54 protein-coding genes (2 of these 54 cut by a window edge) are annotated in these 56246 nt (G+C 65.8%); 25 read left to right on the forward strand and 29 right to left on the reverse strand.

Annotation, left to right across the window (positions count from 1 at the left end):
* Together ACFPO9_RS21785 and ACFPO9_RS21790 are read left to right on the forward strand one after the other, a co-directional pair.
* A protein-coding gene (locus ACFPO9_RS21785) for a M23 family metallopeptidase (RefSeq protein WP_379774823.1) crosses the window boundary here: on the forward strand, window positions 1–188 show its 3' end. 1177 nt of this gene lie to the left of the window's left edge; only the last 188 of its 1365 coding nucleotides appear in the window; its start codon lies off the left edge, out of view; the stop codon is at window positions 186–188.
* 131 nt (window positions 189–319) lie between these two features.
* On the forward strand, window positions 320–1423 hold the full coding sequence (locus tag ACFPO9_RS21790; protein ID WP_379774825.1) for an anhydro-N-acetylmuramic acid kinase: 1104 nt from the start codon (window positions 320–322) through the stop codon (window positions 1421–1423).
* 131 nt (window positions 1424–1554) lie between these two features.
* Here ACFPO9_RS21790 and erpA read toward each other — a convergent pair whose 3' ends face one another.
* The 5 genes from erpA to rplM all read right to left on the reverse strand — a co-directional run bounded on the left by erpA (window position 1555) and on the right by rplM (window position 4659).
* On the reverse strand, window positions 1555–1932 hold the full coding sequence (erpA, locus tag ACFPO9_RS21795) for an iron-sulfur cluster insertion protein ErpA (protein WP_379774828.1): 378 nt from the start codon (window positions 1930–1932) through the stop codon (window positions 1555–1557).
* Window positions 1933–1986: 54 nt separating this feature from the next.
* Window positions 1987–2400 carry a bactofilin family protein gene (locus ACFPO9_RS21800; RefSeq protein ID WP_379774831.1) on the reverse strand — a complete coding sequence of 138 codons (414 nt, stop codon included), beginning with the start codon at window positions 2398–2400 and terminating at the stop codon, window positions 1987–1989.
* 147 nt (window positions 2401–2547) lie between these two features.
* Window positions 2548–3585 (reverse strand): N-acetyl-gamma-glutamyl-phosphate reductase, encoded by a 1038-nt coding sequence (gene argC, locus ACFPO9_RS21805; protein WP_379774834.1) that lies wholly within the window; start codon window positions 3583–3585, stop codon window positions 2548–2550.
* Window positions 3586–3828: 243 nt separating this feature from the next.
* The gene (gene rpsI, locus ACFPO9_RS21810) at window positions 3829–4221 is read right to left on the reverse strand and encodes a 30S ribosomal protein S9 (protein WP_028102305.1); all 393 of its coding nucleotides are present in this window, start codon (window positions 4219–4221) and stop codon (window positions 3829–3831) included.
* Between the two features lie 9 nt (window positions 4222–4230).
* Entirely contained in the window at window positions 4231–4659 is a 429-nt protein-coding gene (gene rplM / locus ACFPO9_RS21815) for a 50S ribosomal protein L13 (protein WP_230020260.1), read from the reverse strand.
* A gap of 267 nt (window positions 4660–4926) precedes the next feature.
* Between rplM and ACFPO9_RS21820 the strand changes: the two genes are divergently transcribed.
* The 4 genes from ACFPO9_RS21820 to ACFPO9_RS21835 are packed head-to-tail and all read left to right on the forward strand — an operon-like array spanning window position 4927 to window position 8768.
* Window positions 4927–6381: an alpha/beta hydrolase gene (locus ACFPO9_RS21820; protein ID WP_379774838.1), complete on the forward strand. Its 1455-nt coding sequence runs from the start codon at window positions 4927–4929 to the stop codon at window positions 6379–6381.
* 12 nt (window positions 6382–6393) lie between these two features.
* Window positions 6394–7128 (forward strand): ABC transporter ATP-binding protein, encoded by a 735-nt coding sequence (locus tag ACFPO9_RS21825; RefSeq protein ID WP_379774840.1) that lies wholly within the window; start codon window positions 6394–6396, stop codon window positions 7126–7128.
* A complete protein-coding gene (locus ACFPO9_RS21830; RefSeq protein ID WP_379774843.1) occupies window positions 7125–8306 on the forward strand; it encodes an ABC transporter permease in 1182 nt (393 codons plus the stop codon). Before ACFPO9_RS21825 ends, ACFPO9_RS21830 begins: the two co-directional genes overlap by 4 nt.
* Window positions 8307–8345: 39 nt before the next feature.
* Complete coding sequence (locus tag ACFPO9_RS21835; RefSeq protein ID WP_379774846.1) at window positions 8346–8768, forward strand: OsmC family protein; 423 nt, start codon at window positions 8346–8348, stop codon at window positions 8766–8768.
* An 80-nt stretch (window positions 8769–8848) separates the two neighbouring features.
* On the opposite strand, the gene coq7 is transcribed toward ACFPO9_RS21835, so the two are convergent.
* Both coq7 and ACFPO9_RS21845 read right to left on the reverse strand, forming a co-directional pair.
* Complete coding sequence (gene coq7, locus ACFPO9_RS21840) at window positions 8849–9496, reverse strand: 2-polyprenyl-3-methyl-6-methoxy-1,4-benzoquinone monooxygenase (RefSeq protein WP_379774848.1); 648 nt, start codon at window positions 9494–9496, stop codon at window positions 8849–8851.
* A gap of 7 nt (window positions 9497–9503) precedes the next feature.
* Window positions 9504–9923, reverse strand: coding sequence for a hypothetical protein (locus ACFPO9_RS21845; RefSeq protein WP_379774851.1), 420 nt, complete (start codon window positions 9921–9923; stop codon window positions 9504–9506).
* Window positions 9924–10138: 215 nt separating this feature from the next.
* Here ACFPO9_RS21845 and ACFPO9_RS21850 point away from each other — a divergent pair, with 215 nt between their 5' ends.
* Genes ACFPO9_RS21850 through ACFPO9_RS21860 form a run of 3 tightly spaced genes read left to right on the forward strand, consistent with a single transcriptional unit; the run spans window position 10139 to window position 14872 of the window.
* Window positions 10139–11032 (forward strand): ABC transporter ATP-binding protein, encoded by an 894-nt coding sequence (locus ACFPO9_RS21850; RefSeq protein ID WP_379774853.1) that lies wholly within the window; start codon window positions 10139–10141, stop codon window positions 11030–11032.
* A 4-nt stretch (window positions 11033–11036) separates the two neighbouring features.
* Window positions 11037–14621: an ABC transporter permease/M1 family aminopeptidase gene (locus ACFPO9_RS21855; protein ID WP_379774856.1), complete on the forward strand. Its 3585-nt coding sequence runs from the start codon at window positions 11037–11039 to the stop codon at window positions 14619–14621.
* Between the two features lie 47 nt (window positions 14622–14668).
* Window positions 14669–14872 carry an addiction module protein gene (locus ACFPO9_RS21860; RefSeq protein WP_379774859.1) on the forward strand — a complete coding sequence of 68 codons (204 nt, stop codon included), beginning with the start codon at window positions 14669–14671 and terminating at the stop codon, window positions 14870–14872.
* A gap of 82 nt (window positions 14873–14954) precedes the next feature.
* Here the strand turns inward: ACFPO9_RS21860 and ACFPO9_RS21865 are convergent, their stop codons facing one another.
* Window positions 14955–16661 carry a methyl-accepting chemotaxis protein gene (locus ACFPO9_RS21865; RefSeq protein ID WP_379774862.1) on the reverse strand — a complete coding sequence of 569 codons (1707 nt, stop codon included), beginning with the start codon at window positions 16659–16661 and terminating at the stop codon, window positions 14955–14957.
* A gap of 256 nt (window positions 16662–16917) precedes the next feature.
* On the opposite strand from ACFPO9_RS21865, the gene ACFPO9_RS21870 reads away from it, so the two are divergent.
* Complete coding sequence (locus ACFPO9_RS21870; protein WP_379774865.1) at window positions 16918–17175, forward strand: DUF6582 domain-containing protein; 258 nt, start codon at window positions 16918–16920, stop codon at window positions 17173–17175.
* Between the two features lie 124 nt (window positions 17176–17299).
* On the opposite strand, the gene ACFPO9_RS21875 is transcribed toward ACFPO9_RS21870, so the two are convergent.
* From ACFPO9_RS21875 to ACFPO9_RS21890, 4 genes are all read right to left on the reverse strand, one after another.
* Window positions 17300–19975 (reverse strand): DNA topoisomerase III, encoded by a 2676-nt coding sequence (locus tag ACFPO9_RS21875; protein WP_379774868.1) that lies wholly within the window; start codon window positions 19973–19975, stop codon window positions 17300–17302.
* A 334-nt stretch (window positions 19976–20309) separates the two neighbouring features.
* On the reverse strand, window positions 20310–20777 hold the full coding sequence (locus ACFPO9_RS21880; protein WP_379774871.1) for a Smg family protein: 468 nt from the start codon (window positions 20775–20777) through the stop codon (window positions 20310–20312).
* Between the two features lie 107 nt (window positions 20778–20884).
* Window positions 20885–21997 (reverse strand): DNA-processing protein DprA, encoded by a 1113-nt coding sequence (gene dprA, locus ACFPO9_RS21885; RefSeq protein WP_379774874.1) that lies wholly within the window; start codon window positions 21995–21997, stop codon window positions 20885–20887.
* Window positions 21998–22073: 76 nt separating this feature from the next.
* Complete coding sequence (locus tag ACFPO9_RS21890; RefSeq protein ID WP_379774877.1) at window positions 22074–23204, reverse strand: LysM peptidoglycan-binding domain-containing protein; 1131 nt, start codon at window positions 23202–23204, stop codon at window positions 22074–22076.
* 264 nt (window positions 23205–23468) lie between these two features.
* Here ACFPO9_RS21890 and def point away from each other — a divergent pair, with 264 nt between their 5' ends.
* Together def and fmt are read left to right on the forward strand one after the other, a co-directional pair.
* Complete coding sequence (gene def, locus ACFPO9_RS21895; protein WP_379774879.1) at window positions 23469–24005, forward strand: peptide deformylase; 537 nt, start codon at window positions 23469–23471, stop codon at window positions 24003–24005.
* A gap of 11 nt (window positions 24006–24016) precedes the next feature.
* Entirely contained in the window at window positions 24017–24964 is a 948-nt protein-coding gene (gene fmt / locus ACFPO9_RS21900; RefSeq protein ID WP_379774880.1) for a methionyl-tRNA formyltransferase, read from the forward strand.
* 45 nt (window positions 24965–25009) lie between these two features.
* On the opposite strand, the gene ACFPO9_RS21905 is transcribed toward fmt, so the two are convergent.
* A complete protein-coding gene (locus ACFPO9_RS21905; protein WP_465263313.1) occupies window positions 25010–25240 on the reverse strand; it encodes a BrnA antitoxin family protein in 231 nt (76 codons plus the stop codon).
* Window positions 25241–25538: 298 nt separating this feature from the next.
* Between ACFPO9_RS21905 and metH the strand changes: the two genes are divergently transcribed.
* Window positions 25539–29306, forward strand: a complete 3768-nt coding sequence (gene metH / locus ACFPO9_RS21910; protein WP_379774885.1) for a methionine synthase — start codon at window positions 25539–25541, stop codon at window positions 29304–29306.
* 92 nt (window positions 29307–29398) lie between these two features.
* Here the strand turns inward: metH and ACFPO9_RS21915 are convergent, their stop codons facing one another.
* From ACFPO9_RS21915 to rsmB, 10 genes are all read right to left on the reverse strand, one after another.
* Window positions 29399–30673 (reverse strand): ABC transporter permease, encoded by a 1275-nt coding sequence (locus ACFPO9_RS21915; RefSeq protein ID WP_379774887.1) that lies wholly within the window; start codon window positions 30671–30673, stop codon window positions 29399–29401.
* Window positions 30674–30684: 11 nt separating this feature from the next.
* Entirely contained in the window at window positions 30685–31641 is a 957-nt protein-coding gene (locus ACFPO9_RS21920) for an ABC transporter ATP-binding protein (protein ID WP_379774889.1), read from the reverse strand.
* 13 nt (window positions 31642–31654) lie between these two features.
* Window positions 31655–32980: an EAL and HDOD domain-containing protein gene (locus tag ACFPO9_RS21925; protein ID WP_379774891.1), complete on the reverse strand. Its 1326-nt coding sequence runs from the start codon at window positions 32978–32980 to the stop codon at window positions 31655–31657.
* Between the two features lie 112 nt (window positions 32981–33092).
* Window positions 33093–33863: a class II glutamine amidotransferase gene (locus tag ACFPO9_RS21930; protein ID WP_379774894.1), complete on the reverse strand. Its 771-nt coding sequence runs from the start codon at window positions 33861–33863 to the stop codon at window positions 33093–33095.
* 82 nt (window positions 33864–33945) lie between these two features.
* The gene (locus ACFPO9_RS21935) at window positions 33946–34203 is read right to left on the reverse strand and encodes a BTH_I0359 family protein (protein WP_230020237.1); all 258 of its coding nucleotides are present in this window, start codon (window positions 34201–34203) and stop codon (window positions 33946–33948) included.
* Window positions 34204–34311: 108 nt separating this feature from the next.
* On the reverse strand, window positions 34312–34713 hold the full coding sequence (locus ACFPO9_RS21940; RefSeq protein WP_379774897.1) for a GTPase: 402 nt from the start codon (window positions 34711–34713) through the stop codon (window positions 34312–34314).
* Between the two features lie 14 nt (window positions 34714–34727).
* Complete coding sequence (locus ACFPO9_RS21945) at window positions 34728–35462, reverse strand: response regulator (protein WP_379774900.1); 735 nt, start codon at window positions 35460–35462, stop codon at window positions 34728–34730.
* A gap of 50 nt (window positions 35463–35512) precedes the next feature.
* Window positions 35513–37831, reverse strand: coding sequence for a sensor histidine kinase (locus ACFPO9_RS21950; RefSeq protein ID WP_379774903.1), 2319 nt, complete (start codon window positions 37829–37831; stop codon window positions 35513–35515).
* 3 nt (window positions 37832–37834) lie between these two features.
* On the reverse strand, window positions 37835–38416 hold the full coding sequence (locus tag ACFPO9_RS21955; RefSeq protein ID WP_379774906.1) for a DUF4390 domain-containing protein: 582 nt from the start codon (window positions 38414–38416) through the stop codon (window positions 37835–37837).
* A 39-nt stretch (window positions 38417–38455) separates the two neighbouring features.
* Complete coding sequence (gene rsmB, locus ACFPO9_RS21960; protein WP_379774909.1) at window positions 38456–39997, reverse strand: 16S rRNA (cytosine(967)-C(5))-methyltransferase RsmB; 1542 nt, start codon at window positions 39995–39997, stop codon at window positions 38456–38458.
* A gap of 159 nt (window positions 39998–40156) precedes the next feature.
* Here rsmB and argS point away from each other — a divergent pair, with 159 nt between their 5' ends.
* Genes argS through ACFPO9_RS21995 form a run of 7 tightly spaced genes read left to right on the forward strand, consistent with a single transcriptional unit; the run spans window position 40157 to window position 46330 of the window.
* The gene (argS, locus tag ACFPO9_RS21965) at window positions 40157–41869 is read left to right on the forward strand and encodes an arginine--tRNA ligase (RefSeq protein ID WP_379774911.1); all 1713 of its coding nucleotides are present in this window, start codon (window positions 40157–40159) and stop codon (window positions 41867–41869) included.
* Window positions 41869–42597, forward strand: a complete 729-nt coding sequence (locus ACFPO9_RS21970) for an SPOR domain-containing protein (RefSeq protein WP_379774913.1) — start codon at window positions 41869–41871, stop codon at window positions 42595–42597. The genes argS and ACFPO9_RS21970 overlap by 1 nt, the downstream gene beginning before the upstream one ends.
* 11 nt (window positions 42598–42608) lie before the next feature.
* Window positions 42609–43292, forward strand: a complete 684-nt coding sequence (locus ACFPO9_RS21975) for a thiol:disulfide interchange protein DsbA/DsbL (protein ID WP_379774915.1) — start codon at window positions 42609–42611, stop codon at window positions 43290–43292.
* Entirely contained in the window at window positions 43289–44092 is an 804-nt protein-coding gene (locus ACFPO9_RS21980) for an SDR family oxidoreductase (RefSeq protein ID WP_379774918.1), read from the forward strand. Before ACFPO9_RS21975 ends, ACFPO9_RS21980 begins: the two co-directional genes overlap by 4 nt.
* Window positions 44089–44853 carry a biotin--[acetyl-CoA-carboxylase] ligase gene (locus tag ACFPO9_RS21985; RefSeq protein WP_379774921.1) on the forward strand — a complete coding sequence of 255 codons (765 nt, stop codon included), beginning with the start codon at window positions 44089–44091 and terminating at the stop codon, window positions 44851–44853. The genes ACFPO9_RS21980 and ACFPO9_RS21985 overlap by 4 nt, the downstream gene beginning before the upstream one ends.
* A gap of 10 nt (window positions 44854–44863) precedes the next feature.
* Window positions 44864–45595 carry a type III pantothenate kinase gene (locus tag ACFPO9_RS21990; RefSeq protein WP_379774924.1) on the forward strand — a complete coding sequence of 244 codons (732 nt, stop codon included), beginning with the start codon at window positions 44864–44866 and terminating at the stop codon, window positions 45593–45595.
* 9 nt (window positions 45596–45604) lie between these two features.
* Window positions 45605–46330 carry an SPOR domain-containing protein gene (locus ACFPO9_RS21995; RefSeq protein ID WP_379774926.1) on the forward strand — a complete coding sequence of 242 codons (726 nt, stop codon included), beginning with the start codon at window positions 45605–45607 and terminating at the stop codon, window positions 46328–46330.
* A gap of 50 nt (window positions 46331–46380) precedes the next feature.
* Here ACFPO9_RS21995 and ACFPO9_RS22000 read toward each other — a convergent pair whose 3' ends face one another.
* Window positions 46381–46632, reverse strand: a complete 252-nt coding sequence (locus ACFPO9_RS22000; protein WP_379774928.1) for a hypothetical protein — start codon at window positions 46630–46632, stop codon at window positions 46381–46383.
* 243 nt (window positions 46633–46875) lie between these two features.
* Here ACFPO9_RS22000 and ACFPO9_RS22005 point away from each other — a divergent pair, with 243 nt between their 5' ends.
* From ACFPO9_RS22005 to ACFPO9_RS22025, 5 genes are all read left to right on the forward strand, one after another.
* Window positions 46876–47619 (forward strand): FAD-binding oxidoreductase, encoded by a 744-nt coding sequence (locus ACFPO9_RS22005; RefSeq protein ID WP_379774930.1) that lies wholly within the window; start codon window positions 46876–46878, stop codon window positions 47617–47619.
* Window positions 47583–48239, forward strand: a complete 657-nt coding sequence (locus tag ACFPO9_RS22010) for a D-arabinono-1,4-lactone oxidase (protein ID WP_379774933.1) — start codon at window positions 47583–47585, stop codon at window positions 48237–48239. The genes ACFPO9_RS22005 and ACFPO9_RS22010 overlap by 37 nt, the downstream gene beginning before the upstream one ends.
* Before the next feature lie 127 nt (window positions 48240–48366).
* Window positions 48367–49383, forward strand: coding sequence for a S41 family peptidase (locus ACFPO9_RS22015; RefSeq protein ID WP_379774935.1), 1017 nt, complete (start codon window positions 48367–48369; stop codon window positions 49381–49383).
* Window positions 49384–49648: 265 nt separating this feature from the next.
* Window positions 49649–50263: a TlpA family protein disulfide reductase gene (locus ACFPO9_RS22020; protein WP_379774938.1), complete on the forward strand. Its 615-nt coding sequence runs from the start codon at window positions 49649–49651 to the stop codon at window positions 50261–50263.
* Between the two features lie 319 nt (window positions 50264–50582).
* Window positions 50583–51098 carry a hypothetical protein gene (locus ACFPO9_RS22025; protein ID WP_379774940.1) on the forward strand — a complete coding sequence of 172 codons (516 nt, stop codon included), beginning with the start codon at window positions 50583–50585 and terminating at the stop codon, window positions 51096–51098.
* 23 nt (window positions 51099–51121) lie between these two features.
* Here the strand turns inward: ACFPO9_RS22025 and ACFPO9_RS22030 are convergent, their stop codons facing one another.
* From ACFPO9_RS22030 to mreC, 5 genes are all read right to left on the reverse strand, one after another.
* The gene (locus ACFPO9_RS22030) at window positions 51122–52099 is read right to left on the reverse strand and encodes a septal ring lytic transglycosylase RlpA family protein (protein ID WP_379774943.1); all 978 of its coding nucleotides are present in this window, start codon (window positions 52097–52099) and stop codon (window positions 51122–51124) included.
* A gap of 82 nt (window positions 52100–52181) precedes the next feature.
* Window positions 52182–53300, reverse strand: a complete 1119-nt coding sequence (rodA, locus tag ACFPO9_RS22035) for a rod shape-determining protein RodA (RefSeq protein WP_379774945.1) — start codon at window positions 53298–53300, stop codon at window positions 52182–52184.
* A 3-nt stretch (window positions 53301–53303) separates the two neighbouring features.
* Entirely contained in the window at window positions 53304–55292 is a 1989-nt protein-coding gene (gene mrdA, locus ACFPO9_RS22040) for a penicillin-binding protein 2 (RefSeq protein WP_379774947.1), read from the reverse strand.
* Between the two features lie 9 nt (window positions 55293–55301).
* Window positions 55302–55814 carry a rod shape-determining protein MreD gene (mreD, locus tag ACFPO9_RS22045; RefSeq protein ID WP_379774949.1) on the reverse strand — a complete coding sequence of 171 codons (513 nt, stop codon included), beginning with the start codon at window positions 55812–55814 and terminating at the stop codon, window positions 55302–55304.
* Window positions 55814–56246, reverse strand: partial view of a rod shape-determining protein MreC gene (gene mreC, locus ACFPO9_RS22050; RefSeq protein WP_379774951.1) — the final stretch only. It continues 704 nt past the right edge of the window; 433 of the gene's 1137 nt are visible here — the last part of the coding sequence; its start codon lies beyond the right edge, outside the window; its stop codon occupies window positions 55814–55816. The genes mreD and mreC overlap by 1 nt, the downstream gene beginning before the upstream one ends.

Raw genomic sequence — 56246 nt, forward strand, 5'->3', positions numbered from 1 at the left:
CCGGCCCCCACCTGCACTATGAATTCCGCGTCGGCGGCAACGCCATCGACCCGATGGCGCAGAAGAACCTGCAGCAGCAGCCGCTGACTTCGGGCGAACTGTCGCGCTTCCGCACCACCGCCGCCGTCGAGATGTCGCACCGCTTCTCGCTGCTGAATCCGGCCGGTAACGCGATGGCTGCCCGTTAAGATCCAGCCGAATTGCAGATAGAATAAGGCGCCTTGCACTGAAGAGTGCAAGGCGTTTTTTATTTTAGCCATGAGGGTCAGACCCCGGTTTTAACGGGTGGGGTCTGACCCCATCTGATCATAAGTAGTTTATGCCCGCTTCCTCTCTCTATATTGGTTTAATGTCCGGCACCAGCCTGGACGGCGTCGATGGCGTGCTGGCCGACTTTTCCGGCCGCGGCATCCGCACCCTGCAAGCCGCCTTCACGCCCTTCCCCGCCACCCTGCGCAGCGAACTGATGGCCCTGCAGGCCGCCAGCGAGAACGAACTCGAGCGCGAGGCCCTGGCCGCCAACGCCCTCGCCCGCTGCTACGCCGACTGCGTGCAGCAGTTGCTGGCCCAGGCGCCAGGACCGGTGCGCGCCGTCGCCGTGCATGGCCAGACCATCCGCCACCGCCCGGAACTGGGTTTTACGCGCCAGACCAATAATCCGGCCCTGCTGGCGGAGCTGACGGGCGTCGACGTGATCGCCGACTTCCGCACCCGCGACATCGCCGCCGGCGGCCAGGGCGCGCCGCTGGTGCCGGCCTTCCACGAGGCCCGCTTCGGCAAGCCGAACACGGTGCGGGTGGTGGTGAACATCGGCGGCATCGGCAACATCAGCGTGCTGCACGGCGACGGCCGCGTGAGCGGCTATGACACCGGGCCGGGCAACGTGCTGATGGATTTGTGGGTTGCGCGCCACACCGGCAAGGCGTATGACGAGGACGGCGCCTTTGCGGCGTCCGGCAAGGTCGACGAGCAATTGCTGGAGATTCTGCTGGACGAGTCCTACTTCCGCCAGCCGCCGCCCAAGAGCACGGGCCGCGACCTGTTCCATGCAGAATGGCTGGATGGGAAGCTGGCGCAGCGTCCCGGCCTGGCGCCGGCCGACGTGCAGGCGACCCTGACGCGGCTGACGGCGGTCTCGCTCGCGCGCGCGATTGCCGCCGAAACGGTGGACAAGCCGGCCCAGGCGGTCTACGTGTGCGGCGGCGGCGCCTACAACGGCGTGCTGCTGCGCGACATCGAAACGGCGTTGGGCGGCGGGATCCCGGTCAAGTCGACCGAGGAACTGGGCGTGGCGCCGAATCGGGTGGAGGCGCTGGCTTTTGCCTGGCTGGGCTACCAGTTCACGCGGCGCAAGCCGGGGAATTTGCCGGCGGTGACCGGGGCGGCGGGATTACGCGTTCTGGGGGCGCTGTATCCTGCTTGAACTGCACGTGGGCTCGGGGAGCCCACCTACCAAGCGCGACCGTAGGGTAGGCACCCCGTGCCCACGATCCACCGCAAAATGCAAAAGGCCGCCGGCAATGCCAGGCGGCCTTTTTGCTACAGCAGGAACAATTACGCCGAGAACGACGAACCGCAGCCGCAAGTCGAAGTCGCGTTCGGGTTCTTGATCACGAACTGGGCGCCTTCGAGGTCGTCCTTGTAGTCGATTTCCGCGCCGAGCAGGTACTGGTAGCTCATCGAGTCGATCAGCAGGGTGACGCCGTTCTTTTCCATCGCGGTGTCATCGTCGTTCATGATCTCGTCGAAGGTGAAACCATACTGGAAGCCGGAGCAGCCGCCACCCTGCACGAACACGCGCAGCTTCAGGTCGGGATTGCCTTCTTCTTCGATCAGCTGGGCGACCTTCTGCGCCGCGCTATCGGTGAAATTGATGGGCGACGGCATGGCGTCCTGCTCTTGCGAGCGATGCAATTCGGCGATTGCGGTCATGGATAAACTCCTGATTGAATTCGGATTTCGTCCATTATAGACGGTTGGCGCCAGTCATGCTGATGCCCCTTCCGCTGTTACACCTAAATGAAACACCGGCTCGGCGGCCGGGATCGGGGCGGCTTCGTGGGTCAGCTTTCCCGTCACCAGGGCGCCGCCGTGCATTTCCAGCAGGCGGTAATGGACATCCCCATGTATGCGGCCTTTCGGCTGTAATTCAAGCAGTTCCGTCGAACGGACCGTGCCGGCGATATAGCCGTTGACGACCAGGTTGGCGCAGCGTACTTCGCCCTCGATGCGGGCGTGCTCGGAGACGATCAGGACGCTGTCGGCTTCGCCGCCGGCGATCACGTTGCCATGCACCTCGCCGTCGATGCGCAGGCCGCCGGTGAATACCAGGTCGCCTTCGATGCGCGCGGAAATGCCGATCAGGCTATCGATTTCGCTTTTTGCATTACGACCGAACATGGTAGTCCCCTCGCGTAGTGATGCGTTGCCAGGCACGGCATTGCACAGGTCAATTTACCGTGCTCAACACCTGCTGCCTTGATCTGCATCTTGTCAGCAACCCTTGCGAGGGAGAGGCGACCCCGGGCGGGTCGCCCTGGCCGGGCATCAGGGCAGCAGTGCGACCTGCTGCAGGCCCATGTTTTCCGGCACGCCGAACATCAGGTTCATGCACTGCACGGCCTGGCCGGCGGCGCCCTTGACCAGGTTGTCCTGGACCACCAGGATCACCACGGTGTCGCCGCCGTCCGGACGGTGCAGCGCGATGCGCAGCATGTTCGAGCCGCGGGTCGAGCGGGTTTCCGGGTGCGAGCCGAAGGGCATCACGTCGACGAAGGGTTCGTCGCGGTAAGCGTCTTCGAACAGGGCCTGCAGGGCGGCGTTGTCGATGTCCTTCGTCAGGCGCGCGTACAGGGTCGAATGCATGCCGCGGATCATCGGCACCAGGTGGGGCGTGAAGATCAGGCCGACTTTCTGCTCGGTGTAGCGCTGCAGCTGGGCCGAGGTCTCCGGGGTGTGGCGGTGGCCGGCCACGCCGTAGGCCTTGAAGTTGTCGCTGGCTTCCGAGAACAGGGTGCCGATCTCGGCCTTGCGGCCGGCGCCCGAGACGCCCGACTTGCTGTCGGCGATCAGGTTGCCGGCGTCGATCAGGCCGGCCTTCAGCAGCGGGGTAAAGCCCAGCTGCATGGTGGTCGGGTAGCAGCCTGGATTGGCGATCAGGCGCGCCTTCTTGATGTCGTCGCGGTTCAGTTCAGGCAGGCCGTACACGGCTTCCTCGATCAGCTCGGGGGCGGTGTGCTCCATCTTGTACCACTTCTCGAAGGCGGCGCGGTCCTTCAGGCGGAAGTCGGCGGCCAGGTCGATGACCTTCACGCCGGCGGCCAGCAGCGCCGGCGCCTGGGCCATGGCGACGCCGTGCGGGGTGGCGAAGAACACCACGTCGCATTTGCTCAGGTCGGCCTTGTCCGGGCTCGAGAAGGCCAGGTCGACGTGGCCGCGCAGCGAGGGGAACATGTCCGCCACCGGCAGGCCGTCTTCCTTGCGCGAGGTGATGGCGGTCAGCTGCACCTCGGGATGGGCTGACAGCAGGCGCAACAACTCCACGCCCGTGTAACCGGTACCACCAACGATGCCAACTTTGATCATGTTCTTTCCTTCGTAAGTAAATAAGTGCCAGCAAGGCTGAGGGTGCAATTTTAGCAGCGTCGCCGCGACCCTGCCCCGTCTGCGCAAAATCAAACCGGGGTCAGAGCCCCGATTTTGGAAAGAGCCGAAAGGACATTGCCAAAAATCGGGCTCTGACCCCGGTTTGATAAACAACAAAAAAGCCGCCGGCTTTGCAGCGGGCGGCTTCTTCCGGAAAGCAGCGCAGAGGCGCTGCAGATCCAATTAACGCTTCGAGAATTGCTTTGCGCGACGTGCTTTGCGCAGACCAACTTTCTTACGCTCGACTTCACGGGCGTCACGGGTGACGAAACCGGCACGTGCCAGGTCGCCCTTGAGGCCTGCGTCGTAGTCGATCAGTGCACGGGTGATGCCGTGGCGCACTGCACCTGCCTGGCCGGACTCGCCGCCGCCATGCACGTTGACCTTGATGTCGAAACGCTCGACGTTGCCGGTCAGTTCCAGCGGCTGACGGATGACCATCAGGCCGGTTTCGCGCGAGAAGTACTCGGCGGCCGGTTTGCCGTTCACGATGATCTGGCCGGTGCCTGCCTTGATGAAGACGCGGGCGACTGCACTCTTGCGACGGCCGGTGCCGTAGTTGTAGTTACCGATCATGTCAGTTCCTTAGAATTCGAGTGCTTGCGGTTGCTGGGCGGCGTGCGGGTGGGTTGCTTCCGCGTAGACCTTCAGCTTCTTGATCATTGCGTAGCCCAGCGGGCCCTTCGGCAGCATGCCTTTGACAGCTTTTTCCAGGGCACGGCCCGGGAAGCGCTGTTGCATTTTCAGGAAGTTGGTTTCGTAGATACCGCCCGGGTAGCCCGAGTGACGGTAGTAGGTCTTGGCGGTGGCCTTGGTGCCGGTCACGCGCAGCTTGCCTGCGTTGACGACGACGATAAAGTCACCGGTGTCGACGTGCGGAGTAAATTCCGGTTTGTGTTTGCCGCGCAGTCGGCGTGCCACTTCGCTGGCAACACGTCCGAGGACTTTGTCCGTCGCGTCAATCACGTACCAATCGCGCTGGACTTCATGGCCCTTAGCGGAAAAAGTTTTCATGTTGACTTCCTATATATAGGTGTAAATGCTCAAATGGTGGTTCCGCAAATGAAACTGCGGACTCGGCCTTGTTGTCTTTTCCTGAGCAAATGGAAAGCCCACGATCATAGCGGATCTCAGCCTCTCGCGTCAAGTCGCCTCTGGGGAGAACACACGCTGCCGCAGACCCGCTCGCCCAGACTCGCAATTCAATGCATATTTGCAACTTTTTGATTGACCGTGAAAAGAATAGCAATTTAGTATGGTCAACATCGAAGAGGAGACCATGTGAAAATCCGTCCCGTCCTGCCCGCTTTGCTCGCCCTGCTTTGGTCGGCGTCAGCGCTCGCCGCTCCCGTCGCTCCGGACCTGGCAGCGGCCGCCGCCGATAAACCCGCTGCCCGCAGCTGCCACCTGCCCGGCGCCGAGGAAGCGCTGCGCTGCCTGTCCGTCCCGGTCCCGCTCGACTACGCCAAACCGAACGCCGACACCCTCAAGCTGCACGTGACCGTGGCCCCGGCCTTCCGCGAATCGGCGCGCCCCGATCCGCTGTTCGTGCTGGCCGGCGGTCCCGGCCAGGCCGGCAGCGACGTGCTGATGCTGCTGTCGGCCGCCTTCAAGCGCGTGCGCGCGACCCGCGACATCGTCTTCATCGACCAGCGCGGCACCGGCCTGTCCGGCAAGCTCGATTGCGAGAGCCCGCCGAACGAGGAGCTGCTGAGCGACTCCGAGATCGAAGTGGCGCTGCGCAGCTGTATCGCGAGCAAAAACATCCCCTTCGCCGCCTACACCACCGCGGCGGCGGCGCGCGACATCGAACAGGTACGCAAGGCTCTCGGCTACGGCAAGATCAACGTCTGGGGCGGCTCCTACGGCACCCGCCTCGGCCAGGCCTATGCGCGCGCCTTCCCGGACAGCGTGCGTTCGCTGGTGCTGGACGGCGTCGCCGCGCCCGAGCAGGTGATCCCGGCCGGCGGCCGCGACGGCCAGGCCGCGCTCGACAAGCTGTTCGCCCAATGCGATGCCGACGCCGCCTGCCACAAGGCCTACCCGAACCTGCGCGCGGAATGGGACACGCTGGCCGCGCGCGCCGAGGCCGGCCTGAAGCTGGCGATCGCCGATCCGCGCACGGCGCAGCCGGTGACCTTCACCATGACCGGCCCGCGCTTCTTCGGCACCGTGCACAACATCCTGTATTCGCCGGCCGACGCGCGCCGCCTGCCCTTCCTGCTGCACAGCGCTTATCAAGGCCGCTGGGAACCCTTCATCGCGCGCCACAACATCGCCGGCGACTTCGCCAGCGACGCCTCCAGCGCCATCCTGCTGCACCTGGCCGTGGTCTGCGCGGAAGACGTGCCGCGCATGACGCCCGCGCTGATGAAGGAAGACGCTTCGATGCTCACGCGCCCGCTGGCCGACCGCATTCCGAACCTGTGCAAGACGATCAAGGTGCCGGCGGTGCCGTATGCCGAGCCGGCCGTGATCCAGGCCCCGGCCCTGCTGCTGTCCGGCGCCCTCGATCCCGTCACGCCGCCGCGCCGCGCCGAAAGCGCCGCGCGCCGCATGCGCAACGCCCAGCAGCTGGTGGTGGCGAATGCCGGCCACGGCGTCTCGCAGCTGGGCTGCGCGCCGCGCCTGCTGCGCGATTTCCTCGACCGCCCGGGCAGCCCGCTGGATGCGAAATGCCTGTCCGAGATCCCGGCCCCGACCTTCCAGCTCGGCAGCGCCGGGCCGCAACCCTGAATCGAGTTCGCCATGATAGAAGTCCAGGAAGTACGCAAACAATTCGGCGCCGTGCAGGCGCTCGGCGGCGTGAGCTTTTCCGCGCGCGACGGCCAGATCACCGCCCTGCTCGGCCCCAACGGCGCCGGCAAGACCACCCTGCTGCGCACCCTGGTCGGCCTCTTGCGGCGCGACCACGGCAGCATCGCCATCGACGGCGTCGATCCGGAAAAGGACCCGCTGGCGGTACGCCGCAACATCGGCTTCCTGACCGACCAGTTCGGGCTCTACGAGCGCCTCAGCACGCGCGAGTACCTGGCCTACTTCGGTGAGCTGAACGGCATGGGCGGCGCGCCGCTGCGCCAGCGCATCGACGAAGTGGCCGAGCTGCTGCAGATGGACGACATCCTGGAGCGCCGCGCCAAGGGCTTCTCGCAGGGCCAGCGCATCAAGGTCGCGCTGGCGCGCACGCTGCTGCACCGTCCGCGCCACCTGCTGCTGGACGAACCGAGCCGCGGCCTGGATGTGATGAGCACGCGCGCGCTGCGCCGCGCCCTCGCCAGCCTGCGCGCCGAAGGCTGCTGCGTGATCATGGCCACCCACGTGATGCAGGAAGTGACCCACCTGTGCGACGACGTGGTCGTCATCGCCAAGGGCCATACGGTGGCCCAGGGCTCGCCCGAAGAACTGTGCCGCCGCACCGGCATCGCCAACCTGGAAGACGCCTTCGTCAGCCTGGTCGGCACCGAAGAAGGAATCGCCGCATGAAACCCAAGTTCTTGATCGTGTTTTTGAAAGAGCTGCGCGAGGCGCTGCGCGACAAGCGCACCCTCGGCCTGCTGGCGCTGTTCACGGTGATGTACCCGGTGATGATCGGCTACCTGCTCAACCAGAGCATCAACCGCGCCACCAAGCCGGAACGCGACGGCGTCGAGATCGCCGTGATCGGCGCCAGCCAGGCGCCCACGCTGATGTCCCAGCTCAAGCAGCGCAACATCAACGTCAAGAACCAGGCCCCGCTCGACGAAGAAGGCATCACGAAGCTGCTGCAGGCGCGCACCTATCCGGTGGTGCTGCGCGTGTCGGACAAGTTCACCGAGAACTACGCGGCGATGCGTCCCGCGCGCATCGAGCTGTGGTTCGATTCGTCCGACGAAAGCGGCAAGCGCCGCCGCGAGGTCGAGGACGTGCTGGAAGCCTATAGCGCCAACGTCGCCGGCGCGCGCCTGCTGGCGCACGGGGTCTCGCCGGCCACGCTGGCGCCGATCCAGGTACAGCGCTTCGACACCGGCACCAACGCCTCGCGCTCCGCGGGCCTGATCGGCAGCCTGCTCGGTATCCTGTTCCTGCCGGTCTTCATCTGCGGCATGTCGACCGCGGTCGACAGCACCGCCGGCGAGCGCGAACGCCGCTCGATGGAAGTGCTGATGGCGCAGCCGGCCAGGGCCTGGGAGCTGGTGGTCGGCAAATGGCTCACCGCGGGCTGCCTGGCGATCGCCGGCATCACCCTCGAGCTGGCGCTGGCGCATGCGATCCTGTCCTGGCTGCCGTTGGAGGAGATCGGCATGTCCTGGAGCCTGAACTGGGGCGACCTGGCGCTGCTGATCGTCGCCACCATCCCGCTGTGCCTGTTCGCCTCCGGCATGCAGGTGGCCCTGGCGATGAACGCCAAGTCCTTCAAGGAAGCCCAGAGCGTGCTCAGTTTCGTGACCCTGGTGCCGCTGATTCCGGGCGTGGTGGTGTCGATGATGGAGCTGAAGACCGCCACCTGGATGTACATGGTGCCGATGCTGTCGAACCAGACCCTGCTGCGCGAGATGACCAAGGGCGACGTCGGCATCCTGCCCTTCGTGATGACCTTTTCCTGCTCGGCGTTGGTGGCCCTGCTGGCGGTCGGCTTCGCCAGCTGGCGCATGAAGAGCGAGCGCTACGTGCTGGCCGTGTAAGGCTTAGAATAGACGGCCTTTTACGCAACGGAGAGATGAATGGAAGTCAAAGTCAGCTGGAACGGCCCGTCGGGGATGAGCTTCCGGGCCGAAACCGGCTCGGGCCACATGGTCAGCATGGACGGCGCGCCGGAAGGCGGCGGCCACAACCTGGCGCCGCGCCCGATGGAGATGGTGTTACTGGGCACCGGCGGCTGCACCGCCTATGACGTGGTGCTGATCCTGAAGCGCGGCCGCGAAGACGTGCGCGGCTGCGAGGTGAGCCTGAAGGCCGAGCGCGCCGACAGCGATCCGAAGGTGTTCACCAAGATCCACTTCCACTTCATCGTCAGCGGCAGGAACCTGAAGCCGGCGGCGGTGGAGCGGGCGGTCAGCCTGTCGCATGACAAGTACTGCTCGGCTTCGATCATGCTGGCCAGGACGGCGGAAATTACGCACTCGTTTGAAATTATCGAGGCGTAAAATCAACGTGGGCACGGGGAGCCCACCCTATGTCATACCGGTAGGGTGGGCACCCGTGCCCACGCGAATATTCGATCAATTCAGATGTAATACGCGGTGGTGGTCATGACCTTGGACATGGCCTGCATCGCCATCTTCACCGGCAGCGGCATCTCGGCCGCGCCCATCGCCTGCGCCTTCGCGCCGTGCTCGATCTCGTCGACGCGCATCTGCTCGACGATCGCGCGCGATTTGCCGTCCTGCGGCGGCAGCTTGTCGAGGTGGCTGTTCAGGTGGGCCTCCACCTGGCGCTCGGTCTCCACCACGAAGCCCAGGCTCTGCGGGTCGCCCAGGCGCGCGGCCACGGTACCCAAGGCGTAGGCGCCGGCATACCACAGCGGATTCAGGAGGCTGGGCTGGGAGCCCAGTTCGGCCAGGCGCTCGGCGGTCCAGGCAAGGTGGTCCTGTTCTTCGCGTCCGGCTTCCTCGAACTGCGCGCGCATCGCCGGGCTGCCGGCGTAGCGCGCCTGCGAGTCGTACAGGGCCTGGGCGCAGACTTCGCCGACGTGGTTCACGCGCATCAGGCCCGCGCTGTGGCGCGCCTCCTGGTCGTTCAATTCGCAGTCGCGCGCCGCGGCGCCGGGGTTCGGACGCGAAGCCTTGGCCACGCCGCCGACCACGCGCAGGGCGCGGTCGAAGCCGGCGATCAGGTTGTCGAGAGGGTTGATGTCGCGGGTGAGCTTTTCCATGGCCTTATTATATCGTGCCGCCTTTCTGCCGCTGCAGCCAGTCGTGCACCGGCCCCGCCACCTCCAGCTTCGAGATGTTCTTCGCCACCCCCAGGTTCAGCTCCAGCAGGAACGGAATCGAATCGGCCGGCACCTCGGGGCAGCTCTCGCCGAACACCGCCATGAAGCGCGGCGACTGCAGGGTCGGCAGCACCTTCTCCCCGCTCATGAACTGCAGGATGCTGGTGATGGTGTGGCCGCCGCCGATGCTCTGGTAGACGAAGCGGTTGTATTCGCGGTCGACCTTCGCGAAATCGATCGCCTCCTTGGTCATCAGCCCGGCCAGGTAATGCAGCCCGGTGGCGACGCGGAACCAGTCGGTCGCCTCGATGCGGGTGCGGCCCTGGCGGCTCACGGCCAGGATCTTGTCCTTGATGATGGTATCCATGGAAGCAACTATACCCCCATCCAGGCAGCGAAAGGAAGTTGTCAAACTAGACAGGGATTTTTCGCTGGCGTATGCTGGAGTGCTGTTTCCGCTGCGCCTCAATGCCGCATTTTTGCACTCTGGGCCGGTGAAACTGCCGTGTGTCGCATGGGCTCTGCCCCCGCAGCTCATTTTTAATACAATGCAATAGTCATCAAAGTACGTAGATTCTCACTATGGAATTAGAAATCCGCCATCTGTCCAAGACCTACGCCAACGGCGTGGTGGCGCTGGACGGGGTCACGCTGCGCATCCCGCCCGGGATGTTCGGCCTGCTCGGGCCGAACGGCGCCGGCAAATCGACCCTGATGCGGATCCTCGCGACCTTGCAGGAATGCGATTCCGGTTCCGTGTTCCTGGACGATATCGACGTCCTCGACGAAAAGGACGAAGTGCGCCGCCTGCTCGGCTACCTGCCGCAGGATTTCGGCGTTTACCCGAAAGTGACTGCTTACGAACTGCTCGACCACTTTGCGCAGTTGAAGGGCCTGGCGAACCGCGCGCGGCGCCGCGAAGTCGTCGACGGCCTGCTCCAGCAAACCAACCTGTTCGAGGTGCGCGACCAGCGCCTCGGCACCTTCTCGGGCGGCATGAAGCAGCGCTTCGGCATCGCCCAGGCGCTGCTGGGCGACCCGCAGCTGATCATCGTCGACGAGCCGACCGCCGGCCTCGACCCGCAGGAGCGGGTGCGCTTCCATAACCTGCTGTCCGACATCGGCCAGGACAAGACCGTGATCCTGTCGACCCACATCGTGTCCGACGTCGCCGACCTGTGCGCGAACATGGCGATCATCAACAAGGGCCACGTGCTGCTGTGCGGCGAGCCGGCAAAGCTCATCGAAGGCATCGAGGGGAAGATCTGGGCCCGCTTCGTCAACAAGCCGGAACTGCTCGCCTTCCAGAAGCGCCACACCGTCATCTCCACGCGCCTGCTGAGCGGACGCCCGATGATTCACGTGTATGCGGAGCGCTATCCGGGCGACGATTTCGAGCCGATCCACCCGACCCTCGAAGACGTCTATTTCGCCACCATCGCCGGCCGCCACAACGCTCTCGCAGGGAACTGCTGATACCATGCGCGCGCTTTACGCCATCGCGCTGTTCGAAGCACGGCAGCGCCTGAAACTGCTGTCCACCTGGATCTACTTCTTCGCCTTCCTGGCCCTGGCCATGCTGTGGGTGGCGGCCGCCGGCGGCGCCTTCAAGGACTTCACGATCTCCTTCGGCGGCCGGGTGCTGGTCAACGGCCCGCGCCAGGTGGCCCTGTCCTCGGCCTTCCTCGGCTGCTTCGGCATCGTGGTGGCGGCCGCCGTGATGGGCCGCTCGGTGCAGCAGGACTTCGAATACGAAACCCATCACTTCTTCTTCAGCGCACCCATCCCCAAGCACGCCTACGTGTTCGGGCGCTACCTGGGCGCGCTGGCCACGCTGGCGGTGGTGTTCGCCTCCATCGTGCTGGGCAACCTGCTGGGCGCCCTGCTGCCCGGGGTCGATCCTTCGCGCGTGGGCGCCTTCAAGGCGCTGGCCTACCTGCAGCCCTACTTCCTGACGCTGCTGCCGAATTTGTTCATCTTCGGCGCCATCTTCTTCGTGCTGGCGGCCCTGACGCGGCGCATGCTGCCGGTGTACGTGGCCGGCGTGGTGATGATGATCGGCTACCTGGTCGCGCCCTCGCTGGCGCGCGACCTCGATTACAAGACCCTGGCGGCGCTGATCGATCCCTTCGGCACCACCGCCCTGATCCGCCTGACCGAGTACTGGACCATCGCCGAGCGCAATGCGCGCATGATCCCTTTCGAGGGCGTCTACCTGGCGAACCGCCTGATCTGGTCGGCGTTCGCGTTAATTGTGCTCTTGCTCGGTTACTGGCGCTTCAGCTTCATCTCCAGCCCCGCCACCCGGCGTGCGGCCGCACGCGGCGAAGGCGAGACCGCGGCGACTCCCTATTCCCAGCCGGCGGGCGGCACGAAGGAGGCGCCGGACTTCGTGGCGCGCCGCCTCAGCTTCCTGCTCGTCAAATCGGCCTGGCTCGACCTGCGCGAATCGGTCAAGAACATCTACTTCGCCGTCATCGCGCTGGCCGGCGTGCTGGTGCTGGTGGTCAGCTCGCTCGACCTGGGCGCCATCTTCGGCACCAAGACCTATCCGGTCACCTACATGGTGCTGGAACTGGTGCGCGACGTCTTCGCGCTGTTCCTGCTGATCGTCACCACCTTTTATGCCGGCGAGATGGTCTGGCGCGAGCGCGAAGCGCGCATGTCGCTGATGCTGGACGCGCTGCCGGTGCCGAGCTGGCTGCCGCTGGCGGCCAAGACCCTGGCCCTGGTCGGCCTGCAGGCCGTGCTGCTGCTGGTGGCGATGGTGTGCGGGATGCTGATCCAGCTGTCCCGCGGCTACGTGGCGCTGGAGCCCGGCCTCTATCTGCTCACCCTGTTCGGCGTCCTGCTGCCCAAGTACGCCCTGCTCGCGGTGCTGGCGATCGCGGTGCAGGCGATCCTGAACCACAAATACCTCGGCTACTTCGTGCTGGTGCTGTACTACATCGCCAGCATCACCCTCGGCTCGCTCGGCCTCGACCACCCGATGCTGCTGTACGGCGCACTGCCGGATGTGACCTATTCGGCGATGAACGGTTTCGGCCACTACCTGGCCCTGCAGCGCGCACTGCTGGTGTACTGGGGCGGCGCTGCGCTGGTGCTGCTGGCGGCGGCAGTGGTGTTGTGGCCGCGCGGCGTGTCCGACAGCTTCCGCGAGCGCCTGCAGCTGGCGCGCCAGCGCCTGAGCCCCGGCGTGCTGGGCGCCTTCGGCCTGGGCGCGCTGCTGTTCCTGGGGTCCGGCGCCCTCCTCTGGTACAACCTGGAACACGTCGGCGCCTACCAGTCCGCCTGGACCAAGGACCGCCTGCGCGCCGAATACGAGCTGCGCTACCGCCGCTACGCCAAGGTGGCGCAACCGCGCATCGCCAGCGTCGACCTGCAGGTCGACATCCTGCCGGCCAGCCGCACCCTGAAAATAAAAGGCGCCTACCAGCTGGAAAACCGCAGCGGCGCACCGGTCGCCGACCTGTTCCTGAGCCAGCGCCCGGGACCGACGCTGCGTCCGCGCTTCTCGCAGCCGGTGCGCCTGGTGGAGGCCGACGCCAGGCGCGGCTTCTACCGCTATGCCCTGGCCACGCCGCTGGCGGCCGGCGCCCGCATCGCCCTCGAGTTCGAACTCGAAGACGCGCCCGGCGGCGTGCTGGGCCTGGGCCGCGACACCGCGGTGGTGGCCAACGGCACCTTCTTCAATAACGACATCCTGCCCCACATCGGCTACCAGCAGCGCATCGAGCTGCAGGACGACCGCGACCGCAAGCGCCACGGCCTGGCGCCGAAGGAGCGCATGGCGGCGCGCGAGGATGCATCCGCGCAGGCCAGCAACTACCTCGGCGGCGACGCCGACTGGATCCGCTTCGACGCCGTGGTGAGCACGAGCCTCGACCAGATCGCGGTGGCGCCGGGCACCCTGGACAGCGAGTGGATGGCCAAGGGCCGCCACTACTTCCACTACCGGATGGACAAGCCGATCCTGAACTTCTATACCTTCCAGTCGGCGCGCTACGAAGTGCGGCACGACCGTTGGCAGGACGTGACCATCGACGTCTACCACCAGCCTGGCCACGACTACAATGTCGACCGCATGATCCGCGGCGCCAAGGCCGCGCTGGAATACGGCTCGACGCAGTTCGGCCCCTACCAGCACCGCGAGCTGCGCATCGCCGAATTCCCGCGCTACGCCGCCTATGCGCAGGCGGCGCCGGGCGTCATCGCCTTCTCGGAAAGCGCCGGCTTCATCGCCAAAGTCGATCCGGAATCGCGCAAGGACATCGACTATCCCTATTACATCACCGCGCACGAAGTCGGACACCAGTGGTGGGGCCACCAGCTGATCGGCGCCGGCAGCCGCGGCGCCACCGTGCTCTCCGAGAGCCTGGCCGAGTACACGGCGCTGATGACGATGCGGCGCACCTTCGGCTCCAGCAGGATGCGGCGCTTCCTGCGCTACGACCTCGAGGAATACCTGATGGGCCGGGCGATCGAGACGCGCAAGGAGCTGCCGCTGGCGCAGAACGAGGACCAGCCCTACATCCACTACCGCAAGGGCAGCCTGGCGATGTACCTGCTGCAGGACCTGGTGGGCGAGGAAGCCGTGAACGGCGTCCTGCGCCAGCTGCTGGCGGAACACGCCTTCCGCGGGCCGCCCTACCCGAGCGTCACCACCCTGGTCGAGAAGCTGCGCGCGGTCACCCCGCCCGACAAGGCCTACCTGATCGACGACCTGTTCGAGTCCATCGTCCTGTACGAAAACCGCGCCGACAGCGCCGGCGCGCAACGCCGCCCGGACGGCAAATACGCCGTGACGATCCGCGCCAAGGCCGGCAAGGTGCGCGCCGGCGAGCTGGGCGAGGAACGTGAAGTGCCGCTCAAGGACTGGATCGAATTCGGCGTCGACGACGACAACGGCAACTCGCTGGCGCGCGAACGCCGCCTGGTCGAGCGCCGTGCGCAGACCGTCACGCTGGTGGTGGACGGCCGTCCGGCGCGGGCCGGTATCGACCCCGATAACAAGCTGATCGACAGGAAACCAACGGACAACATGGTCCCTGTCGACATGCATTAAACTCTACGTTATCATTTGGTCATAATTTCCTGTTAGGAGCATTAAGCATGTCTACCGTTGCCGAACTGGCCGCAGAAATTCAGCAATTGTCCGCCGCCGACAAGCATCTGCTGATGCAGCTGCTGCTGACCGACAGCGACGAATCGGAGCAGGACGCCGAAGAGGCCTACCGCGCCGAGATCGTGCGCCGCGTGAAGGCGATCCGCAACGGGGAGGCGGCGATCAAGGCGCTGCAGGATTGGCAGGAATAGGTTTTCTGGCGCCGCCGCCGAGTGCGGCAGGCGTAAAAAAACCGCGAAGGGATTCGCGGTTTTTTTTATGCCTGCCGTCGGCTTAAAAGGTTTCCCATTCTTCCCCGGCCATGACCGGCTCCTTTTTCGGCCCCGCTTTTCGGACAGGCGCCGGGCGTGCCGGCGGCAGCGCCGCCGGCACGCCCGGGGCGATGGCAGGACGGCCTGCACGGACCGGGTGCGCCGCGGCTTCCTGGAGGTCGGCGCCGGTGCGGAAGGATCCCACCAGCCCGGCCAGGCTGGCCGCCTGATCCTGCATGGCCTCGGCCGCCGCGGCGGCCTGTTCGACCAGTGCGGCGTTCTGCTGGGTCACCTGGTCCATCTGGACGATCGCCTGGTTCACCTGCTCGATGCCGGCGCGCTGCTCGTCGCTGGCGGCGGCGATCTCGCCGATGATGTCGGACACGCGCTTGACGCTGCCGACCACCTCTTCCATGGTGGCGCCGGCCTGGTCGACCAGGCGCGATCCGGTTTCGACCTTCTCGACCGAATCGCCGATCAAGCCCTTGATCTCCTTGGCCGCGGCGGCGGAACGCTGGGCCAGGTTGCGCACTTCGGAAGCCACGACCGCGAAACCGCGGCCCTGCTCGCCGGCACGGGCCGCCTCGACCGCCGCGTTCAGCGCCAGGATGTTGGTCTGGAAGGCGATGCCGTCGATGACGCCGATGATGTCGGCAATGCGCCGCGCCGATTCGTTGATCGAGCCCATCGTGTCGACCACCTGGGCCACGACCGCACCGCCGCGCACCGCGTTCTCGGACGCCGTCACCGCCAGCTGGTTTGCCTGGCGCGCATTGTCGGCATTCTGCTTGACCGTCGAGGTCAGCTCTTCCATCGACGACGCCGTCTCTTCCAGCGAGCTGGCCTGCTGCTCGGTACGCGAGGACAGGTCCTGGTTGCCGGCATTGATTTCGGTGGAGGCGGTGGCGATGGTGTCGGTGCCCGTGCGCACGCGGGTCACGATGTCCAGCAAGGCCGTATTCATGTCCTTGAGGGCAGCCATCAACTGGCCGGTCTCGTCCTTCGAGCGCACCTCGACGGTGCCGGTCAGGTCGCCCTCGGCCACGCGGCGGGCGACGCGCACCGCATCGGCGAGCGGCACGGTGATATTACGCCCCAGCCAGATCGCGACCGTCGCGCCGAGCAGGACGGCAAGGATGCCGCCGCCGATCAGGGTGCGCGACATCGTCAGCGCCAGCGCGTCCGCAGTCCTGGCGCGCTCGCCCATCAGGCCGGATTCCTCGGCTTTGATGTCGGCCACCAGCTTGCGCATCGCGTCCATGCCCTGCTTGCCCTTGCCTTCCTGCTCGGCGGCGACCACGGGGCCCATCTCCGCATCCTGGGCGGCGCGGCGCAGCTTGATGGTCGGGTCGATCGCGTTCTCGATCCATTTCTGCTGTTCCGCACCCAGGCGCTGCAGGCGGTCCTGCTGGTGCGGGTTGTCGGCGGTCAGCTTGCGGGCGGCGTCGAGGTGCTGGCGGAAGCTTTCCTTGCCGGCGGTGTAGGGCTCGAGCGAGGCCTCCTTGCCGGTCAATGCAAACCCGCGTTCGCCGGTTTCGACATCCACCAGGGCGCCCAGGGCGGCATCGACCTCGCCCAGCACCTGATAGGTGTGGATGTTCATCGCATTGGCGTCGCCCAGCCGCGCGAAGTTGAAGTAAGACTGGCTTACCAGCCAGATCAGGATGGCCAGGACCACGCCAAAGCCGAGGCGCAGGCGGGTTGCAATTTTGAGGTCGGATAATCGCATTTCAGTGTTGGGAATTGAGTAATTTGCTTGACAGGAGGCGCGAATCGCTCGGCTGAGTTCGATTGCCATGCGGCAATATACCTGATTTGCGTCATATCGTGATATTTCTTCTCTATTTCGTTAAATTTTTGAGACACTTTTACGCAGTCGATTACAAGAAAACCAAGAAGCGATTCCCGGTTTTCGTGGCCGGGGCAAACGTCCGCCGGCGCATTGCTGTCAGGGGCATAATCTTCATTCACCTTGAGGAGGCCCGATGAGCAAACTGGACCAGGAAAACCGGGACGAGATCCCGGGCCGGCAATTCGCCTTTCCCAAACATCGCAAGGAACCGCTGGAAGACGCCAGCCATGTACGCAATGCCGTCGCCCGCTTCGACCAGGTCGAGGGCGTGACGGACCAGGAGCGAGACGAGGCCTGGGGACGTATCCGGGCGGCCGCCAAGAAATTCGACGTCGAGCTGAATGAGGGCGACTGGCGGGAGCTTGGGAAGGACAAGAAGGACAAGCACTAAAAAGCTATCCCAGTAGACGGGAGTCGCTGCCGGCGCGCCTGCCGGGATAGGTTCCAAGCCGGGCGACGGACGAAAAAAAACCGCGAACAAACGTCCGCGGTTTCATTGAAGCCGGCAGGCCGGCTTACTTCGCCGTGCTCGCCGCCCGCTTGGCCGCCGGCTTCTTCGCCGCGGCCGTCTTTGCAGGCGCCTTTTTGGCGGCCGTCTTGGCGGCAGCCTTGGCCGGCGCCTTGCGCGCCGTGGTCTTCTTGGCCGCTACCGCAACATCGCCGCCCTCGCCCTCGTCCGCACCCGCGGCAGCCGCCTTGGGTTTCGCGCCCGGCTTGGCCTTGCGCTCCTCGAACTCGAAGCTGATCTTGCCGTCCTTGCCGCGCACCAGGAAGGCCTTGAACGAACGGCGCGTACGCTGCGACACGAAGGCCGGCAGCAGGTCGGTCTTGCCGTCGTTCAGCAGCTTGGCCATCTGCTCCGGCAGGATTTCCTGCTGCAGGATGATGCGGCCGCTGCGGAAGTCGCAGGTCTTGGGCCTGGCCACGCTGTTCTCGCACACGTAGGCCAGAGGCATCTCGAAGACGCCGCCGCTGCACTTCGGGCACGGACCAAGGGCTGTCTGGCCCGTGAAGTCGACGCCTTCGCCCCCCTCGCCTTCGTCCTTGTCCTGGCCGAAGTCGAACTCCAGCTTGTAGTTGTGGATGTCCTCGTCGCGCACGATGCGGAGCACCGCGGCGAACGGACGGCCCATCTTCGAGCGGAAGCCCTGCAGCGGACCGATGGTACGGTTCTGCAGCAGTTCCTCGACTTCCTCGATCTCGAACTGGCGGCCGCCCGGCACCTTGGACATCGAGAAGTCGCACTTGGTGCAGGCGAAGCGGCGGTAGTTTTCCTTGACCACGCCGGCGCAGTTCGGGCACGGCGTCTTCAGGGTCGCGTACTCGCCCGGGATGGTGTCGTTGTCGTATTCCTTGGCGCGCTTGACGATGATCTGGGTCATCTGGGCGATCTCGCGCATGAACTCTTCACGCGTGATATTGCCTTTTTCCATCTGCGACAGCTTGTATTCCCACTCGCCGGTCAGTTCCGGCGCCGTCAGTTCGTTCACGCCCAGGCCGCGCAGCAGCGTCATGAGCTGGAACGCCTTGGCGGTCGGGATCATCTCGCGGCCTTCGCGCAGCAGGTATTTCTCGGTCAGCAGGCCCTCGATGATGGCCGCCCGCGTCGCCGGCGTGCCCAGGCCCTTGCCGGCCATGGCGTCGCGCAGCTCGTCGGAGTCGACCAGCTTGCCCGCGCCCTCCATGGCCGACAGCAGGGTCGCTTCGTTGTAGCGTGCGGGCGGTTTCGTGACCAGGCCGTTCGGCGTGACCTTGTCGGCCAGCACCTTCTCGCCCTTGGCGACCGGGACCAGGCTGGCGCCGTCCTTGTCGTCGCCGGCGGCGGCGTCCTTGCCGTACACGGCCAGCCAGCCGGGGTTGGTCATGACCTTGCCTTCGGTCTTGAACTGGTGGCCCGAGACTTCGGTGTAGCGGGTCGTGACCAGGAACTCGGCGGCCGGGAAGAACACAGCCATGAAGCGGCGCGTGACCAGGTCGTAGAGCTTCTGTTCCGGCTCGGACAGGTTCTTCGGCACCACGCCGGTCGGGATGATCGCGAAGTGGTCCGAGATCTTGCTGTTGTCGAAGATGCGCTTGTTCGGCTTGACCCAGCCCTTGTCGAGGATCTGCTTGGCGAACTGGTTGTAGTTCGAGCTCTCCTTCAGCACTTCCAGCGTCTGCTTGACGGTGGGGATGTAGTCTTCCGGCAGCGCGCGCGCATCGGTACGCGGGTAGGTCAGGACCTTGTGCTTTTCGTACAGCGCCTGGGCCAGGCCCAGGGTGTTCTTGGCCGAGAAGCCGAAGCGGCCGTTGGCTTCGCGCTGCAGCGAGGTCAGGTCGAACAGCGCCGGGGCCATCGAGGTGGTCGGCTTCGATTCCTCGGTGACGACGCCCTGCTTGCCGTGGCAGGCCACGACGATGGATTCGGCGGCGGCCTTGCTCCACAGGCGCTCGGCGCGCTTTTCCGGATCGTTCTCGTCCTTCTTGAATTTCGTGTCCAGCCAGCGGCCTTCGTAGACGCCGGCGGCGCAGACGAACTCGGCGCGCACTTCCCAGTAATCGCGCGGCACGAACTTGCGGATCTTTTCTTCGCGCTCGACCACGATCGACAGGGTCGGGGTCTGCACGCGGCCCACCGTCGTCAGGAAGAAGCCGCCTTCCTTCGAGTTGAAGGCGGTCATGGCGCGGGTGCCGTTGATGCCGATCAGCCAGTCGGCTTCCGAGCGGCAGCGCGCGGCGTCGGCCAGCGGCATCATCTCTTCGTCGCTGCGCAGGTGGGCGAAGCCGTCGCGGATCGCGTTCGCCGTCATCGACTGCAGCCACAGGCGCTTGACCGACTGCTTGGCCTTGGCGTTCTGGGCGATCAGGCGGAAGATCAGCTCCCCTTCGCGGCCCGCGTCGCATGCGTTGATCAGGGTGGTGACGTCCTTGCGCTTGATCAGCTTGTTCAGCACCTTGAGGCGCGATTCGGTCTTGGCGATCGGGTTCAGCGCGAAGTACGGCGGGATCATCGGCAGGTGGGTGAAGCTCCACTTGCCGCGCTTGACGTCGTACTCCTCGGGCACCGCGATTTCCAGCAGGTGGCCGACGGCGGACGACAGGACGTATTCGTCGGATTCGAAATACTCATCGTGCTTGGTAAAGCCGCCGAGCGCCTTGGCGATGTCGTTCGCCACGGAGGGCTTCTCGGCAATGATGAGGGCTTTGGTCATATGGTTTCTCTGTGTGTTCGATAGTCGCGGCTCGCGCATCATACATGACGGCGGCCAGACGGATCGGGAAGTGCATCCCGGCGATTCCCGTCTATTGATAGCTTATTGGTAACAATTACCGGATTGCGGCAAATGATAAGCGGGTTGCCACGCACTCCGCAAGTAGACTGTGCCTCGTAAAGCGCCTGACAAAACCTCATGGCGGCCTTGCATCGTCTCGCCCTGAAGGGTTGTCAGGCGCTTTTAGTTGCAGAGGAAAAATACGCTGCATCTTGCTTTATTGCAAGAAAAAACGGCGCCGCAGCGCCGTTTTCGTCGTTACATTTATGAATTCTCAATGCAGGAGGCGCGGTTCCGCATCCTCGTCTTCGTCGGCGCCGAACAGGTCGTCGAACATCAGCGCGTCCGGCTCCTTGCCCTGGCTCCACAGCAGCATCAGGACGATGATTTTCAGTTTGCCCAGGGTAACCGGGGATTCGTCCAGCGCCAGTGCGCGTTCGATGACGATCTCGCGCTGGCAGGCGGTAAGGAGGCCGGCCAGCTCGAGGAACTGGATGAAGCCGACGGCGGCGCTGCCGAGGGTGTCGAGTTCCTGCGAAACATAGAAACGGGTGCCGCTGGATTCCAGGGCGGGGTTGATCGTCCCGGCCATTTCGGTGAGACCGTTCAGCCAGTCCAGCGCCTCGGAAATTTCGATATCGTCGAAACCGACGGCAGACAGCTTGCGTGCCAGGGCCTCCGGCTCTGGGCAGGCATCGGGACGGTAGTACGTCTCGTAAAGGTAGACTAGGATGTCGAACATGGTGACGCTACTGTAGCAGCTAAGTTCGCCCCGGCACAAGTGCGTCACAAGGTCAGCTGCCGTCTAGAAACATCATCGTTGTTTATCGGCCTTATCCGCTTCGCTACTCACTTCACCACTCTTTGCACCCTGCCACCAGGCCGCCTTTCCAGCAGTCCAGCGAGCTCGAGCGCAAGCAATTGGCTGCTCAATAATGCGGGGCTGATATTCATCGATGCAATAAGCATATCGGGTTCGACCGGGTCATGACCGAGCGCCGCCAGCAAGGCCTCGCTGCCGTCCGGGACCGCCTCGCCGGGGCGCTTTGCCGCCACCGCCGCGGCAGGCGCGCGCACCAGCGGCGACCAGGCCATCGCCTCCAAGACGTCGGCCGCCGTGTCGACCAACTTGGCGCCTTCGCGGATCAGGATGTGGCAGCCCTTGGCCAGCGCCGCGTGGATCGAGCCGGGAATCGCGAACACGTCCCTGCCCTGCTCGGCGGCCTGGCGCGCCGTGATCAGTGAACCGGATTGCGCCGCCGCCTCGACCACCAGCACCCCGGCCGCCAGTCCACTGATGATCCGGTTGCGCTTCGGGAAATTGCCGGGCAGCGGACGCGTGCCGACCGGGTACTCGCTGACGATGCAGCCTTCCGCGGCGATGCGTTCGCACAGCGCCCGGTTGCGCGCCGGGTAGACCAGGTCCGGGCCGGTGCCGGTCACGGCGACGGTCGAACCGCCGCCTTTCAAGGCGCCTTCATGGGCGGCGGCGTCGATGCCCAGCGCCAGGCCGGACACGATGCACAGGCCGGCGCCGGACAGCGCCTCGGCAAAGGCCAGCGCATTCGCCTTGCCCTGGACGCTGGCGTTGCGGCTGCCGACCATGGCCAGCATCGGCGCATCGAGCAATTCCGCGCGCCCATTTATATAGAGCAGCAGCGGCGGATCGGGTATATGCGCCAGCAGCGCGGGATAGCCGGGCTCGCCCAGCGCCAGCACGTGGTGGCCTGGTTGTGCGCGCCAGTGCAGCGTGGCCTCGATCAGCTGCTGCGTGTCCCTTGACATCGGCGCCTTCAGCGAGCGCACCAGGGCTGGGCCGATCACGGCGGCCAGTTCGTCGCAGCTTGCCTCGAAGGTGGCTTCGGCACAGCCGAAGGCATCCAGCAGCTTGCACGCCGTTCGCGGGCCGATGCCGCTTGTGCGTTCCAGGCGCAGCCAGGCCGCCAGCCGGACGTCGTCCAACAACGTCGCGGCCGCTGGATTGACTGCAGCGGCCGCTTTGTAGGGGGTGTGGGGGTCCGTGTCCTGCACGGCGGAATTACTCCGGTGATTTCGCCACGTCGCCTATCTCCACCGGCAACGTCACTTGCATGACCAGTCCATACGAGACATGGCCGAACACCCGGAAAATGAACAGTTCGCCAAACTGCTCGTCCGGCATCCGCATCGTCGACTTGCCGAAGCCGAGGATGCCTTTGCTGCCGCCCGGGTCCTGGATCGTCTTCCCGAGATGATAGAGCTGCAGGACGGAGCCGACATCGAGTCCGTCAAGTGCGCCCCGGTTGACAGTCACGACCTGGCTCTGGGAGGCGTAATTCGATTCGCTGGCCATGGCCATGATGCGGGCCGTGACCGGACGCGCAGGCGCATGCGGCACGTAATTGCGCAGCGGCATGGGCGGGGTCGGCAGCAGGCGGTCGCCCACGCCCATTTCCTGCACCGAGCTGGTGACGACGAAGCTGTGCACGTCCACGCCCGGCCCGGCTTCCTTGACCAGTCTGGCCGTGCCCACATAGGCGGCCTCGTGGGCGACGACCTTGCCGGTGTCGGGGTCGACCAGGGGCTTGCCCGGACGGAAGACCTGGAAGGAAGTGGCGCCGTTCAGGGCGCCGCGCACGTAGATGCGGTCGCCTTCGGCCAGGTAGACCCGGGTTTCCGGGGCGGCGGCGATGCGCGGCGCGGCATCCAGCTCGCCCGGCTCGATCACCAGCGGCTGGGTCAGGAAGGGTTCGATCGCGCTCGACGGGATCGAGGAAATCGCGCCGCGCTCCAGCGCCTCGGTGCGGATCTGGGGCGACAGCTTCGTGACCGGCGGCAGGCCGGCGTCGGGGTCATTGGCGCCCGGCCTGGTCAGCGTCAGGCGGCCGTGGACGCGGTCGAAGTAGATGATCTGGCCAGGGTAGATCCAGTGCGGGTTGCGGATCTCGTCGCGGTTCATGCCCCAGACTTCAGGCCAGCACCAGGGATGCTCGAGAAACTTGCCCGAAATATCCCACAAGGTATCGCGCTTCACGACGACGTGCTGGTCGGGCGCGTTCGGACGGAAGCTGCAGTGAGGGGCGGTCGAGACCGGCGCGGCCTGGGCGGGCAGCGCCAGGAAGGCAGCCAGGGCGGCGGCGGCAGTGCGGCCGGTGAGCGATCGGACCACGCCTGTGCTAAAATTTTTCATCAAAGTGTCCGTAAAGTGCGGCTAAGCGTACGCGGCAAACGATCCCTGACCGCACGCCGGATCAAAGGCTTGATGGACTAAAGGGTTGCCGAACTGAATCAAATTCTGCCCACAAATCCATGAACTAGCAAGACAAGCGCGTTCCGCTACCAGCGCGACGTGTTGCTTTTATGTCTGTGCGGAAACAATTGTACAGGCTTGAACGGGCATGGCGGACACCCCATCTACGCATGACCACCAGAATAAACAGATTAATCGAGAACCATGGCCTTACTGAACATCCTCCGCTATCCCGACCCGCGCCTGCACAAAGTGGCCAGCCCGGTCACCGAATTCAACGCGCGCCTTGAAACGCTGGTCGCGGACATGGCCGAGACCATGTACGACGCCCCGGGCGTGGGCCTGGCCGCCACCCAGGTCGACGTGCACGAACAGGTGATCGTCATCGACACCACCGAGACGCACGACGGCCTGCTCGTCTTCATCAACCCGGAAATCACCTGGTCGAGCCCGGAAAAGCAGGTCTATGACGAGGGCTGCCTGTCGGTGCCCGGCATCTACGACGGCGTCGAGCGCCCCGCGCGCGTCAAGGTGAAGGCCGTCGACCAGCACAACAAGCCCTTCGAGATGGAATGCGATGGCCTGCTGGCGGTCTGCATCCAGCACGAGATGGACCATCTGATGGGCAAGGTCTTCGTCGAATACCTGTCGCCGCTGAAGCGCAACCGCATCAAGACCAAGCTGCAGAAGGAAGAACGCGCCCTGCAAAACAGCGGGCCCAGGGCCGCCGGCCGTCGTTGATGGCGGCGCGCATGAAGGCCGTCTTCGCTGGCACGCCCGAGTTTGCCGCTGTCGCGCTGCGTGCGATGATCGAGGCCGGTTTCGAGATTCCCCTGGTGCTGACCCAGCCGGACCGCCCGGCCGGGCGCGGCATGCAGCTGCAGGCGTCCGCCGTCAAGCAGGTCGCACTGGCCCACGGCATCGAAGTGCTGCAGCCGCTCTCCCTGCGGATGGACAGCAAGGATGCCCAGCGCGCCGAGGAAGCCAAAGCCGCGCACGAGCGCCTGCTGGCCACGGATTACGACGTGATGGTGGTCGCGGCCTATGGCCTGATCCTGCCGCGCGCCACCCTCGATATCAAGCCCTGCATCAATATCCACGGTTCGCTGCTGCCGCGCTGGCGCGGCGCCGCGCCCATCCACCGTGCGATCGAGTCCGGCGATCCCGAGACCGGCGTGACCATCATGGAGATGGAAGAAGGCCTCGATACCGGCCCGATGCTGCTGATGGAGCGCCTGCCCATCCTGGACACGGACACCACCGGCAGCCTGCACGACAAGCTGGCCGAGATGGGCGGCCGCATGATCGTCGATGCGCTGCAGCGGATGGCGGCCGGCGGCCTGCAGGCCGAGCCGCAGCCGGAAGAAGGCGTGACCTATGCCGCCAAGATCAGCAAGGAAGAGGCGAAGCTGGATCTGGCCCGCCCTGCCCTCGAGCTGGCGCGCAAGGTGCGGGCGTTCAATCCCTTCCCGGGCGCGCATGCGCAGGCGGGTGGCGTGACCGTCAAGATCTGGAATGCCCAGGCAGTGGATGGCAAGGGCCGGCCCGGCCAGGTGCTGTCGGCAGATGCCCAGGGCATCGTGGTGGCTTGCGGGGAAGGCGCGCTGCGCCTGACGGAGCTGCAGAAACCGGGCGGCAAGCGCCTGGCGGCCGGGGAGTTCCTGAAGGGATTTTCGTTCGACGGCGTGTCGTTCGAATAAAGACTTCGGATAAAAACAAAGGGGGCCAACGCCCCCTTTTTTCGCTTAGTGCTGCTCGCCTTGAGCACGCACGCGATTGGCTTCCATGTATTCGCGCAGGACCTGGTTGATGCGGGTCTGGTAGCCCGGACCTGCCGACTTGAACCATTCCAGCATGTCCACATCCAGGCGGATGGTGACGATCTGCTTCACGCCGCTGACAGCGTTCTGCTTGGACGTGCTTTCTTCAGTGCGGGTCGCCGGCTGGTCCCACTCAGGCACATATTCTTTGTTCATTTCAATTCTTCCCATTGAGGCGGCGGACGACGGGTCCGCCCATTCCGTTCGATTTGGACTAGGGGCCGCGCCAGCGGCGGCTCCATGGAATTAATTGTCGTCTCTGTATGTATCCGGGAAATTGCTAATAGGCCTCGTTTTGTATCGCACTGTAACAACAGGCCTTTTGATACATAAAGATACAAACGTCTTTACGTTTGCGCCGATCGTCAGCACCTGCTTGACAGGGGAACAAACTCTGCTAGTAAAGGTATAATCGAAGACCCGCCTCTGTAAAACCCGCCTGGAAGAACTGACGATGACCACCGCCGCCCACGCCACCTCCCCCGCCGACGCCCAGCTGCGCGAGATCCTCGCGCGCCGCATCATGATCCTCGATGGCGCGATGGGCACGATCATCCAGCAGTACAAGCTCGACGAGCAGGCTTATCGGGGCGAACGTTTCGCGAACTTCAGCGCGCCGGAAGGAAGCGGCGCCCGCGAGCTGTTCGTGAAGGGTAACAACGAGCTGCTGAACCTGACCCAGCCGCAGATCATCCAGGAGATCCACGAGCGCTACCTCGCGGCCGGCGCCGACCTGATCGAGACGAACACCTTCGGCGCCACCAGCATCGCCCAGGACGACTATCACATGGCGGCGCTGGTCTACGAGATGAACGTGGAAGCCGCCAGGCTGGCGCGCGCCGCCTGCGCCAAATACTCGACCCCGGACAAGCCGCGCTTCGCCGCCGGTGCCCTCGGCCCGACCCCGAAGACCGCCTCGATTTCGCCGGACGTGAACGACCCGGCGGCGCGCAACGTGTCATTCGACCAGCTGGTCGCTTCCTATTACGAGCAGCTGCGCGGCCTGGTCGACGGCGGCGTCGACCTGCTGCTGGTCGAGACCATCTTCGACACCCTGAACTGCAAGGCCGCGCTGTTCGCGATCGACCAGTACTTCGACGAGCATCCCGGGACGCCGCGCCTGCCGCTGATGATTTCCGGGACCGTCACCGACGCCTCCGGCCGCATCCTGTCGGGCCAGACCGTGCCGGCCTTCTGGAATTCGGTGCGCCACGCGAAGCCGCTGACCATCGGCCTGAACTGCGCATTGGGCGCTGCGCTCATGCGCCCGTACGCGCAGGAGCTGTCGACGATCGCCGACACCTATGTCTGCATCTATCCGAACGCCGGCCTGCCCAATCCGATGAGCGACACCGGCTTCGACGAGCTGCCGGCCGATACCTCGGCGCTGCTGCGCGAATTCGCGGATGCCGGCTTCGTCAACGTGGCCGGCGGCTGCTGCGGCACCACGCCGGAACACATCAAGGCCATCGCCGACGCCATGGCGAAAGCCACGCCGCGCGCCGTGCCGGAAGTGCCGACCGCGCTGCGCCTGTCGGGCCTGGAGCCCTTCACCATCGACGACGCCTCGCTGTTCGTGAACGTCGGCGAGCGCACCAACGTGACCGGCTCCAAGGCCTTCGCGCGCATGATCCTGAACGAGCAGTTCGACGAGGCGCTGTCGGTGGCGCGCCAGCAGGTCGAGAACGGCGCCCAGGTCATCGACATCAACATGGACGAGGCGATGCTGGATTCGCAGGCGGCCATGACGCGCTTCCTGAACCTGATCGCGTCCGAGCCGGACATCTCGCGCGTCCCGATCATGATCGACTCCTCGAAGTGGAGCGTGATCGAGGCCGGCCTGAAGTGCGTGCAGGGCAAGGCCATCGTCAACTCGATCTCGATGAAGGAAGGCGAGGAAGAATTCATCCGCCAGGCGAAGCTGTGCCGCCGCTACGGCGCCGCCGTGATCGTCATGGCCTTCGACGAGAAAGGCCAGGCCGACACCTTCGAGCGCAAGACCGAGATCTGCAAGCGCGCCTACGAGGTGCTGACGCAGCAGGTCGGCTTCCCGCCCGAAGACATCATCTTCGACCCGAACATCTTCGCGATCGCCACCGGCATCGAGGAGCACGACAACTACGCGGTCGACTTCATCAATGCCACGCGCTGGATCCGCGAGAACCTGCCGCACGCGAAGGTGTCGGGCGGCGTGTCGAACGTGTCCTTCTCCTTCCGCGGCAACGACCCGGCGCGCGAAGCCATCCACACCGTGTTCCTGTACCACGCGATCAAGGCCGGCATGACCATGGGGATCGTCAACGCCGGCATGATCGGCGTCTATGACGACCTGGCGCCCGAGCTGCGCGAGCGCGTCGAGGACGTGGTGCTGAACCGCCGCAAGGATGCCACCGAGCGCATGATCGAATTCGCCGGCACTTTGAAAGCCGGCGGGAACAAGCAGGAAGCGAATCTCGAATGGCGCGAGGCCCCGGTCGGCAAGCGCCTGGCGCACGCGCTGGTGCACGGCATCACGCAGTGGATCGTCGAGGATACCGAGGAAGCGCGCGCTGCGATCGCCGCCGAGGGCGGACGCCCGATCCAGGTGATCGAAGGCCCGCTGATGGACGGCATGAACGTGGTCGGCGACCTGTTCGGCCAGGGCAAGATGTTCCTGCCCCAGGTGGTGAAGTCGGCGCGCGTGATGAAGCAGGCCGTGGCCCACCTGATCCCCTTCATCGAAGCGGAGAAGGCGGCCGAGGAAGCGCGCACCGGCATCGTCGCCAAGCCGAAGGGCAAGATGGTGATCGCGACCGTGAAGGGCGACGTGCACGACATCGGCAAGAACATCGTCTCCGTGGTCCTGCAATGCAATAACTTCGAGATCGTCAACATGGGCGTGATGGTGCCCGCCGCCGAGATCCTGGCCAAGGCCAAGGAAGAGAACGCGGACATCATCGGCCTGTCCGGCCTGATCACGCCTTCGCTGGAAGAGATGGCCTATGTGGCGCGCGAAATGCAGCGCGACCCCTGGTTCCGCGAGCGCCAGGTGCCGCTGCTGATCGGCGGCGCCACCACCAGCCGCGCCCACACCGCGGTGAAGATCGCGCCGCATTACGACGGCCCGGTGGTCTACGTGCCGGATGCCTCGCGTTCGGTGTCGGTGGGCCAGGCCCTGGTGACCGCGGATTCGCGCGACGCCTACGTGGCCGAGCTGGCGGTGGACTACGAGCGCATCCGCGAGCAGCACGCCAACAAGAAGGCGCTGCCGATGGTGAGCCTGGAACAGGCGCGCGCCAACAAGGCGAAGCTGGACTACGCGCCCGTGAAGCCGAAGTTCGTCGGCCGCCGCGTTTTCAAGAACGTCGACCTGGGCACGCTTTCGCGCTACATCGACTGGGCTCCCTTTTTCCAGACCTGGGACCTGGCCGGCCCCTACCCCGCCATCCTGACCGACGAAGTGGTGGGCGAAGCGGCTTCCAAGGTGTTCGAGGAAGGCCAGGCGATGCTGAAGAAGATCGTCGACGGGCGCTGGCTGACGGCCAACGGCGCGGTCGCCCTGCTGCCGGCCAATACGGTCAACGACGACGACATCGAGGTCTACACCGACGACACCCGCAGCGAGGTCGCCTTCACCTGGTACGGCCTGCGCCAGCAGGGCGTGAAGCCGGCGGTCGACGGCGTGCAGCGCCCGAACCAGTGCCTGTCCGACTTCATCGCGCCGAAGGAATCCGGCGTGGCCGACTACATCGGCATGTTCGCGGTGACGGCCGGCCTGGGCGCCGAAAAGATCGAGAAGCGCTTCGAGGCTGAAGGCGACGACTACTCGTCGATCATGGTGAAAGCCCTGGCCGACCGCCTCGCCGAAGCCTTTGCCGAGTACATGCACGAGCGCGTGCGCACCGACCTGTGGGGCTACGAGCCGCTGGAAAACCTGAGCAACGAGCAGCTGATCAAGGAAGCCTACGTCGGCATCCGCCCGGCGCCAGGCTACCCGGCCTGCCCGGAGCACACGGTCAAGGCGGCGCTGTTCAAGACGCTGCAGGCCGAGGAGATCGGCATGGCCCTGACGGAGTCGTTCGCGATGTATCCGGGGGCGGCGGTGTCGGGCTTCTACTTCTCGCACCCGGAGTCGAAGTACTTCGTGGTCGGGAAGATCGGGCAGGACCAGCTGGATGACATGGCGGCGCGGCGTGGCTTGCCGAAAGAGGATGTCGAGCGTTACCTGGCGCCGAATCTCTGACCCCGTCGTTCCCGCGAAGGCGGGAACCCAAGTTCTGCGTGAGCTAACGAAACGCAAGCAAACTTAGGTTCCCGCCTCCGCGGGAACGACGACTAGCTGCGCTTGAACTTCCACACCGCCAGCAGCGCAAACAGCAGCGAAAATCCCGCCAGCACCCCCATCGCCGGCAGCACCGCCATCGCATCCAGCCCGCGCCAGGTCACCGCATCCAGCCCATCGATCGCCCAGCGCGTCGGCACCGCCAGCGTCAGCTGCTGCATCCAGGCCGGGAACAGGAAGGACGGCATCCAGGCGCCGCCCAGCATCACCATGATCAGGATCGCGAACATGGCGATGCGGCGCGCGGCTTCCGGGGTCTTGCCGAAGGCCGCGATCAGCAGGCCCAGGCAGGCGGTCAGCACGCCGAAGCACAAGGCCATGCCGAGGAAGCCCGGCAGGCTGGCTATGTGCACGCCGAACACGAACACCGCCACCGTGAACACGATGCACAGCAGCGCGAAGGCGATGATGGCGCCGGAAGCCGCGCGCGCCAGCAGCACCTGGGCCAGGCCCACAGGCGCCGCCAGCAGGCGGTTCCAGACGCCGCTGCGCTGGGCCAGCAGGATGCCGATGCCCATGTCGATGCCCATGAACAGAATGAACTGCACACCCATGCCGGCGAAGGCGTGCGCGTAGGCGTTGTAGCCCTGCTCCGCGATGCCGCTGGAGAGCTGTCGATCCAGCGTGGTGAAGGGCATGGTCATGCCTTTCGAGGGACCGGCCGCCGCGCCGTCCCTGGCCGGCAAGGCCTGGTACTTCTGCACGCTGGCCAGCATGTCGCGAATGACCTTGCTGTCGGGGTCCGTCTTCGCCTGCTCGTCGAGCTGCTGCATGCTGCGCGCGGTGATCTCCTGGCCCATCTTCCCGCCGAACATTTCGGCGCTCACGACCGACATCACCTGCTGCGTCAGCATGCCCTTGACCATGCCCAGCACGGCCGGCTGCGAAGGGTCGTACAGCAGCGGAATGCCGGGCTTCCTGCTGTTGCCGAACAGGGCCGCGCCGGCCGCTTCGCCAAAGCCCGCCGGCAGCACGATCGCCACTTTCTGGTCGCCCTTGCGCACCGCCTTTTCGGCGTCCGCCATGGCCATCGCCGTGATGTGCAGATTCGGATCCGCTTTCAGCCCGGCGGCGATTTTATTCCCGATCTCGCTCGTGTCCTGCTGCACCAGCGCGACTTCGATCGCACTGGTCTTGGCGCTGCCGCGGAACAGGGAGCCGAAGAAGGCCGCGATCACGATCGGCAGCACCAGGGTCATCACCAGCGCGCGGCGGTCCGATAAAAACAGGATGAGATCCTTGCGGATCAGGGCGTAGAAGGCAGTCATGTCGGCTCGGCTTAGTCGCGCAGGGAACGGCCGGTCAGGGCCAGGAAGATGTCTTCGAGGCTGGTGCGTGCGGTGGCGAAGTGCAGCGGCCGGCAGCCGGCCTGCTGCAGCCAGCCCATCACCGGCAAGGCGTCGGCCGCCTGCGCCAGGCCGATGTCGAGGGCGACGCCGTCGGCGCTCAGCGCATCGCAGCTCAATGAAATCACACCGCGATGCGCACGCAGGCCATCCAGCAGCGACGCATGCGCCGGCTCGGCCAGTTCCACGCGCAGCGCGGCCTGGGCCGCCAGCCGGCTGTGCAGCGAAGCCGGGCTCTCGTCCGCCAGCACCTTGCCATGGTCGATGATGACGATGTGGTCGGCCAGGCGCTCCACCTCTTCCATGTAGTGGCTGGTGTAGATCAGGGCCTTGCCCTGGGCCTGCAGGGCTTCCAGGGTATCGAAGATGGCGTTGCGGCTCTGCGGATCGACGCCGACGGTGGGCTCGTCCAGGATCAGGAGCTGCGGATCGTGCATCAGGGCGGCGGCGATGTTCAGGCGCCGCTTCATCCCGCCGGAATAGGTGGCGGGCTTGTCGCGCGCGCGGTCCGCCAGGTTCACCTGCCCCAGCACCGTCTCGATCCGCTCGGCCAGCTGCTTGCCGCGCAGGCCGTACAGGGCGCCGAACAGCTTCAGGTTTTCCAGCGCGGATAAATCGTCGTACAGCGCCAGGTCCTGCGGCACCACGCCGATCCTGCGCTTGACCGCGGCGGCGCCCGGTGCGACGCGCTCGCCGCCGAGGACGATGTCGCCGGCATCCGGCGCCAGCAGGCCGCACAGCATGCCGACGATGGTCGATTTACCCGCGCCGTTCGGGCCCAGCAGGCCGACGGTCTGGCCGGCCAGCACGCGGAAGGAGACGCCGTCGACGGCCTTCCGTGTTCCGTAGGTCTTGACCAGATTGTTCACGCTTAGCAGGACGGACGACATGCGCTACCCCTCTTCAGATCGCGTAGCGCACTACGCTGTCACTCCACTGGAACGCGGCCATCTCGAGTTCGACCATGTCGTCGCCCGAAATCGCCAGGCCGCGCAGGGCCGGCAGCACGCCGTCGTCCTGGCTGTCGTGGCTATCGGGCGACTCGATGCATTCGGCCAGCTTGAGCAGCTCGCCGAAGAAGCCGCTGCGGCGCAGCAGCGCATTGGCGATCTCGTCGCTGACCGGGATCTGTTCGACGATGTCGGCCATCGGGATGCCGAACAGGACGTCCATCAGCGACATGATGCCAACCGTGAAGGCGATCTCGGACAGGTAGCGCTGGCCCGGGCGCAGGCGCTGGGCCAGCAGCTCCATCAGGCGGCCGCGCGTGGTGGCCAGCATCAGCAGCGGGGTCTGGTTGTGGCCGCGCGTGCCCGGCTCGGCGTACAGCATGATCTGCAGCCAGCGCTGCAGCTGGCGCCGGCCCAGCACCAGCAGGGCCTGGGACACCGAATCGATGCGCTGGCGCGCGCCCACGGCCGGCGTGTTCACCAGGCGCAGCAGGTTCATCGCCACGGTCACGTCGCGCTTCACGGCGCGTTCGATGTCGGCGTTGTCGACGTCCGAGGTGACCTTGCTCATCAGCTCCAGCACCGCCAGCTGCGAGGGCGAGAGCTTGCGCCCGCCCAGCACCGACGGACGGGCGAAATAATAGCCCTGGAACAGGTCGATGCCGAGGTCCATGCAGGCCTGGTATTCGTCGCGGGTCTCGACCTTGTCGGCCACCACGGTCTTGTGCATGCCGTGCAGGCGCGCCGCCAGGCCGGACAGCGCCGGCTGCGGGTTGTTGCGCACGTCGAGTTTCACGAAGCGCGCCAGCGGCAGCAGCTTCTGCAGGCGCTCGGCTTCATTGGCGCCTGCGCCGCCGATGCCGTCGAGGGCGAACTGGAAGCCGTGGCCGGCCAGTTCGGCCATGCGCGCCAGCACCGCGTCGTCGGGCGCCACGGAAGGCGCGAGTTCGAGCACGGTGCGCTCGCGCGGCAGGAAGGCGTAGATGTCGCTGCCGAGCACGTCGGCGTCGACGTTGATGAAGCAGTGGGCGTCGCCGATCGCGCGCGCCAGGCCGAGCTGGGCGGCGTGGGCGATGACGGTGGCGGTGGCGCTCAGGCCCGGCATGGGCGCGGCCGGCGTGCCGGCGCCGATGTTGGCCTGGCCGAGCGGCGTGCTGCGGAACAGCAGCTCGTAGCCGAACAGCGACTGGTTGCGGTCCAATACGGGCTGGCGGCCCAGGTAGAAATCACGCACCCGCAAGGGATGCTCGGCCTGATCCTGGCTCGGGGTATCGGTCATTTCGGACTCGTTGGCAGCTTGTACACCGGGCTACTTTACCGCATTCCGTCGGCTTAGTGGCTTTTAGGCATTAATTTCCTGCCAAAAACGTGCCAATACGATCACATTCAGATTATTCCGACAACGGCCACCCATCGACGAAGACCTTCAGCTCGCCGGGTGCGAATTCGGTCCAGGTTTCGTTGGTCGTGAGCGGCGCGGTGACGATGATGGCGACCCGGTCGTTCGGCGTCGTCACCTGCGAAAAATCGACCGACAGATCCTCGTCGGCGAGGCAGGCTTTGTCGAAGGGATACTGGCGCACGATGTAGCACAGTTTGGTCGAGCAATGGGCGAACATCGCCGTGCCATCCGACAGCATCATGTTGAAGGTGCCGTGGCGCGCGATCACCTGCACCAGGTCGCGGATGGCCGCGCGCAGGGCCGGCATCGCGGGCATGCGGTCGCCGAAGCGTTCGCGCAGCTGCTGCAGCAGGAAGCAGAAGGCGCGTTCGCTGTCGGTGTTGCCGACCGGGCGGAAAGGACCGTCCAGCACCGGCGTGAAATCCTTGAGGTCGCCGTTGTGGGCGAACACCCAGTAGCGGCCCCACAGCTCGCGCACGAAGGGATGGCAGTTTTCCAGCGCGACCTGTCCTTGCGTGGCCTTGCGGATATGGGCGATGACGTTCAGCGACTTGATCGGGTACTGCTTGATCAGTTCGGCGATCGGCGAGGCGATGGCGGCCTGGTGGTCGACGAAATGGCGGACCCCGGCGCCCTCGAAGAAGGCGATGCCCCAGCCGTCGTGGTGGGTATCGGTGCGGCCGCCGCGGTGGGCGAAGCCGGTAAAGCTGAAGACAATGTCAGTCGGGACATTGCAATTCATGGCGAGTAATTGACACATGAGAGAAGCTTAACACCATGTGCCGGCTGCCGGGCCCCGCCTTACAGTGAGCGCAGGCGACAGGCCCGGAGCGATGCGGGTGTCAATGCAGGACGACCGGCTGGCTCATCAGGGTATCGTAGGAACCCAGGAACTCGTCGATCTCTTCCATCGTCGGCTCGCTTGCAATCAGGTTGTTCACGTCGCGACGGAACGATTGCGCCAGTTTGCCGCCGATGAATGCTTCGCGACGGCCGGACTTGTCGACGATCTCGTAGCCGCCGAAGCGCAGGGCTTCGAGGTTGTGATCGACGCCAAACTCGACGACGCTATATTGCTCGCTGTTGTAGATCATGTTCATGATGACTCCTTCACTCGATCAGATTGGCGAAGCATGGTGCCCGGCGGCGGGCTACCAACAAGGATTGCCTTCCACTTCAATGCTGAGGTGGGGCTGTCTCAACCGATTTCAAGTATCCGGAATTGCCTGAGGAGCTGTAGGCGCGGTCCTATGGTCGGGAGTTAGCCTTAGCAGCTGATCGTATGGCTCGGCCTGCAGCCACGATCGCAACTGATCAAGATGCTCGCTGCGGGCGACACCGATGAAAAGACGTTCCGGGCGTGGGCGCAGCATGCGATTTAATGTTACACGCAAAACCAGGTTGCCGTCGCAGCACAGGCAGCCGGGGGCAATGCGCGCGAACAGGACATGCGCAGGTAGGGTGTCGAGGGGGGAAGTTCCCGTGGCGAGGCCTTCGAGAATCACTGCGGATTTTGCACCATCATGGTACAAGCTTGACAACTGAAGCAGATCGAAGATCGCCTGCTCGCGCAGCACCGCCGAAGAACCCGTGACCAAGGTGACGGTCACGGGAGCATGCGAGGTCATTGCGCGGCGTTCTTCTTGCCCAGCTTGCCGGGTTCGACGCCCAGCTGCTTGAGCTTGCGGTACAGGTGGGTGCGTTCGAGGCCGGTCTTTTCGGCCACGCGGGTCATCGAACCGCCTTCGCGGCCGAGATGGTGCTCGAAATACATGCGCTCGAAGGCGTCGCGCGCCTCGCGCAGCGGCAGGTCGAAGGACAGCGTGTAGCCATGCGCATGCGCCTCGCCGTTGCTGACCGGGCGGGCGATGCCGATCGCGCCGTTCTGCGGCGGCTGGGCCGCGTACATCGGCGCGCTCGGGATGCTCGGCTCGGGCACGGGGGCGCTGGCCACAGCCGGGCGCGGCGCGATGGCCGGCGCGCGCGCCACTTCCTGGGCGCGGGTCAGCCCCTGCTGCACGGCCTTGAGCAGCTTTTGCAGGGCGATCGGCTTTTCGAGGAAGTTCAGCGCGCCGATGCGGGTCGCCTCGACCGCGGTATCGATCGTCGCGTGCCCGGACATCATGATGACCGGCATGGTGAGCAAGCCATCGCGCTGCCATTCCTTGAGCAGCGTGACGCCGTCGGTGTCCGGCATCCAGATGTCGAGCAGCACCAGGTCGGGCGCGCCCTGCTGGCGTGCGACACGGGCCTGCTGCGCGTTCTCGGCCAGCTGCACCACGTGGCCCTCGTCGCCGAGGATCTCCGAGAGCAGCTCGCGAATTCCCATTTCATCGTCAACTACGAGTATGTTCGCCATTCTGTATTGCCTTCCTGTCTGACCCTCACAGCCCAGATTCTAAGCGCGAATTACACTTCGGCCAAGTTCGCCTCGGGTGCTAACTTTAACAGCAAAATCGATACCGAAGCGCCAGATCCGTCCGCGCGGTTGGCAACGTCGATGCGGCCACCGTGTTCGTCGACGATCTTCTTGACCATCGGCAGGCCCAGGCCGGTGCCGCGGGCCTTCGATGTGACATAGGGTTCGAAGGCGCGCGACAGGATTTTCGGCGCGAAGCCGGGGCCGTTGTCGACGATCGCCAGGCGCACCGCGGTGCCGGCGGCGCCGTCCGCGCCCTCGTAGTGAATGACTTCGGTGACGACGTCGATGCGCGGTGCATCGCCGTTCGGCGGCGGGGCGTCGGCCAGCGCGTCCTGGGCGTTCTGCAGCAGGTTGTGGATCACCTGGCGCAGCTGGGTGGCGTCGCCCAGCACCGGCGGCAGCCTGGCGCCCAATGCGGCGTGGATGACGTCCGAGCCGTCGCCGGCCAGGTAGAGGTTCAGGATCTGCGAGATCAGGTCGTTCAGGTCGAGCGGATGCAGCACCGCCGGCGGCGCCTTGGCGTAATCGCGGAAGTCGTCGACCATGCGCTTCATGGCGTCGACCTGCGTGACGATGGTGTCGGTGCCCTTCTTCAGCAGCGCGGCGCCGTCCGCATCCAGGCGGTCGGCCAGCTTCATCTGCATGCGCTCGGCCGACAGCTGGATCGGCGTCAGCGGGTTCTTGATCTCGTGCGCCAGGCGCCGCGCCACCTCGCCCCAGGCCACCGAGCGCTGGGCCGAGATCACGTCGGAGATATCGTCGAACACCACGATGAAGCCGCTGCCCACGCCCACCGGCAGGCGCGAGCCGCGCGCCAGCAGGGTCAGGTCGTGGTCGTCGGTGGTGCCGGGCCGGCGCGGCACTTCGATCTGCTGCTGCCAGTGCGTGCGCAGGTCGCCCTGGCGGCGTCCGTGGCGTGCGGTGGAATGCGCGCTCTGCGCCGCGCTCTGGGCCGAGAAGGCGCGCGTGACGGCGCTGGCGAAGGCTTCCAGGCCCTCGATCGCATCCAGCGGATGGCCCGCCAGCGCGTTCGCGTCCACCTGCAGGATGCGGTGCACGGCCTCGTTCGAGTTGACCACCACGCCGTCGGCGTCCATCACGACCACGCCAGCCGACATGTTGGCCAGCACCGACTCCAGGTGGGCCTTGGCGCTTTCCAGCGCGGAGCGGTTGCGCTCGACCGCGGAACGCGCCTCGAACAGCTGGCCGGTCATGGCGTTGAAGGATTGCGTCAGCGTGCCGAGTTCGTCGCTGGTCTCGACGATCGGGCGCGGCGAGAGGTCGCCCTCGGCCACCGCGCGCGTGCCTTCGGCCAGCACCAGCAGCGGCTGCGCCAGGTTGCCGGCGATGAGGAAGGCACTGCCGATGGCGGAGAAGATCGCCAGCAGCAGGGTCAGTGTCAGGGTCTCGATGTACATCTTGCGCAGGCCCCGGCGCGAGAAGTCGCGGTTCTGGTAGGTGCTGTAGGCATCCTGCAGCACCTGGGCATTCGAGGCCAGGTTGACCGGCACCGACTGCATCAGCTGCAGGTAGCGCGGCGCCGTGCCCGGCGGCTCCGGCACCGCCACCACCGCGCGCAGGCGCAGGCCGGTGGCCATGTCCAGGCCGGTGGGCGCGCCGCCGTTCTGGAAGTCGCGGAACTCGCGTTCGGCGCTGCCTTCGGACTGCGTATAGCCGCCCGGCAGCGCGGCGCGCTTGAGGATCTGCGGGGTCGGCAGGTCCGGCGTCAGGTCGACCTGCGGGTCCTCGGCGGCAGACGCCAGCACCTGGCCCTCGGCCGATACCAGCAGCGCGCTCTGCATGCCGGTCTCGCCGCTGACCAGGCGGGTCAGGATCGCGCGCGCATTGGCCTGGTCCTGGCCGGCCAGGGTGGCGGCGATGGTGTTCGCGGTGGCGCCCAGCTGCGACTTCGATTCGTCCAGCGCGGCCTGCCCCAGTTTCAGGCCGGAGTCCAGCGCGGCCTCGATCTTGACGTCGAACCAGGAGTCGATCGAGTGCGACACGAAGCGCACCGAGACCATGAAGATCAGGAGCCCCGGCAGGATGCCGATGCCGGCGAACAGCAGCATCAGGCGGGCCATCAGGCGCGAGCCGAACTTGCCGGCCTTGTAGCGCGCGTACAGGCGGGTCAGCGCGACGATCACCAGGATCAGCAGCGCGCCGGTGACGGCGGCGTTCAGTCCCAGCAGCCAGGAGTAGTTACGGTCGAGGAAGCCCGAGTTGTCGGAGGCGGAGGCGAGCAGGAACAGCAGGATCGAACCGATCGCGCTGCCGATCACGAGTGCGTAGCGCAGTACCTGGGTCACGGTTTATTCCGCCCGGTAGGTAAAGGTCTTCTTGTGCGACGCCAGGCGCAGGTCGGAATTGTTGAAGGCATCCACCTGGAGCGGCTTCTGCAGGTAATCGCGGTCCATGAACATGCGCAGGGTGACGTTGTAGACTTCGCCGGGCTTGAGCTCGCCCCTGGACGCGATCAGCCAGCGGTTCGGGCGCCGGATCGACAGCAGCGCCTCATCCAGGGTCTGGTAGCTGACCTGGAGACCGCCGCTTTGCTGGGCGCCGCCGATCACCTGCACGGTGTACTGGCGCGTCAGCAGGTCGTAGTGCAGGCGCACGGTGCGGCGCTTGGACACGGCCTTGTCGTCGGTCCACCACCAGCGCGGCCGGGTCAGCTCGATCTCGGTGGTGAAATGCAGGGGAATGCCGTGCATCACGGCCTGTTCGAGACCGCCGGGCAGGTCGAAGGAATAAGTGGCGTTGAGGCGGTAGCCGTCGTCGGAGGCTTCGATGCCGGCCCGGGTGATCTCGATCCCCTCGGCCGCCTGCGCGCTGGCGCAGGCGAAGACCAGCAGCAGCTGGCAAACGAGCAGGCGAAAGAATCGAGCAGTCACTAGGGCCGGAACCTTAAAAAAGCGTGTTATCGGGAAGTCTCACGCCCCGGCCTTCTGGAACAGGGCGTAGAACAGACCATCATGATCCTGCCCGGCACCGCTCGTTGGAAGAAGCTGGCCCGGCGCATCGAGGCGGACCGCGTCATGGCGTGCCGCAAAGGCGGCTGCCTGCGCTTCCGATTCCTGAGGCCAGAGCGAACATGTCACAAACAGCAATTTACCATCGGGCCGCAGCATCTGCCAAAGGTTGTCGAGTATTTTGGTGGAAAGTGTTGCAAGTTGGTGGGTATCGCTCTTGCGACGCAACCAACGGATGTCCGGATGGCGCCGCACGATGCCCGACGCCGTGCACGGCACGTCGGCCAGGATGCGGTCGTAGTGCACGCCGTCCCACCAGTCCGCGTTCTCGGCGGCGCCGGTTTTGACGGTGGCTTGCAGGCCCAGGCGCTGCAGGTTCTGGTCGACCCGCGCCAGGCGGCGGCCGTCCACGTCCAGCGCCGTCAGCTTGACGTCGGCGGTCTCGAGGATGTGGCCGCTCTTGCCGCCCGGGGCGGCGCAGGCGTCCAGCACGCGCATGCCGTCGCGCAGGTCGAGCAGCGGCGCGGCCAGCTGGGCGCCGGCGTCCTGTACCGACACCAGGCCCTGTTCGAAGCCGGGAATCTGCGCCACGTTCATCGCTTGCGCCAGGCGCAGCGCGCCCGGTCCGACGCGGCTGGCCTCGATGCCGGCCGCGGCCAGGGTCTGCAGGTAATCGTCGACGCTGGTCTTGCGCTGGTTGACGCGCAGGGTCAGCGGCGGCTGGCGGTTGCCGGCCTGGAGCACGTCCTGCCACTGCTGCGGATAGGCCGTGCGCACCGCATCGATCCACCATTGCGGATAATTCCAGCGCGCCAGCGGCTGCGCCAGCACGGTGTTCAACAAGGCTTCGCGCTCGCGCAGGAAACGCCGCAGCACCGCGTTCACCATCGCCTTGGCGTGCGCGAAATCGGGGTGGCTCGCGGCCGCGCCGACCGCCTGGTCGACCACGGTGAAGGCTTCGTAGGGCGCCTGCTTGCCTTCCGGCGGATCGAGCAGGGCCAGCGCCGCGCACAGCAGGCCGGCCAGCATGGCGGGCTCCGGCGCTTTGCTGGTCATCATGCCCAGCAGGGTTTCGCTGCGGCCCAGCTGGCGCATGCTGCGGTAGGCGATGTCCTGCATCGCGCCGCGCGCCTGCGGGGTCGCGCCATAGGCCTGGAACACCTCGGCCAGCGCCTGCGGCAGCGCGGTGCCGGTGCGCACGCGTGCCAGGGTGCTGGCCGCGCCGAGCAGGGCGAAGGCCAGCGAATCGGTTTTCAGGTCGGGGCGAAAATCGAGCTGGGCCGGCACCACGACTTCGTGGCTCTGGCGCAGGCGCGGGGCTTCGTCGACGGCGGACGGGGCCTTGGCTTGCGGGATCGCCGCCGAAGGGCGTCCCTGCGGCGATGGGCCGCGCGGGCCGCCCGCGCTCTTGCCCGGACCTCCCTTGGCCTGGGGCCGCGCGGGGCCGGCGGATTTGGCCGCGGCCTTGGGTTTCAGGGTGAGCGTCGGGCGCTTTTCAGTCATGGCGAATCGGACAATGCATAAAGACGCACATTGTAGCGGTTAAGCGTTGCGCAGGCTTAAACGAAGCTTTGGAGCAAGCTCCAGGGCGTATTCCGCATTGCGTCAAACCAGTATAATGAGGAGCATCCCTCCAGACTATTTCCTTTTCGACCACAGTCCATGCTCGCCCAACAAAAACAAGAAATCGTTGCCCTGTTCCAGGCCGCCCTTGCCCCGATCATTGCTGGCAGCGATTTAACGCCGAATATTGCGCTCGAACGTCCGCGCGACCCGACCCATGGCGACATCGCCTGCAACATCGCGATGCAGCTGGCCAAGCCGCTGAAGACCAATCCGCGCGAACTGGCCACGCGCCTGGTCGCCGCCCTGCAGGCCGATCCGAACGCGCAGGGCCTGATCGCCTCGGCCGAGATCGCGGGTCCGGGCTTCATCAACCTGCGCGTGGCCGACGCCGCCAAGCAGTCGGTGGTCCGCACCGTCCTGCAGCAGGGTCCAGCCTTCGGCCGCGGCACCGGCGGCGATGGCCACCACGTGATCATCGAATTCGTCTCGGCCAATCCGACCGGCCCGCTGCACGTCGGCCACGGCCGCCAGGCCGCGCTGGGCGATTCGCTGTCCGCGCTGTTCGAGTCGCAGGGCCACAAGGTGACCCGCGAGTTCTACTACAACGACGCCGGCGTGCAGATCCTCACCCTGGCCAATTCGGTGCAGGCGCGCGCGCGCGGCTTCCGCCCGGGCGACCTCGAGTGGCCGGAGTCGGCCTACAACGGCGACTATATCCAGGACATCGCCGACGACTTCATGGCGAAGAAAACCGTCTCGGCCAGCGACGGCCAGCCGGCCACCGCCTCCGGCGACACCAATGACCTCGAATCGATCCGCCGCTTCGCCGTCACCTACCTGCGCAACGAGCAGGACCAGGATCTGCAGGCCTTCGGCGTCAAGTTCGACAATTACTACCTGGAGTCCTCGCTGTACGCCGACGGCAAGGTGGCCGCCGCCGTGCAGGCGCTGGTCGACGCCGGCGTCACCTACGAGCAGGATGGCGCGCTGTGGCTGAAGACCACCGACTACGGCGACGACAAGGACCGCGTGATGCGCAAGTCCGACGGCACCTTCACCTATTTCGTGCCGGACGTCGCCTACCACATCCAGAAATTCAAGCGCGGCTTCGACCAGGCCATCAACGTCCAGGGCAGCGACCACCACGGCACCATCGCGCGCGTGCGCGCCGGCCTGCAGGCGGTAAATCTTGGTATCCCGCGCGGTTATCCTGATTATGTGCTGCACAAGATGGTCACCGTCATGAAGAACGGCGAAGAGGTCAAGATCTCCAAGCGCGCCGGCTCCTACGTGACCGTGCGCGACCTGATCGAATGGTCGGGCAACGGCGACGTCACCCGCGGCCGCGACGCCGTGCGCTTCTTCCTCATCTCGCGCAAGGCCGACACCGAGTTCGTGTTCGACGTCGACGTCGCGCTGGCCACCAACGACGAGAACCCGGTGTACTACGTGCAGTACGCCCACGCCCGCATCTGCTCGGCGCTGGCCAACTGGGGCGGCGACCTCGCCGGCCTGGCGAACGCCGACCTCTCGCCGCTGACCCAGCCGCACGAAGCCAGCCTGCTGGCCAAGCTGGCCGAGTTCCCCGAAATGCTGCAGCGCGCCCAGTCGGAACTGGGCCCGCACCAGGTCGCGTTCTACCTGCGCGAGCTGGCCGGCGAGCTGCACAGCTACTACTTCGCGCACAAGTGGCTGCTCGACGACGACGAAGCGCTGAAGCTGGCGCGCCTGGCCCTGGCCCTGGCTGTGCGCCAGGTGCTGCGCAACGGCCTCGCGCTGATCGGCGTCTCGGCGCCGGAGAAAATGTAATGGCACGCAGCCGCAGCATCCATGCGCTCGCGCGCCAGCGCGGCAGCACGCTCACCGGCCTGATCATCGGCCTGATCGTCGGCCTCGGCATCGCTGTCGCCGTGGCCCTGACGATCACCAAGGGCGCCTCGCCGTTCACGGAAAAGACCGCCAAGGCCGGCCGTCCCGCCGACCCGGCGCCGGGCCAGGCGATGGATCCGAACAAGCCGATGTACGCCAACCGCGACGCCGCGCGCGAGGCCAACAAGGAAGTGACCGAGAAGGCGGCGGCGCGCAGCGCGAAGCCGGCCGAACCGGCGGCGCCGGCCGCACCGGCTGCGGCGGCCGATCCGCTGGGCCAGGCGATCGCCAGCATGGAGTCGAGGCAGCCAGTGTCTGCCTCGACGGCCGCCCAAGCCCACCCGGCCGCGCGCGACGCGCATCCGCTGGCCGCGCCCGCCGCACCGCCGACCGCCGTCGCGGCCGCGCCGGCCCCCGCTGCCGCCAGCGGCGACTACATCTACTACCTGCAGGCCGGCGCCTTCCGCGAGATGCCGGACGCCGAAGCCACCCGCGCCAAGCTGGCCCTGCTCGGCTTCGAAGCCGCGATCAGCGACCGCACCAGCGACAGCGGCGTGCTGCACCGCGTGCGCCTCGGCCCGTACAACCAGGTCGAAGCGATGAACAAGGCGCGCGCCAAGCTGCTCGACAGCGGCGTCGACGTCGCCATCGTGCGCAACCAGCGCTGAGCGGGCCATTCATGACGAGCCGCCGCCTGTTCTGCGCTTCCCTGCTCGGTTTGGCCACGGCCGGCTCGATTGCCCTGCCTGCCGCTGCTGCTGCCACTGAACCGAAGGACGGGGTCGAGTACCTGACCCTGCCCTCGCCTCTTCCCCTTGATGCCGGCCGCAAGGTCGAAGTGATCGAGTTCTTCGCGTATTACTGCCCGCACTGCTACGCCTTCGAACCTGTCCTTGCCGAATGGGTCAGGCAGCAGGGCGACAGGATCGTCTTCAAGCGCGTGCACGTCTCGCGCGACGCCAACGTGGCGCCGCAGCAGCGCCTGTTCTTCACGCTGGAAGCGATGGGCCTTGCCGATCGCTTCCACGACAAGGTGTTCGCCGCCATGCACGTCGACCGCCTGCGCCTGAACAGCGACGAGCAGGTGTTCGACTGGATCGCGAAGAACGGCATCGACCGCGCGAAGTTCATCGACACCTACCGCTCCTTCGGCATCCAGCAGCGCCTGCGCCGCGCGGACGCCATGATGGATACTTACCATATCGACCGCTGGCCGATGATCGCGATCGGCGGCCGTTACCTGACTTCGCCCTCGCATGCCAACGAAAGCGCCATCGCCGCCGGCGAAGCGCGCAGCGAGGCGCAGCAGCACCAGGTGGTGCTGCAGGTGATGGACTACCTGGTGGGCAAGGCCAGGCAATGAGTCCCGCGGCGAGCCGCGCCAACACCCCGCTGCGCGTGTTCATCACCGGCGCGTCCAGCGGCATCGGCGCCGCCCTGGCGCGCGAGTATGCGGCGCAAGGCGCCGTGCTCGGCCTGCTGGCGCGCCGCCGCGACGCGCTCGAAGCACTGATCGCCACTCTCCCCCATCCCGAACGCCATCGCGCCTGGGCCGTCGACGTCACCGACCACGCGGCGCTGGCGAGGGCCGCGCGGGATTTCATCGCCGTGAACCAGGGCGCCGACGTCGTGATCGCCTCGGCCGGCATTTCGCACGGCACCCTGACCGAGCGGCCCGAGGACCTGCCGCTGTTCGACTCCGTGTTCGCCACCAACCTCAGCGCCACCATCGCCACCTTCGCGCCCTTCATCGGCACGATGAAAACCCAGGCCGGCATGCGCCGGCTGGTGGCGATCGGCAGCATGGCGGGCGTGCGCGGCATGCGCGGCGCCGGCGCCTACTGCGCCTCGAAGGCGGCGGTGCACAGCTATGCCGAATCGCTGCGCCTCGAAATGCGCCCTTGCGGCATCCGGGTCGTGACCATCGCGCCCGGCTACATCGATACACCCATGACCAGCAATAACCGTTTCCCCATGCCCTTCCTGATGCCGGCCGGACGCTTCGCGGCCCAAGCCGTGCGCGCCATCGAGGCCGGCGCGAGCTTTCGCGTGATCCCCTGGCAGATGGGACTCGCCGCCAGACTGCTGCGCGTGCTGCCGGACTTCCTGTTCGATCCGCTGTTCGCGCGCGCGCCGCAAAAGGCGCGAAAGGAGGCCGCATGAACGCGCAGCAGATCATGGCGCTGTCCCACGCCGGGGTCGCCGTCGAAGTCGTCGCGGAGACCGGCTCGACCAACGCCGACCTGCTCGCGCGCGCTTCGACGCTGGAAGCGCCGCTGCTGCTGGTGGCCGAGCACCAGACCGCGGGCCGCGGCCGCGCCGGACGCAGCTGGCTGTCGGCGCCCGGCCACTCGCTCACCTTTTCGCTGGCCTGGAAGTTCGAGGGCGGCGTGCAGAAGCTGACCGGGCTACCGCTGGCGGTCGGCACGGCGCTGGCCGAGACCCTCGCCCGGCTCGGCCAGCCGGTCCAATTGAAATGGCCGAACGATGTGCTGAAGGACGGCGACAAGCTGGCCGGCATCCTGGTCGAAACCGCGTCCGCGGATAGCGGCGGCGTCTGGGCCGTGATCGGCATCGGCCTGAACCTGGCCATGCCGGACGAGCTGGAACAGCAGATCGGCCGCTCGGTCGCCGCCGTGCCCTGGCTGGCGCGCATGGAGCGCGACACCCTGCTGGCCGCCATCCTGGACGGCCTTGCCGAGGCCCTGCGCCTGTTCGACAAGAGCGGCTTTGCCGCCTTCAGCGCGCGCTGGAACCTGCTGCACGGCTGGCAGGGCCAGCTGGTCACCATCCTCGACCGCGGCGAGGTGCTGCAAGAGGGCCTGGCCGCCGGCGTCGACGATGCCGGGCGCCTGCTGCTGGACACCGAAAGCGGCCGCATGACGATCGTCGCCGGCGACGTCTCGCTGCGCATCAAGGGCTGAGGCGATGACGATGCTGATGGTCGACGCAGGCAATACCCGGGTCAAGTGGGCCATCGCGCAGGAAGGCGCCGCCGCGGGCGACTGGCTTGCGCACGGCGCCGTGGTGCATGCGGAGCTGGACAGCCTGGCCGCCGCCTGGGCCGGGCATGCCGTGACGCGCGCAATCGTGTCGAACGTGGCCGGCGCCGCCATGCGCGACAAGCTGGCGGCGCTGCTGCCGGTAGCGCTGCCGGAGTGGTTCGGCGCGCAGGCCGAGCTGGCCGGCCTGCGCAACCGCTACCGCAATCCGGCCCAGCTGGGCGCGGACCGCTTCGCCGCCGCGCTGGGCGCGCGCGCCCTGGTTCCCGGCAAGGCGCTGGTGGTCGCCACTTGCGGCACCGCGACCACGGTGGACGGCGTCACGGCAGGCGGCGACTTCGTCGGCGGGATGATCCTGCCTGGCCTGGGCCTGATGCTGTCCTCGCTGGCGCGCGGCACCGCGCAGCTGCCCGAGACCAGCGCCGCAGCCACGCTGCCCCCGAGCTTTGCCGACAACACGCTGGACGCGATCCGCTCCGGCTGCATCGCGGCCCAGGCCGGCGCCATCGAGCGCGCCTTCGCCGCCCTGCCGGCGGAATTGTGCATCGTCTCGGGCGGCGCGGCGGGCCATGTGGCGCCGGCTTTGTCCCTGCCCTGCCGGATGCTGGATAATATCGTGCTGGTCGGCCTGCACGCGGCCGCCCTCGCCCCCACTTCATCATAGGAAAACGCTGTGTTGAGATTCGTCTTCTGGTCGCTGCTGTTCCTGAACGCCGCCCTGTTCGCCTACGCGCAGGGCTTCATGGGCTCGAACAAGGGCAGCGACGAGGAACGCGCGCGCATCAAGCCCCAGCTCGAAGCCGGCAGGCTGACGCTGCTGACCAGCGAACAGGCCGAGGCCGCGAAGACGCCGGCGGCGGCCGCAGCACAGGCCAGCGCACCGGCCGCCGCTGCCGAAGAAGCGAGCACGCCGGCACCCGCTGCTCCCGCAAAGCCACTGGCCTGCATCGACGTCGGCACCTTCAGCGCCGGTGAGTCGAAGCGCTTCGAATCGCGCCTGGCCGCGCTGGACCTGGGCGAGCGCCAGTCGCGCCAGACGGTGCAGGCCCAGGACGTGACCAGCTACCTGGTCAACATCCCGCCCCAGGCCAGCAAGGACGCGGCCGATCGCAAGGCCGGCGAGCTGCGCGAGCTGGGCGTCACGAATTTCTTCATCATGTCGGGGGATTCGCCCATGAAGTGGGCAATCTCGCTGGGCGTGTTCAAGACCGAGAGCGGCGCCCAGGCCCTGCTGGCGCAGCTGAACAAGCAGGGCGTGCACAGCGCCCGCATCACGCCGCGCGGACCCCAGACCACGCGCTACAGCTACCGCTTCCGCGATATCGAGGCGGCGGCGCGGGACAGGATCGTGTCGGTGGCCGATGCGGTGTCGTCGGCGGAAGTGAAGAATTGCCGATGAAATGAACGTGGGCGCCTTCGTTTTGAGGCTCCCGGCCTCAAAACCCCAGCCTACTCCCGTTCGGCGCCCGGAATTGTCGTCTTCCGGCGCTCGGGCCTGGGGTCGGTTTCATGGAAGCCCGCCACGAACATCATCAATATCTCGGGGGCGATCTGGGCCTCCCCCAGCTCCAGCACCTCCGCAGCAATTTTCGACAGGTCCGGCGCTTGCTGCGCCTCGGCCGCCTGGTACATCGCCTGGCGGGTAATGCGGCCCAGCTTGAACGCCAGTTCCGCCATCGCATGCTTCTCTTGGTCTTGCATCGTTTCTCCTTTGTTGGCCGAGTATAGCGACTGGCTGGCCATACCGGCCACACGCGACGCCGCCGCCAGGTAGCGAGCGGCGCGACCCAGGGACGCGGTTTCCACGACTCGCGCCATGCGGGCGGATCGGCGGGCATTCCGGCGCAAAGCCGGTGCTAGGATGCGTGCACTATCCACCCGCCGCCCATGCTCATGCCGACGACCCGCCGCACCTTTCTTGCCCAGTCCCTGGCCACCGCGGGCTTGCTTGCCCTAAGCCCTCTCTCCGCGCTGGCCCGTCCTTCCTTTGCGGTCGCCAATATCAGCCAGCTCTATCCGGTCGAAGTGGCCCGCATCGCGGTTCCCGAATCGACCGAGCAGGTGGCGCGCGAAGTCGGGGCATGGGACGGCAAGGTCGCGATCGGCGGAGGCCGGTACAGCATGGGCGGGCAGACCGCGGCCGCGCTCGGACTGCATCTCGACATGCGGCGCATGAACCGCCTGCTGCACGTCGACCGTACGGCGCGCTGGGTGCGGGTACAGGCCGGCATGACCTGGCGCGACCTGCAGGACGTACTCGATCCCGCCGGTCTTTCGGTCAAGAGCATGCAAAGCTATTCGAACTTCACGATCGGCGGCGCCGTCTCCGTCAATGCGCACGGGCGCTACACCAACACCGGCCCGGTAGGCAGTACGGTCAGGGCGCTGCGCATGGTGCTGGCCGACGGCGCCATCGTCGACGCGAGCCCAGGCGAGAACACGGAACTGTTCCGCGCGGCTGTCGGCGGCTATGGCGCCGCCGGTGTGATCGTCGAGGTGGAACTCGATTTAGCGGAGAACTGCCGCATCGAACGCCAGGTCGTGCCGCTCACCCTGGACAGCTATCGCGCCTACTTCACGCGGCAGGTGCGCGATGCGCCCGATGTCGTCATGCATAACGCTGACCTGCTGCCCCCCACTTCGATGCGCCGGTGGCCGTGTCGTGGCGCCGCACCGGCAAAGCCCTGACCGAAACCGCGCGCCTGGTCCCGCGTGGCCAGCACTATCGCGTCAGTCACGCCGCGCTGCAGGTGGCGACCGAAGCGCCCTTCGGCGATCTGCTGGTCATGCATGTGCTGCACCCGTTGCTGCGGTCGGCGGGCGTGGTGAAGTGGCGCAACCATGAGGCCAGCCTGGACGTCAAGGAACTCGAACCGGCATCGCGCGCGGTATCGACCTATGCCCTGCAGGAGTACTTCATCCCGGTGGCCGGATTCGAGGCGTTCGCGCGCGAGATGGCGGCGCTGATCCGGGGGCATGGCGCGCAGGTGCTGAACGTCTCGGTGCGGCACGCGCAAGCCGATCCGGTACCGCTCTTGCCCTGGGCGAAGGAGGAAGTATTTTCCTTCGTGGTCTATTACAAGCAGCAGACCAGCGCGGCAGCCTGTGCCGCCGTGGGCGAGTGGACGCGGGCGATGATCGATGCGGCCTTGCGTCATGGCGGCCGCTACTACCTTCCCTACCAGCTGCATGCGACGAAGGCGCAGTTCGAGCGGGCCTATCCCGAAGTCGAGGCGTTCAGGCGCGTGAAGCGGGCGCTGGACCCGGCAGGGAAATTCTCGAACACGATGTGGGCCAGGTATCTCTGAGCCAGCGCACCCTGATGTCTATGCGCGGCTTGTGACAATCCGAGAATCTGTTCGCTGCGAAAGCCGCTATCCTGTGTGCTACAGCTTGTTTTATATCCGCCTGCCTCTTTCGCGATGGGAGCAAAACTTGAAAAGAAACGCTCTGGTCCTGGTATTCGTGCTGTCGCTAGCGCTAACTGGCACCTTGATTGCCATGCCAGAGCTGTACCAACGATATCTTCCCGAACCAGTGGCCGACGGCGCCACGCGCGCACAAACAATCGATACGCTGCTTGGCCGGCTAAACCAGCACTACGTTTTCCCCGAGACTGCAAAACGGATAGAAGCGCTGCTACGAAAGAAGCAGCATGACGGCAAGTACGACACGGTGACCGATGGCGAGCAATTTGCCGCACAGCTCACGGCTGACATGGCTTCCGTGGCGCACGATCTACACATGAAAGTGAAGTTCAGCCCCAAGCCCCTGCGCCCCGGCCGCGCGCTCATGACAAATGCGCTGTCGCAGGCGACCCTGCACCACAACGATGGCCTCGACAATGTCGATCATTTGAGTCCTGCGATTGGCTACCTGAAGATATCGACATTTCCACCCCCTTCCCTTGTAGCGGAGAAGTATGCTTCGGCGATGAACAAGCTGTCCGATACCGACGCGCTCATCGTCGACCTGCGCGACAACCACGGCGGCTCCGCCGAATCGGTGGCTCTGCTGATCAGTTATTTCGTCGACCGTCCCACACGCCTCAACGACTTCTGGTCGCGCGATTCCGGCCAGACGAGGCAGACATGGACCCAAAACACACTCGCCGGTAAACGTTATGGCAGCAAGAAGCCGGTCGCGATCCTCGTCAACCGTGTTACGGCGTCGGGAGCCGAAGACTTCACTTATACGATGCATGCGTTGAAACGCGCCACGGTGATCGGCGAACGTACTCTTGGCGCTGCAAACCCCATCGCCTTGCATCGCCTGGGGGACCACTTTTTTGCCGCCATCCCGGACAGCCGCCCCATCAATCCGATCACGCACACGAACTGGGAAGGCTCGGGGATAACACCCGATATGCCGGCGCGGCCCGCCGATGCGCTGACGGTGGCGAAAGACATCATGCAGAGGCAGCTCGACGCGGCCGGTCGTGACAGTCCGTGACTTTTCCTGCGAAGCAAACTGCTAAGCTGGGCGAAGGCCGAGTACGGTCAGGAGTGCACCTTACGCGGACTAACATTTATTGCTACGAAGCTCAGTAATGAAAAAGTTCAGCGGGACGTGCCAGGATAGTTTGCCAACATGCCGTGCCTTCACAATTCATCGACATATGCTCGTAAACATTTTCCAACGCTTTGTCCTCAGCGGGGCCGCTTGCCTGGCCTTGCCTTGTTTTGCCGGTCCACTTGTCGATTCCCAGATGGGGCAAATGCTCAATTTGAAGGAAGCGCACAAGATCACTCTGCTCGACATGCACGGCAAGGCCGTGACCGAGGAGCAGTTCATGGCCTTGCCGGGCTCCTTTAACATCGACAAGCACAAGAACGCGGACGGCACCATCGATATGGTGCTGCGGCGGAACGATCCGAACGAAAAGCCGAAGCTGGCTGCCGCACCGGTCGTGCTCAAGGTGGGCGATACGCTGCCGACGTTCGCATTGAAGGGGCTGGACGGCCAGGTCGTCAACAGCAAGAGCCTGCGCGGGCGCTACAGCGTTCTGAGCTTCTACTTCGCGGAGTGCGGGCCTTGCATCCACGAGGTGCCGCAGTTAAACGCACTGGCCAAGGCCCATCCGGACATGGGCTTTCTTGCGCTGACCTTCGACAGCATGGGCGATGCCAAGGCGTTTGTGCAGCAGCGCAAACTGGGATGGCCCGTGCTGGCAGAGGCCGATACCTACATCAAGAGCCTGAAGGTGAAGTCGTACCCGCTGCTGCTGGTGGTCGGGCCAGACGCTAAAGTGGTGGCGGTGCGCAGCGGGTTGAACGATAACGCGCCGCAGATTTTGGCCTGGGTAGACGGCGTGCTGGCGAAGACGAAATAAGCCAATCGCCTCTGGTGTAAATCGGCGGGTGGCATCGCATTTACACCCCGCTTCTTCATTCGCTCGTGAAGGAAGCGATTGGCTGTTCTCCAGCGCGCTGGGACAACGGCCGACTGACCATTACTTGTGATGGGAATTACCTCAACTATGCATTGAAGAACAACGGCACACCGCCGCATCAGACCTGGCCAACACAGGGAAGCCATGGTGGAAATTTCGGCAGTGAGGTCTGCCGTGGGTTAAAAGCAACCTCAACCAATAGGCCGCAGCTGGCAAAGAGGGAACATCGTCAGCAATTTTCACAAGCGATGATTTATACATGCAGCGTTACCTGATCACCATCATCCTCGCGGTCGCGCTTGTGTTTGCGTTTCAGTACCTGAAACAGTTGCATCTCGCATTCGCCGTCGTCCTTGCCCTGGCCTGCGCACCGTTGATGGCGTGGCTTTGCGCACCGATGTTCATGGATCTTGCGACAGGATGGATTGGATTCTCCGAGCGTGCGGGGCGTGGCGCCTTGCAAGGAAAGTATTACAGCTTTGATGCGCGGCGGATTCGTTTCTTCCTTGTGAACGACACCATCTGGGTAGCCGAATCCGATCTGACTGGCATTCTAGGCCAGGCAATGACGGAACGCGAACGCCGGCAACTCGGCGGCGAGTATGGTGTCGTTCCCGGGAAGAGATTTCGCGGCTTTACAGAGGATGGAATAATGCGCCTTCTTTCGACACGGCTCGGCGATCGCCACTCGACGCGGCAGATCATACGCTTCAAGCACTGGCTCCAGACCGACGCCTTCCCGAATGTTCGACGCCTGCCCGGCTCCAGCGCCTGAATACGCGCGAGCCGCAGCAAGGTTCAGCGCCGCACGACGATAGGCTTCAGACCCAGCGACGAAGGCAGCGCACGCATCGCCTCCTGCGCCATCGCCCGCGTCTCGAACGGCCCGCTGTAGAGGCGATTGACGGAACCCGATCGCACCACTTCGAGCGCCGGCGACACGCCGGATTTCTTCAGCATCTCGCCGATCTCTTCGGCCTTGCCTTCACGTCCGTAAGCGCCCAGCTGCAGGTAGTAGCCGGATGCCGGCGCGGCCTTGACGGCGGCCGCTTGCGGACGCGCCACCGCGGCGCTGTCCATCGCCACGCGGTCTTCCAGCATCAGCGCGGCGATTTCCGACGGCGCCGGCGCAGCTTGCGCGGCCGAGGTCGCGGCGCGGCGCACGGTGGCGATGCGGGTCGGATCGTCCGGGAACAGGCGCTCGATCTCGACCTGGTGGCTGCCCTTGCCCAGCAGGCCGAGCTTGAGCGCCGCCGTGTACGAGACGTCGACGATGCGGTCCGAGTGGAAGGGACCGCGGTCGTTGATGCGCACCACCACCGACTTGCCGGAATCCAGGCTCGTCACGCGCGCGTAGGATGGAATCGGCAGCGTCGGGTGCGCGGCCGTCATCTTGTACATGTCGTAGGCTTCGCCCGAGGAGGTGCGCTGGCCGTGGAATTTCACGCCGTACCAGCTGGCCACGCCGCGCTGGGTAAAGGGTTCGTCGTTGAGCAGCGGCGTGTAGGTCTGGCCGAACACCGCGTACGGCTTGTTGGCGAACTTGGCGTAGGGCTCGTACTTGACCACGGCATCCGGCAGGTCGCGCAGGCCGGCCGGCGGATTGTCGCCGGGGCCGTCGTCCTGGTAGTAGCCGCCGCGGCCGGAACCGGCTGCGGGCAGCTTGGGCAGGCTGGGATCGATGTCGCCGTGCCGCGTGGTCACCTTGTGCTTCCAGGGCAGCGGGATCAGGCTTTTGTGTTCGCCGGTCTCGGTGGTGGTACTGCAGCCGGTCATCAGCGTTGCGGATGCCAACGCGATGACCGCTGGCAAAAATCGGCCTCGCACTGCGCGAACGGCCATCGCGTTCTCTTTCATGTCAGGTCTGCACCAGTTTGCGGTGTCTTTGAATGCTCATCAATATACCACTGCAGAGCCCCAACGTAATCAGGGCAGTACCGCCATAGCTCATGAATGGAAGCGGAACGCCGACCACGGGCAGGATCCCACTGACCATACCCATGTTGATAAAGCAATAAGTGAAGAACATCATGGACACGGCGCCGGCCAGCAGGCGCGTGAACAGGTTCGGGGCATTTGCAGCGATCATCATGCTGCGCCCGATGAGCAGCAAATACAAGAACAGTAACACCAGGTTACCGATCAGGCCGAATTCCTCGGAGTACACCGAGAAGATGAAGTCGGTGGTGCGCTCGGGAATGAACTCCAGGTAGGCCTGGGTGCCCTTCAAATAGCCCTTGCCGCTCACGCCGCCGGAGCCGATCGCGATGGTCGACTGGATGATGTGGAAGCCCTTGCCCAGCGGGTCCGAGGTCGGGTCGATCAGCGTCATCACGCGGTCGCGCTGGTAGTCGTGCATCATCGACCAGGCCACCGGCAGGCTGGCTGCACCGGCCGCGAACAGGCCCACCAGGGCCTTCCACGACAGGCCGGCCAGGAAGATCACGTAGAAGCCGGACGCGCCCACCAGCAGCGCGGTGCCGAGGTCGGGCTGCTTGGCGATCAGGCCGAAGGGGATGACCAGCAGGATCGCGGCGACAATGAAGTTCTGCCACTTCATGAAGCCGGCCCGGGTCTGGAAATACCAGGCCAGCATCAGCGGCGTGGCGATCTTCAGGATCTCGGAAGGCTGGATGTCGACGCCGACGTGCAGCCAGCGCCGCGCGCCCTTCTTGATGGTGCCGAACAGCGCCACCGCCACCAGCAAGGTGACGCCGAAGGTATAGATGGGCACCGCAAGCCGCAGCAGCATCTGCGGCGGAATGTTCGCCGCGATCCACATCACGGTGAAGGACAGCAGGATGTTGCGCATCTGCCCTTCCATGCGGCCCGGGAAGTCGTGGCCGGCCGAGCTCATGGTCAGGGTGCCGACCGAGAACAGCAGGAACAGGATCAGGGCCAGCGGGCCGTCGAACACCAGCAGATAGGGTTTCAGGCGCCGGCTCAGCGAACGCCGTTCAGGGATATGGGCTGGCATCGCTTACTCCTTGTTGCCAGGGGTTTCGCCGCCCGGCGGCTTGGGCTGGCCCGCGTTCGGACCGAACGCCTCTTCCGGCACCGCCAGGTCTTCCTTCTGCACGGCGGCGCTCGGCACCGGCCTGGCCTTCTCGCCCGGGCGCTTGCCGAGCAGGTAGTAGTCGAGCGCCTTGCGCGCGATCGGCGCCGCATATTGCGCGCCGAAGCCGGCGTTCTCGACCACCATCGCGATCGCGATCTTCGGCTTGTCGGCCGGCGCGAAGGCGGTGAACAGCGCGTTGTCGCGCAGGCGTTCCGGCGTCATGTTGTGGTTGTACTTGGCGCCCTTCAGGCCGACCACCTGGGCGGTACCGGTCTTGCCGCCGGCCGTGTACTGGGCATCGCGGAAGGCCAGGCGGCCGGTGCCGCTCGGGTCGGTCATCACGCCCACCATCGCGTGCTTGATGGTGTCGATGTTTTCCTGCTTCAGCGGGATACGGCCCGACTCCTTCGCCACCGTCAGCGTGCGCTGGTGGGTGCCGCCGTCTTCGAGGATCTTGACCAGGTGCGGCTTCATGATCACGCCGTTGTTGGCCAGGGTGGCCACCGCGTGCGCCAGCTGCAGCATGGTGTAGCTGTTGAAGCCCTGGCCGATGCTGATCGAGATGGTGTCGCCGCCCACCCACTTCTGGGCCGCGCGGTTGCGCTTGAAGCGCTCGCGCTTCCATTCCTGCGACGGCAGCACGCCGCCCTTCTCGTGTTCGAGGTCGATGCCGGTCGGCGAACCGAAGCCGAACTGCTTCATGAAGCCGCTGATGGCGTCGATGCCCAGGTCGTTGCCGAGCTGGTAGTAGTAGGTGTCGCAGGACATCACGATCGAGCGGTACATGTCGATGTAGCCGTGGCCGCCCGGCTTGTCGTCGTTGAAGCGGTGCCCGCCCAGCATGAAGAAGCCGGGGTCGCTGATGCCCTGCTCCGGACGGCGCTTGCCGAGTTCCAGCGCGGCCAGGGCCATGAAGGGCTTGAAGGTCGAGCCGGGCGGATAAGTGCCGGACAGCGGACGGTTCATCAGCGGACGGTCGAGCGAGGTATTCAACTCATTCCAGCTTTGCGAGTCGATGCCGTCGACGAACAGGTTGGGGTCGAAGCCGGGCCGCGACACGTAGGCCAGCACGTCGCCGGTTTCCGGTTCGATCGCGACCAGCGCGCCGCGGAAGTCGCCGAAGGCTTCCTCGATCACCTTCTGCAGCTCGATGTCGATCGACAAGACCAGGTTGGTGCCCGGCACCGGCGGCGTGCGCGACAGGGTGCGGATCGCGCGCCCGCCGGCCGAGCGTTCGACTTCCTCGTAGCCGGTCTGGCCGTGCAGCTGGCGCTCGTAGCTCTTCTCCAGGCCTTCCTTGCCAATATGGTCGGTGCCGTTGTAGTTGGCGGCGTCGTCGCCGTTTTCGATGACCTTGGCCTCGGCCTGGTTGATGCGGCCGATATAGCCCAGCACGTGGGAAGCGATCTCGCCCAGCGGGTACTGGCGGAACAGGCGCGCCTGCACCTCGACGCCGGGAAAGCGGAAGCGCTGCGCGGTGAAGCGCGCCACCTCGTCGTCGCTCAGGCGGGTGCGGATCGGCACGCTGGAAAAATTCTTCGACTCTTCCAGCAGGCGCCTGAAACGCTTGCGGTCCTTGGCTTCGATCGTCACCAGCTTGGCCAGCTCGTCGATCACGGAATCGAGGTTGGCCTCCAGTTTCGAGGGCGTGATCTCGAGCGTGTAGGCCGAGTAGTTACTGGCCAGGACCACCCCGTTGCGGTCCAGGATCAGGCCGCGGTTGGGGACGATCGGCACCAGCGCGATGCGGTTGTCCTCGGCCTGGGCCATGTACTGGTCGTGCTTGACCACCTGCAGCCAGACGAAGCGGGCCACCAGCAGGCCGAAGCAGATGAACACGAGCACCACCAGCGCCGAGAGGCGCATGCGGAAGTGGTGGATCTCGCGATCGCTGTCTTTAATCTCGGTCATTCGACAAAATCAGATGGGGCGCGTGTGGTCTTTATCGACCGCGCGGCGTTGCGGCGCCAGCAGCAGCCAGGTGACGACCGGCCACAGGGCCACCGCGATCAGGCTCTCGATGAATTGCAGCCAGCCCGGGAAGCGCCCGGTGACGATGAAGCGCACCATCACCTGGATCGCCTGCGTCAGCAGCAGCAGCGGGAACACGTGGATCGCCTGGGTCACCAGCGGGAACCACAGCACACGGCGATGGATCATGATCGCCAGATAGGATAGCAGCGTGTAGGCCAGCGCGTTTTCGCCGAGCAGCGTGGCGTCGTGCACGTCCATCAGCAGGCCCATCGAAAAGGCGATGCCGATGCCAACCTTGCGCGGCTGGTGGATGCCCCAGAAGACCAGCACCAGCGCGACGAAGTCCGGCGCGCCGACCCAGCGGCCCCAGGGCATCAGGTTGAGCATGAAGGCGCAGATCAGGCTGAACGCGATGAACAGCGGGCTGACCGGCAGCAGGATGTAGTGCGGACGGGGCATCAGTCGCCCTCCCCGGTACGGGCCGCGGCCGGTTTGGCTGCGGGCGGTGTGACGCGTGCCGGCGCCGGTACGGGCGCGCGGTTCTGCGTGGCGGGCGCAGCGGCCGCGGGTGCGGCCGCTGCGGCGCCCGGCGCCGTGCCGGCGGCCGGCGGCTGGCCCGCCTGCTGGGCAGGCTGCACGGCCGGCGGCAGCGGCTGCGCGGGCGGCGGCGGCAGCGGGATCGGCGCCATCTTCGGCAGGTTGCGGCGCGAGCTGCTGTTGCCGTTGGGTTTGGGCGCTTCCGCGGCCGGGCGCGGCTGGGCCGGCTGGTCCGACATCACGATCAGGAGCTGGCGGTGGCGATCGATGCCGGCCAGCGGCTGGCACACCACGCGTCCGAAGGCGCCTTGCGCCACGCTCTCGACCTGGCTCACCTTGGCCACCGCCAGGCCG

Origin of the sequence: Massilia aerilata, from assembly GCF_042656905.1 — a bacterium.
GTDB classification, from domain to species: domain Bacteria; phylum Pseudomonadota; class Gammaproteobacteria; order Burkholderiales; family Burkholderiaceae_D; genus Telluria; species Telluria aerilata.

Coding starts and splice junctions, on each gene's coding strand:
- ACFPO9_RS21790 (WP_379774825.1), top strand. CDS start 320: ATGCCCGCTTCCTCTCTCTATATTGGTTTAATGTCCGGCACCAGCCTG.
- erpA (WP_379774828.1), bottom strand. CDS start 1,932: ATGACCGCAATCGCCGAATTGCATCGCTCGCAAGAGCAGGACGCCATG.
- ACFPO9_RS21800 (WP_379774831.1), bottom strand. CDS start 2,400: ATGTTCGGTCGTAATGCAAAAAGCGAAATCGATAGCCTGATCGGCATT.
- argC (WP_379774834.1), bottom strand. CDS start 3,585: ATGATCAAAGTTGGCATCGTTGGTGGTACCGGTTACACGGGCGTGGAG.
- rpsI (WP_028102305.1), bottom strand. CDS start 4,221: ATGATCGGTAACTACAACTACGGCACCGGCCGTCGCAAGAGTGCAGTC.
- rplM (WP_230020260.1), bottom strand. CDS start 4,659: ATGAAAACTTTTTCCGCTAAGGGCCATGAAGTCCAGCGCGATTGGTAC.
- ACFPO9_RS21825 (WP_379774840.1), top strand. CDS start 6,394: ATGATAGAAGTCCAGGAAGTACGCAAACAATTCGGCGCCGTGCAGGCG.
- ACFPO9_RS21830 (WP_379774843.1), top strand. CDS start 7,125: ATGAAACCCAAGTTCTTGATCGTGTTTTTGAAAGAGCTGCGCGAGGCG.
- ACFPO9_RS21835 (WP_379774846.1), top strand. CDS start 8,346: ATGGAAGTCAAAGTCAGCTGGAACGGCCCGTCGGGGATGAGCTTCCGG.
- coq7 (WP_379774848.1), bottom strand. CDS start 9,496: ATGGAAAAGCTCACCCGCGACATCAACCCTCTCGACAACCTGATCGCC.
- ACFPO9_RS21845 (WP_379774851.1), bottom strand. CDS start 9,923: ATGGATACCATCATCAAGGACAAGATCCTGGCCGTGAGCCGCCAGGGC.
- ACFPO9_RS21850 (WP_379774853.1), top strand. CDS start 10,139: ATGGAATTAGAAATCCGCCATCTGTCCAAGACCTACGCCAACGGCGTG.
- ACFPO9_RS21855 (WP_379774856.1), top strand. CDS start 11,037: ATGCGCGCGCTTTACGCCATCGCGCTGTTCGAAGCACGGCAGCGCCTG.
- ACFPO9_RS21860 (WP_379774859.1), top strand. CDS start 14,669: ATGTCTACCGTTGCCGAACTGGCCGCAGAAATTCAGCAATTGTCCGCC.
- ACFPO9_RS21865 (WP_379774862.1), bottom strand. CDS start 16,661: ATGCGATTATCCGACCTCAAAATTGCAACCCGCCTGCGCCTCGGCTTT.
- ACFPO9_RS21870 (WP_379774865.1), top strand. CDS start 16,918: ATGAGCAAACTGGACCAGGAAAACCGGGACGAGATCCCGGGCCGGCAA.
- ACFPO9_RS21875 (WP_379774868.1), bottom strand. CDS start 19,975: ATGACCAAAGCCCTCATCATTGCCGAGAAGCCCTCCGTGGCGAACGAC.
- ACFPO9_RS21880 (WP_379774871.1), bottom strand. CDS start 20,777: ATGTTCGACATCCTAGTCTACCTTTACGAGACGTACTACCGTCCCGAT.
- ACFPO9_RS21890 (WP_379774877.1), bottom strand. CDS start 23,204: ATGAAAAATTTTAGCACAGGCGTGGTCCGATCGCTCACCGGCCGCACT.
- def (WP_379774879.1), top strand. CDS start 23,469: ATGGCCTTACTGAACATCCTCCGCTATCCCGACCCGCGCCTGCACAAA.
- fmt (WP_379774880.1), top strand. CDS start 24,017: ATGAAGGCCGTCTTCGCTGGCACGCCCGAGTTTGCCGCTGTCGCGCTG.
- ACFPO9_RS21905 (WP_465263313.1), bottom strand. CDS start 25,240: ATGAACAAAGAATATGTGCCTGAGTGGGACCAGCCGGCGACCCGCACT.
- metH (WP_379774885.1), top strand. CDS start 25,539: ATGACCACCGCCGCCCACGCCACCTCCCCCGCCGACGCCCAGCTGCGC.
- ACFPO9_RS21915 (WP_379774887.1), bottom strand. CDS start 30,673: ATGACTGCCTTCTACGCCCTGATCCGCAAGGATCTCATCCTGTTTTTA.
- ACFPO9_RS21920 (WP_379774889.1), bottom strand. CDS start 31,641: ATGTCGTCCGTCCTGCTAAGCGTGAACAATCTGGTCAAGACCTACGGA.
- ACFPO9_RS21925 (WP_379774891.1), bottom strand. CDS start 32,980: ATGACCGATACCCCGAGCCAGGATCAGGCCGAGCATCCCTTGCGGGTG.
- ACFPO9_RS21930 (WP_379774894.1), bottom strand. CDS start 33,863: ATGTGTCAATTACTCGCCATGAATTGCAATGTCCCGACTGACATTGTC.
- ACFPO9_RS21935 (WP_230020237.1), bottom strand. CDS start 34,203: ATGAACATGATCTACAACAGCGAGCAATATAGCGTCGTCGAGTTTGGC.
- ACFPO9_RS21945 (WP_379774900.1), bottom strand. CDS start 35,462: ATGGCGAACATACTCGTAGTTGACGATGAAATGGGAATTCGCGAGCTG.
- rsmB (WP_379774909.1), bottom strand. CDS start 39,997: ATGACTGAAAAGCGCCCGACGCTCACCCTGAAACCCAAGGCCGCGGCC.
- argS (WP_379774911.1), top strand. CDS start 40,157: ATGCTCGCCCAACAAAAACAAGAAATCGTTGCCCTGTTCCAGGCCGCC.
- ACFPO9_RS21970 (WP_379774913.1), top strand. CDS start 41,869: ATGGCACGCAGCCGCAGCATCCATGCGCTCGCGCGCCAGCGCGGCAGC.
- ACFPO9_RS21975 (WP_379774915.1), top strand. CDS start 42,609: ATGACGAGCCGCCGCCTGTTCTGCGCTTCCCTGCTCGGTTTGGCCACG.
- ACFPO9_RS21980 (WP_379774918.1), top strand. CDS start 43,289: ATGAGTCCCGCGGCGAGCCGCGCCAACACCCCGCTGCGCGTGTTCATC.
- ACFPO9_RS21985 (WP_379774921.1), top strand. CDS start 44,089: ATGAACGCGCAGCAGATCATGGCGCTGTCCCACGCCGGGGTCGCCGTC.
- ACFPO9_RS21990 (WP_379774924.1), top strand. CDS start 44,864: ATGCTGATGGTCGACGCAGGCAATACCCGGGTCAAGTGGGCCATCGCG.
- ACFPO9_RS22000 (WP_379774928.1), bottom strand. CDS start 46,632: ATGCAAGACCAAGAGAAGCATGCGATGGCGGAACTGGCGTTCAAGCTG.
- ACFPO9_RS22020 (WP_379774938.1), top strand. CDS start 49,649: ATGCTCAATTTGAAGGAAGCGCACAAGATCACTCTGCTCGACATGCAC.
- ACFPO9_RS22025 (WP_379774940.1), top strand. CDS start 50,583: ATGCAGCGTTACCTGATCACCATCATCCTCGCGGTCGCGCTTGTGTTT.
- ACFPO9_RS22030 (WP_379774943.1), bottom strand. CDS start 52,099: ATGACCGGCTGCAGTACCACCACCGAGACCGGCGAACACAAAAGCCTG.
- rodA (WP_379774945.1), bottom strand. CDS start 53,300: ATGCCAGCCCATATCCCTGAACGGCGTTCGCTGAGCCGGCGCCTGAAA.
- mrdA (WP_379774947.1), bottom strand. CDS start 55,292: ATGACCGAGATTAAAGACAGCGATCGCGAGATCCACCACTTCCGCATG.
- mreD (WP_379774949.1), bottom strand. CDS start 55,814: ATGCCCCGTCCGCACTACATCCTGCTGCCGGTCAGCCCGCTGTTCATC.